47 protein-coding genes and 1 pseudogene (1 of these 48 running past the window's edge) are annotated in these 57,671 nt (G+C 74.7%); 17 read left to right on the top strand and 31 right to left on the bottom strand.

Going from position 1 to position 57,671, the window contains the following annotated elements:
* On the top strand, positions 1–698 hold the 3' portion of the coding sequence (locus tag IPL61_16140; GenBank protein ID MBK9032773.1) for a pyruvate dehydrogenase complex dihydrolipoamide acetyltransferase. Its footprint begins 655 nt before the window's first position; 698 of the gene's 1,353 nt are visible here — the last part of the coding sequence; its start codon lies off the left edge, out of view; the stop codon is at positions 696–698.
* The gene (gene lpdA / locus IPL61_16135) at positions 695–2,134 is read left to right on the top strand and encodes a dihydrolipoyl dehydrogenase (GenBank protein ID MBK9032772.1); all 1,440 of its coding nucleotides are present in this window, start codon (positions 695–697) and stop codon (positions 2,132–2,134) included. The genes IPL61_16140 and lpdA overlap by 4 nt, the downstream gene beginning before the upstream one ends.
* Before the next feature lie 105 nt (positions 2,135–2,239).
* Here lpdA and IPL61_16130 read toward each other — a convergent pair whose 3' ends face one another.
* The 8 genes from IPL61_16130 to IPL61_16095 all read right to left on the bottom strand — a co-directional run bounded on the left by IPL61_16130 (position 2,240) and on the right by IPL61_16095 (position 11,134).
* Positions 2,240–3,133, bottom strand: coding sequence for a hypothetical protein (locus tag IPL61_16130; protein MBK9032771.1), 894 nt, complete (start codon positions 3,131–3,133; stop codon positions 2,240–2,242).
* A 155-nt stretch (positions 3,134–3,288) separates the two neighbouring features.
* The gene (locus tag IPL61_16125; protein MBK9032770.1) at positions 3,289–3,909 is read right to left on the bottom strand and encodes a YkgJ family cysteine cluster protein; all 621 of its coding nucleotides are present in this window, start codon (positions 3,907–3,909) and stop codon (positions 3,289–3,291) included.
* A 108-nt stretch (positions 3,910–4,017) separates the two neighbouring features.
* Positions 4,018–4,218: a hypothetical protein gene (locus tag IPL61_16120; protein MBK9032769.1), complete on the bottom strand. Its 201-nt coding sequence runs from the start codon at positions 4,216–4,218 to the stop codon at positions 4,018–4,020.
* A 214-nt stretch (positions 4,219–4,432) separates the two neighbouring features.
* Positions 4,433–5,248 (bottom strand): alpha/beta fold hydrolase, encoded by an 816-nt coding sequence (locus tag IPL61_16115; GenBank protein ID MBK9032768.1) that lies wholly within the window; start codon positions 5,246–5,248, stop codon positions 4,433–4,435.
* Positions 5,249–5,373: 125 nt separating this feature from the next.
* Positions 5,374–7,275, bottom strand: a complete 1,902-nt coding sequence (locus IPL61_16110; GenBank protein ID MBK9032767.1) for a serine/threonine protein kinase — start codon at positions 7,273–7,275, stop codon at positions 5,374–5,376.
* A 44-nt stretch (positions 7,276–7,319) separates the two neighbouring features.
* A complete protein-coding gene (locus IPL61_16105) occupies positions 7,320–9,218 on the bottom strand; it encodes a hypothetical protein (protein MBK9032766.1) in 1,899 nt (632 codons plus the stop codon).
* Positions 9,215–9,664 carry a hypothetical protein gene (locus tag IPL61_16100; GenBank protein MBK9032765.1) on the bottom strand — a complete coding sequence of 150 codons (450 nt, stop codon included), beginning with the start codon at positions 9,662–9,664 and terminating at the stop codon, positions 9,215–9,217. The genes IPL61_16105 and IPL61_16100 overlap by 4 nt, the downstream gene beginning before the upstream one ends.
* A 573-nt stretch (positions 9,665–10,237) precedes the next feature.
* The gene (locus IPL61_16095) at positions 10,238–11,134 is read right to left on the bottom strand and encodes a tetratricopeptide repeat protein (GenBank protein MBK9032764.1); all 897 of its coding nucleotides are present in this window, start codon (positions 11,132–11,134) and stop codon (positions 10,238–10,240) included.
* Between the two features lie 125 nt (positions 11,135–11,259).
* Here IPL61_16095 and IPL61_16090 point away from each other — a divergent pair, with 125 nt between their 5' ends.
* Complete coding sequence (locus IPL61_16090; GenBank protein ID MBK9032763.1) at positions 11,260–12,834, top strand: acyl--CoA ligase; 1,575 nt, start codon at positions 11,260–11,262, stop codon at positions 12,832–12,834.
* A gap of 575 nt (positions 12,835–13,409) precedes the next feature.
* Here the strand turns inward: IPL61_16090 and IPL61_16085 are convergent.
* The 9 genes from IPL61_16085 to guaB all read right to left on the bottom strand — a co-directional run bounded on the left by IPL61_16085 (position 13,410) and on the right by guaB (position 21,359).
* Positions 13,410–13,757 carry a hypothetical protein gene (locus IPL61_16085; GenBank protein MBK9032762.1) on the bottom strand — a complete coding sequence of 116 codons (348 nt, stop codon included), beginning with the start codon at positions 13,755–13,757 and terminating at the stop codon, positions 13,410–13,412.
* Positions 13,758–13,954: 197 nt separating this feature from the next.
* Complete coding sequence (locus tag IPL61_16080; protein MBK9032761.1) at positions 13,955–14,254, bottom strand: hypothetical protein; 300 nt, start codon at positions 14,252–14,254, stop codon at positions 13,955–13,957.
* A 168-nt stretch (positions 14,255–14,422) separates the two neighbouring features.
* Complete coding sequence (locus IPL61_16075) at positions 14,423–14,803, bottom strand: hypothetical protein (protein MBK9032760.1); 381 nt, start codon at positions 14,801–14,803, stop codon at positions 14,423–14,425.
* Between the two features lie 112 nt (positions 14,804–14,915).
* Complete coding sequence (locus tag IPL61_16070; GenBank protein ID MBK9032759.1) at positions 14,916–16,121, bottom strand: AI-2E family transporter; 1,206 nt, start codon at positions 16,119–16,121, stop codon at positions 14,916–14,918.
* Positions 16,122–16,187: 66 nt separating this feature from the next.
* A complete protein-coding gene (locus tag IPL61_16065; protein ID MBK9032758.1) occupies positions 16,188–16,496 on the bottom strand; it encodes a hypothetical protein in 309 nt (102 codons plus the stop codon).
* Positions 16,493–17,680, bottom strand: coding sequence for a hypothetical protein (locus IPL61_16060; protein MBK9032757.1), 1,188 nt, complete (start codon positions 17,678–17,680; stop codon positions 16,493–16,495). The genes IPL61_16065 and IPL61_16060 overlap by 4 nt, the downstream gene beginning before the upstream one ends.
* Entirely contained in the window at positions 17,677–18,327 is a 651-nt protein-coding gene (locus IPL61_16055; GenBank protein ID MBK9032756.1) for a hypothetical protein, read from the bottom strand. The genes IPL61_16060 and IPL61_16055 overlap by 4 nt, the downstream gene beginning before the upstream one ends.
* Positions 18,324–19,880, bottom strand: coding sequence for a glutamine-hydrolyzing GMP synthase (gene guaA, locus IPL61_16050; protein ID MBK9032755.1), 1,557 nt, complete (start codon positions 19,878–19,880; stop codon positions 18,324–18,326). Before guaA ends, IPL61_16055 begins: the two co-directional genes overlap by 4 nt.
* 3 nt (positions 19,881–19,883) lie before the next feature.
* Positions 19,884–21,359 (bottom strand): IMP dehydrogenase, encoded by a 1,476-nt coding sequence (gene guaB, locus IPL61_16045; GenBank protein ID MBK9032754.1) that lies wholly within the window; start codon positions 21,357–21,359, stop codon positions 19,884–19,886.
* Between the two features lie 185 nt (positions 21,360–21,544).
* Between guaB and IPL61_16040 the strand changes: the two genes are divergently transcribed.
* Positions 21,545–22,657: a hypothetical protein gene (locus IPL61_16040; protein ID MBK9032753.1), complete on the top strand. Its 1,113-nt coding sequence runs from the start codon at positions 21,545–21,547 to the stop codon at positions 22,655–22,657.
* 329 nt (positions 22,658–22,986) lie between these two features.
* On the opposite strand, the gene IPL61_16035 is transcribed toward IPL61_16040, so the two are convergent.
* The gene (locus IPL61_16035) at positions 22,987–23,316 is read right to left on the bottom strand and encodes a four helix bundle protein (GenBank protein ID MBK9032752.1); all 330 of its coding nucleotides are present in this window, start codon (positions 23,314–23,316) and stop codon (positions 22,987–22,989) included.
* A gap of 524 nt (positions 23,317–23,840) precedes the next feature.
* On the opposite strand from IPL61_16035, the gene IPL61_16030 reads away from it, so the two are divergent.
* Positions 23,841–24,161, top strand: coding sequence for a four helix bundle protein (locus tag IPL61_16030; GenBank protein MBK9032751.1), 321 nt, complete (start codon positions 23,841–23,843; stop codon positions 24,159–24,161).
* A gap of 324 nt (positions 24,162–24,485) precedes the next feature.
* Here IPL61_16030 and IPL61_16025 read toward each other — a convergent pair whose 3' ends face one another.
* Positions 24,486–25,643: a hypothetical protein gene (locus IPL61_16025; GenBank protein ID MBK9032750.1), complete on the bottom strand. Its 1,158-nt coding sequence runs from the start codon at positions 25,641–25,643 to the stop codon at positions 24,486–24,488.
* Complete coding sequence (locus IPL61_16020; GenBank protein MBK9032749.1) at positions 25,643–27,292, bottom strand: hypothetical protein; 1,650 nt, start codon at positions 27,290–27,292, stop codon at positions 25,643–25,645. Before IPL61_16020 ends, IPL61_16025 begins: the two co-directional genes overlap by 1 nt.
* A 1,854-nt stretch (positions 27,293–29,146) precedes the next feature.
* On the opposite strand from IPL61_16020, the pseudogene IPL61_16015 reads away from it, so the two are divergent.
* Positions 29,147–29,974 (top strand): annotated as a pseudogene (locus IPL61_16015) (serine/threonine protein kinase).
* Between the two features lie 395 nt (positions 29,975–30,369).
* A complete protein-coding gene (locus tag IPL61_16010) occupies positions 30,370–30,849 on the top strand; it encodes a PEGA domain-containing protein (protein MBK9032748.1) in 480 nt (159 codons plus the stop codon).
* Here the strand turns inward: IPL61_16010 and IPL61_16005 are convergent.
* On the bottom strand, positions 30,836–32,068 hold the full coding sequence (locus IPL61_16005; GenBank protein ID MBK9032747.1) for a PEGA domain-containing protein: 1,233 nt from the start codon (positions 32,066–32,068) through the stop codon (positions 30,836–30,838). The genes IPL61_16010 and IPL61_16005 overlap by 14 nt on opposite strands.
* Positions 32,069–32,136: 68 nt before the next feature.
* Between IPL61_16005 and IPL61_16000 the strand changes: the two genes are divergently transcribed.
* The 3 genes from IPL61_16000 to IPL61_15990 are packed head-to-tail and all read left to right on the top strand — an operon-like array spanning position 32,137 to position 34,582.
* Entirely contained in the window at positions 32,137–32,412 is a 276-nt protein-coding gene (locus tag IPL61_16000) for a hypothetical protein (GenBank protein ID MBK9032746.1), read from the top strand.
* A 32-nt stretch (positions 32,413–32,444) separates the two neighbouring features.
* On the top strand, positions 32,445–33,614 hold the full coding sequence (locus IPL61_15995; protein MBK9032745.1) for a serine/threonine protein kinase: 1,170 nt from the start codon (positions 32,445–32,447) through the stop codon (positions 33,612–33,614).
* Positions 33,611–34,582 carry a hypothetical protein gene (locus IPL61_15990; protein MBK9032744.1) on the top strand — a complete coding sequence of 324 codons (972 nt, stop codon included), beginning with the start codon at positions 33,611–33,613 and terminating at the stop codon, positions 34,580–34,582. The genes IPL61_15995 and IPL61_15990 overlap by 4 nt, the downstream gene beginning before the upstream one ends.
* Here the strand turns inward: IPL61_15990 and IPL61_15985 are convergent.
* Complete coding sequence (locus IPL61_15985) at positions 34,552–36,258, bottom strand: transglutaminase domain-containing protein (protein MBK9032743.1); 1,707 nt, start codon at positions 36,256–36,258, stop codon at positions 34,552–34,554. The two genes, IPL61_15990 and IPL61_15985, sit on opposite strands and share 31 nt — an antisense overlap.
* Before the next feature lie 71 nt (positions 36,259–36,329).
* Here IPL61_15985 and IPL61_15980 point away from each other — a divergent pair, with 71 nt between their 5' ends.
* Both IPL61_15980 and IPL61_15975 read left to right on the top strand, forming a co-directional pair.
* Positions 36,330–38,483: a hypothetical protein gene (locus IPL61_15980; protein MBK9032742.1), complete on the top strand. Its 2,154-nt coding sequence runs from the start codon at positions 36,330–36,332 to the stop codon at positions 38,481–38,483.
* Between the two features lie 11 nt (positions 38,484–38,494).
* Positions 38,495–39,442 (top strand): hypothetical protein, encoded by a 948-nt coding sequence (locus IPL61_15975; GenBank protein MBK9032741.1) that lies wholly within the window; start codon positions 38,495–38,497, stop codon positions 39,440–39,442.
* A 224-nt stretch (positions 39,443–39,666) separates the two neighbouring features.
* Here the strand turns inward: IPL61_15975 and IPL61_15970 are convergent, their stop codons facing one another.
* Both IPL61_15970 and IPL61_15965 read right to left on the bottom strand, forming a co-directional pair.
* Positions 39,667–41,589: a PEP/pyruvate-binding domain-containing protein gene (locus tag IPL61_15970; GenBank protein MBK9032740.1), complete on the bottom strand. Its 1,923-nt coding sequence runs from the start codon at positions 41,587–41,589 to the stop codon at positions 39,667–39,669.
* Between the two features lie 45 nt (positions 41,590–41,634).
* Entirely contained in the window at positions 41,635–42,591 is a 957-nt protein-coding gene (locus tag IPL61_15965) for an NAD-dependent epimerase/dehydratase family protein (GenBank protein MBK9032739.1), read from the bottom strand.
* A 63-nt stretch (positions 42,592–42,654) separates the two neighbouring features.
* Between IPL61_15965 and IPL61_15960 the strand changes: the two genes are divergently transcribed.
* Positions 42,655–43,302 carry a class I SAM-dependent methyltransferase gene (locus IPL61_15960; GenBank protein MBK9032738.1) on the top strand — a complete coding sequence of 216 codons (648 nt, stop codon included), beginning with the start codon at positions 42,655–42,657 and terminating at the stop codon, positions 43,300–43,302.
* Positions 43,299–44,201, top strand: a complete 903-nt coding sequence (locus tag IPL61_15955; protein MBK9032737.1) for a hypothetical protein — start codon at positions 43,299–43,301, stop codon at positions 44,199–44,201. The genes IPL61_15960 and IPL61_15955 overlap by 4 nt, the downstream gene beginning before the upstream one ends.
* A gap of 42 nt (positions 44,202–44,243) precedes the next feature.
* Here the strand turns inward: IPL61_15955 and udk are convergent, their stop codons facing one another.
* Positions 44,244–44,870, bottom strand: a complete 627-nt coding sequence (gene udk / locus IPL61_15950; protein ID MBK9032736.1) for a uridine kinase — start codon at positions 44,868–44,870, stop codon at positions 44,244–44,246.
* 41 nt (positions 44,871–44,911) lie between these two features.
* Positions 44,912–46,996: a serine/threonine protein kinase gene (locus IPL61_15945; protein ID MBK9032735.1), complete on the bottom strand. Its 2,085-nt coding sequence runs from the start codon at positions 46,994–46,996 to the stop codon at positions 44,912–44,914.
* Positions 46,997–47,154: 158 nt separating this feature from the next.
* Between IPL61_15945 and IPL61_15940 the strand changes: the two genes are divergently transcribed.
* Positions 47,155–47,766, top strand: a complete 612-nt coding sequence (locus tag IPL61_15940; GenBank protein MBK9032734.1) for a response regulator transcription factor — start codon at positions 47,155–47,157, stop codon at positions 47,764–47,766.
* 13 nt (positions 47,767–47,779) lie between these two features.
* Here IPL61_15940 and IPL61_15935 read toward each other — a convergent pair whose 3' ends face one another.
* Together IPL61_15935 and IPL61_15930 are read right to left on the bottom strand one after the other, a co-directional pair.
* Positions 47,780–51,127 (bottom strand): CehA/McbA family metallohydrolase, encoded by a 3,348-nt coding sequence (locus IPL61_15935; protein MBK9032733.1) that lies wholly within the window; start codon positions 51,125–51,127, stop codon positions 47,780–47,782.
* Position 51,128: 1 nt separating this feature from the next.
* Entirely contained in the window at positions 51,129–54,029 is a 2,901-nt protein-coding gene (locus IPL61_15930; GenBank protein ID MBK9032732.1) for a helix-hairpin-helix domain-containing protein, read from the bottom strand.
* Positions 54,030–54,214: 185 nt separating this feature from the next.
* Here IPL61_15930 and IPL61_15925 point away from each other — a divergent pair, with 185 nt between their 5' ends.
* On the top strand, positions 54,215–54,904 hold the full coding sequence (locus IPL61_15925) for a dienelactone hydrolase family protein (GenBank protein MBK9032731.1): 690 nt from the start codon (positions 54,215–54,217) through the stop codon (positions 54,902–54,904).
* Here the strand turns inward: IPL61_15925 and IPL61_15920 are convergent, their stop codons facing one another.
* The 3 genes from IPL61_15920 to IPL61_15910 all read right to left on the bottom strand — a co-directional run bounded on the left by IPL61_15920 (position 54,905) and on the right by IPL61_15910 (position 56,631).
* Positions 54,905–55,315, bottom strand: coding sequence for a hypothetical protein (locus IPL61_15920; protein MBK9032730.1), 411 nt, complete (start codon positions 55,313–55,315; stop codon positions 54,905–54,907).
* Positions 55,316–55,432: 117 nt separating this feature from the next.
* Complete coding sequence (locus IPL61_15915; protein MBK9032729.1) at positions 55,433–56,152, bottom strand: hypothetical protein; 720 nt, start codon at positions 56,150–56,152, stop codon at positions 55,433–55,435.
* On the bottom strand, positions 56,083–56,631 hold the full coding sequence (locus tag IPL61_15910) for a hypothetical protein (protein MBK9032728.1): 549 nt from the start codon (positions 56,629–56,631) through the stop codon (positions 56,083–56,085). The genes IPL61_15915 and IPL61_15910 overlap by 70 nt, the downstream gene beginning before the upstream one ends.
* 186 nt (positions 56,632–56,817) lie before the next feature.
* On the opposite strand from IPL61_15910, the gene IPL61_15905 reads away from it, so the two are divergent.
* The coding region (locus IPL61_15905; protein ID MBK9032727.1) for an adenosine deaminase at positions 56,818–57,671 on the top strand (854 nt) is incomplete at its 3' end.

Below are 57,671 nucleotides of genomic sequence, written 5' to 3'. Positions count from 1 at the left end.
GCGAGCAGGCCGGCGACTGGATCGACGTGCCGGCCTCCAACATGCGCAAGCGCATCGCGGCGCGCCTCACCGAGGCCAAGCGCGACGTGCCGCACTTCTACCTGATGCGCCGGTTCGATCCGGCGCCACTGCTGGCGTTCCGCACCCGCCTCAACGCGCTGCTCGGCGACCGCGGCAAGGTCTCGGTCAACGATCTGATCGTCAAGAGCGCGGCCCTGGCGCTGCGCCGGGTGCCCGCGTGCAACGCCGCGTGGGTCGGCGACGCGATCCGCCGCTACCAGCGCGTCCACGTCGGCATCGCCGTGGCCATCGAGGACGGCCTGGTCACGCCGGTGGTGCGCGACGCCGACCTCAAGGGCCTGGGCGTGGTCGCCGCCGAGGTCGCCGACCTGGCCAAGCGCGCCCGCGAGCGCGCGCTCAAGGGCCACGAGATCACCGGCTCGACGTTCACGGTCTCGAACCTGGGCATGTTCAACATCGAGCGCTTCACCGCGATCATCAACCCGCCCGAGGCCGCGATCCTCGCGGTCGGCGGCATCAGCGACGAGCCGGTCGTCAAGGACGGCGCGGTCGTGCCGGGCAAGCGCATGACGCTGACGCTCAGCTGCGACCACCGGGTCATCGACGGCGCGCTCGGCGCCAAGCTGCTGGCGGTGATCGTCGAGCAACTCGAGGCGCCGGAGGCGCTGGCGCTATGACCGCCGCGGCTCCCGATCCCAGCGCCCCGCTCGACGTGGTCGTCATCGGCTCTGGCCCCGGCGGCTACGTCGCCGCGATCCGCGCCGCCCAGCTCGGGCTCAAGGTCGCCTGCGTCGAGAAGGCCGAGCTCGGCGGCATCTGCCTCAACTGGGGCTGCATCCCGACCAAGGCCCTGCTCCGCACCGCCGAGGTGCTCGAGCTGCTCCACCGCGCCGGCGAGTTCGGCCTCAAGGCCGGCCCGGTCGAGGTCGACTTCCCGGCGGTGATCAAGCGCAGCCGCGACGTCGCCGCGAAGATCTCCAAGGGCGTCGCGTTCCTGCTCAAGAAGAACAACATCGAGCACGTCGCCGGCACCGCGACCCTGGCGCCGCGGCCCGGCGCCTGGCGCCCGCACCAGGTCGAGGTGGCGCTGGCCGCTGGCGGCACGCGCGTGCTCGAGGCGCGCCACGTCATCATCGCCACCGGCGCCCGGGCCAAGCCCCTGCCCGGCATCGTCTTCGACGGCGAGCGCATCGTCGAGTACCGCAAGGCCATGACCCTGCCGGCCCAGCCGCGGTCGCTGATCGTCATCGGCGCCGGCGCGATCGGCGTCGAGTTCGCGAGCTTCTACCGCGCGCTCGGCACCGAGGTCACGATCATCGAGTACCTGCCGCGGCTAGTGCCCAACGAGGACGCCGAGGTCTCGGCCGAGCTCAGCAAGGCCTTCGCCAAGCGCGGCATGAAGCTCCTGCTCGGCCACAAGATCACGCGCGCCGCCAGCGCCGGCGACCACGCGGTGGTCACGGTCGAGCCGGTCGACCCCGCGCAGGGTGGGCCGACCGAGCTGACGGCCGAGATCGTCCTGTGCGCCGCCGGCATCGCGCCCAACACCGAGGGCATCGGTCTCGAGCACCACGCGATCAAGCTCAACCGCGGCTTCATCGAGGTCGACGACCACCTGCGCTGCGGCGACGGCCTGTGGGCCATCGGCGACGTGATCGGCCGCGGCCTGGCCCACACCGCCTCGGCCGAGGGCGTCTGGGTCGCCGAGCAGATCGCCGGCGCGCCGACGGTCGCGGTCGACTACACGACGATCCCGGCGTGCACCTACTGCCACCCCGAGATCGCATCCGTGGGCCTGACCGAGGCCAAGGCCGCCGAGCGCGGCGTGCCGGTAAAGGTCGGCAAGTTCCCGTGGCGGCCGCTGGGCAAGGCGGTCGCCGCCGGCGAGTCCACCGGGTTCGTCAAGGTGCTGTGGCACGCCGAGACCGGCGCGCTGGTCGGCGCCCACATGATCGGCCCCGCGGTCACCGATCTGATCGCCGAGCTGACCCTGGCCAAGGCCACCGAGGTCAACGCCGAGAGCCTCGTCTACACGATCCACGCCCACCCGACCTTCGCCGAGGCGATCAAGGAAGCGACCGAGGCCGCGCTCGGCCACGCGATCCACCTGTGACCCGGCGGCCGCGGGCGGCGCCGCTCATGGCGACGGTCGTGGGCCCCGAAAATGCCACGGGCACCGCGCGCCGCGGTGCCCGTCAGGCTCGACCAGCGCGGTCGACTACAGCGCGTAGGCGGCGCGGATGCCGAGCACGCGGGCGTCGGCGGTGTTGCCCTTCCCGGCCAGGTTCGGGAAGTGGAAGTCGGCACCGACCGTCAGCTTCTCGTTGATGCCGTAGTTGGCGCCGACGCCGACCGGGATCCGGAAGGCGTCGCCGAAGCCGTCGAGCGGGCCCCCGATGCCGGTGTGCACGTACGCACCGATCTTGTCGTTGACCATGAACCACGCCCACACCGGCACGTCGAGGGACTCCTTGTTGCCAGCGTCGCGCTCGGTCAGGCCGATGCCGACGGACGGGTCGAACACGATCGCCAGCTTGTCCGACGCCATGTAGCGGCCGAGGGCGCCGACGCGGACGCGCGTGATGAACGGGTCGAACGACCCCACGTCGAAGCCGCCGTGGGCGGCCAGGCTGAACTTGTCGGCCATGATGCTGTAGAGCACGTCGAGGCCGACGTTGTCGTAGACCTTGGCGCAGCCGTTGTCGGTGCCCGCGAGGCAGATGCCGAGGCCCGGGGTCGGACGCGGGGTCGCCATTGTGGTGCCGAAGTCGTGGGTCAGGCCGACGGTCAGCTTGTCGTTGACGCCGTACGACACCGACGGTGCCAGGGAGAACGGCTTGCCGACCGCGTCGGCCGACATGTTGAGGTTGAACGTCGATCCGTGGATCAGGATCTTGCCCGCGCCGAGGGTCAGGCCGGGCGTCGCGGTGGCGCCTGCGCCGTCGTCGGTCGACATCGGCGCGGGCGCGGCCTCGGCCTCCCCGGTCTCGCCGGCCTCGCCGGTCTCGCCGCTCTCGTCGGAGCCCTCGTCGTCGCCCTGGGCGAACGCGGTGCTGATCGGCGCCGCGACGAGCGCGGCCGCAATAAACAGGGTCTTGGACAGTTGCTTCATCTCAGGTCTCCTCGATGCACGAACCTGGAGTGTGAGCCACGGACGGCCGCCAGTTCGGCGGCCCGAGCCTCCCACACGATCTTGCCCTCCGCAAATTTCCCAGCCGCCGACGGTGGGCTCTGCGTCGAGTTGTCACACGGGCTGGAGATCTCTCGTCAAGCTGGCTTGCGACGCTTGATCGTGATCTCGATCGGCTTCGACTCGACCCGCGCCAGCGGCGCCGGCACCTTGTTGTCCCAGTCGAGCCACACCCGCGGGTCGCGGCGACAGTCGTAGCTCCGGCAGGTCGCGGGCCGGTGCTGGTAGACGCCGCAGCCGTGGGTCGCGGGATCGTTGTGGGCGCAGTAGCCGTCGGCGCGCTGGCGGATCACGTACGGCTGATCGTAGCGCCAGCGCACGACGCCCTCGTCGAGATCCTGCGCCGACAGCGGGAAGCTCATCTTGCAGCACCGGCCGTGGCACAGGGGCATGAGCGCGTCGCAGTCGATGCCCGGGTCGGGGATGCCGTACTTGTCGATCGGATCGTGGAGCTGGACGTCGAGGTGCTCGCGGACCCGGCTGCGCGCGACGCGGGTCGCGTGCGCGAGCTGATCGTCGATCGCCTCGTCGGTGATCGCCCCGGCCTCGATCAGCGCCGCCATCAGCGCCTCGATCGTCGCCTCGAGGCGGACGAAGTCGGCCCGCTGCCGGGTCGCGAGGGTGTAGGCCGAGCGCAGCCCGGCGTCGAGGTCGGCCCGCGCCGCGGGCGGATCCGAGCGTCCGTCGTCATCGGCCATCCCCGATCGATATCACGGCGGCCGCGTCGCGACGGCGGCCGCGTCGAGTCGGCCGGTCAGCGGCCGAGCCGCGGCCGCGCCGCGGCCGGTCCGTCGCCCGTCGCCCGGTCAGTGGTGGCCGGGGCCGTGGGGATGGCTGTGGCACACCTGCTTGTGGTGCTTGCCGCCGCGATCGTGGCAGTGCTCGTGGCGGTGGCTGGCGGGGTGGCCCTGGGCGTGGGCGGGGTGCGTCCGGGTCCGGACGAGGCAGCCGGCCGAGGTGGACAGGGCGATGCCTGCGACGGCCAGGATGAGAGCGAAGCGGCGCATACCTGGTTGGTCGTGCAGACCAGGCCGAAGGTCGCAGCCGATCGGCGCACCTGGGCCCGGCGCTCGGCCGCGGGCATGTGTGCGCGGGCGCGGCCCAGGCGTCGTCGACGGATGCCCGTGGCCACCACCGTCGCGCGCCCGGACGACGACCGCGTCGCGCCCCCCGCGGGCGAGCTGGCGCCGGGCTCGTCGTCCGCTCACGCGCGCGTGAGCGTCAGGCCCGCGCGGCGTTGGCGGCGATCGCGCCGACCAGCTCGTCCCACACGCCCGGCGGCATGTGGTGGCCCATGCCCTCGACGACGTGCAGGCGCGCGCCAGGGATGGCCCGGGCCGTGGCCTTGCCGCCGGCCACGACCAGCAGCGGATCCGCGGCGCCGTGGAAGACCAGCGTCGGCGTGCGGATCGTCTGGAGCCGCGCGGTCCGATCGCCGGACGCCGCGACCGCGGCCATGTGCCGACAGAAGCCGCGCGGCGACGGCTTGCGCTCGAACGCCTGCCGGCCGAGCCGGCGCAGCGCCTCGTCGTCGGGCTCGAACCGCGGCCCGCCGATCGTGCGGAAGAGCCGCACCGTGTACTCGGCCGACTCCTCGGCGGTGCGCGGCGGCTTGCCGAGCAGCGCGCCCAGCGCCCGCGGCCGCGCCCGCACGCCGTAGCGCCGGGCCCCGGTGGTCGACATGATCGACACCAGCGACGCCAGGCGATCGCCGTGCTCGAACCCGAGGTGCTGCGCGATCATGCCGCCCATCGACGCGCCGACCACGTGCACGCGGTCCCAGCCGAGGTGATCGACCAGCCCGACGACGTCGTCGGCCATCGCCGACAGCGTGTACGGCGCGTCGACCCGCAGCCCCAGGAGCCCGCGCGCGATCGAGCGGCCCGGGCGCGGCACCGGCAGGTGATCGAGCCGGGTCGACTCGCCGATGTCGCGGTGATCGAACCGCACCACCGCGAACCCGCGATCGGCCAGGCGCCCGCACAGGCGATCGTCCCAGAAGATCCGCTGGGCGCCGATGCCCATGATCAGCACCATGCGCCGCGGGCCGCCGTCGAAGACGTCGAACGCCAGCTCGACGTCGCCGACCCGGGCCCGACCGGTGCGGTTGGGGGTGATCGCCGCGTGCGCCGGCGCGGGCGGCGCGGACACCTCGGTGTCGGTCACGGCCCGCCCGCGCCGCCGACCGGCTTGAGCGGGATCAGATCGGGATCGTCGTCGGGCGGCTTGACGACCGGCCCATCGGAGCCGCCGCCGGCCGGCGTGGCCGAGCCGCTGCCCGCGGTGGTGTTGCTGCCGCGCCCAGCCGAGCCCGAGCCCCGGTGCTTGCCGGTGCCCGCGCTCGGCGTCGTGACCGGCCCATCCGGCGTGACCGGCGGGGTCACGCTGCCGGCCACGGCCGAGCCCGAGCCGTGGCCCGCCGGCTTCTTGCCGCCGCGCGGCACCACCTCGACCGCGGGCTCCGGCGCCGCGGCGCCGTCGAGCGGCTTGAGCTCGACGGTGTAGACCACGTCCTCGTTCGGCACCAGCTCGATCATCTTGCCGCCGAAGCCGTCCTTGCGCAGCGTGAACCGCCGCGGCGCGCGCGCGCCCGGCAGCTCGAAGTCGAACGGCGTCAGGCCGACGACCTCCTTGGTGGTCATGTCGTAGATCTCGGCGCCGGCCGGGTTGCTCGCGAGCGAGATCGTCACCCGCGCTGGCAGCGCCGCCTCGACCACCGCGGCCGCGGTGCCGGGCCCGGTCGGCGGGGTCACGGCGGTGCCGGTCGCGGTGCCGGCGGCCGGCGGCGCGGCCGACGCGCCGTTGCCCTTGCCGAGCACCAGCACGGCGCCGACCGCGAGCGCCGCGACCACCGCGACGCCGCCGAGCAGCAGCGGCACCTTCGACGGCGGCGGCCGCGGCAGCGGCTCGTCGTCGGTCGGCACCGCCACCTGCCCCTTCCACTCGGTGCGGACCGGCGGGGCGCTGCGCGGCGCCTGCGACTGCACGCGCGGCACCGTCGGCTCGTTGACCGGCTGCGCGTCCTCGCCGTGCAGCGCACGGATCGCGTTGGCCATCTCGTCGATGGTCTCCCAGCGCTCGGCCCGGCTCTTCGCCAGCGCCTTGGTGACGATCGCCGCGATCTCCTGGGGCGCCCCGATCTCGGCCAGCACCGCCGGATCGATCGTCGGCGGCGGCTCGGTCAGGTGCAGGCTCAGGATGCCCATGAAGTTCTCGGCTTCGAACGGGACCTTGCCGGTGACGAGCTGGTGGAGGATGCAACCCATCGCGTAGATGTCGACGCGGTGGTCGACGTTCTCGCCGCGGGCCTGCTCGGGCGACATGTACTCGGGCGTCCCGAACAGCATGCCGGTGCGGGTCAGCTTGCGATCGCCCTCGCCGACCTCGGTCAGCTTGGCGATGCCGAAGTCGAGCAGCTTGACGAAGTCCTTGTGACCGAGCCACTCGACCAGGTAGATGTTCTCGGGCTTGAGGTCGCGGTGGATGATGCCGTGCCCGTGGGCCGCCGACAGCGCCGCGCAGATCTGCAGGAAGATCTTGCGGCTCCGCTCCCAGGGCAGCCGGGTCTTGGCCAGGCGCGCGCGCGCGATCTCCTCGTGGAGATCGTGCCCCTGCAGCAGCTCCATCGCGAAGAACACCATGCCGTCGGGCGTCGACCCGAAGTCGGAGATGTCGATCACGTTCTCGTGGCGGATGCGCGAGGCCGCGCGCGCCTCCTGCATGAACCGCTCGACCAGGTCGGGCTTGCGCGCGAACTCGCCGTGCAGGACCTTGAGCGCGACCGCCTTCTCGAGCACGGTGTGCTGCGCCAGGTAGACCGCGCCCATGCCGCCCTCGCCCAGCTTCTTCTGGATCAAGTAGCGGCCGCCGAGCGCCTGCCCGATCAGCGGATCCGCCGGGGCGACGTACACCGGCGCGGCGCTCTGGGTCAGCGGCTTGACGTCGCCGGCCTGCGTCGACTCGCCCCAGCTCGGCGCGGGCGTCGGGTTCGGCACGGCCACGCTGTTGCCGGATCCCGCCGGCGCCGGGGTCCCCATCCGGGTCTTCTTGTCGGGATCGCTCACCGTGGCCGATCGTACCACGCCGCTCGCACCGTCAGCGGGTGATCTCAGGGCCGGGCGCCGGCCTCCTCGGCCAGCTCGGCGCCGCGGATCATCGCCGAGCACACGTGCTGGACGTAGTCGATCCGGACCGTCCGATCGACCGGGTTGGTCGAGATGCCGCCGAACCCGCGCGCGGCCGGGATGACCGGGTAGTCGTTGTGCGGGCCGAGCTGCTGCGCCAGCAGGTAGCCGAGGGTCTCGAGGATGTCGTGGCGCAAGGCCGCGCTCGGGTGGCCGGCCGCCTTGCCCAGCAGGTAGGTCGAGATGCGCGCCTCGGTGTGCGAGCCGGCCGGCGTGTTCTGCGGCATCACGAACGGCGTGAGGTTGTGCGAGCCGACGAGGTCGGGCTGGTCGGGGTAGTCGCCGGGCCGGGCCTGGCTCTGGCCCCAGAACCGCGCCAGGCCGTTGCAGAAGTCGCGGTACCGGGCCTTCTGCTTGTACGGGATCAGGGCCTCGGACGCGATGCAGGTCCAGTGCTCCTCGCCGTAGAGGAACCCGCCGACGAAGAAGTCGTACCAGGCCACGAGCCAGTCGAGCGCGCGCTCGGACGCCTGGGCGTAGCGCTCGTCGCCGGTGATCGCGTACATGCGCGCCAGCGCCAGCGCGGCCTCGCCCGAGAAGTACAGGAGCATGGTCTTGTCGTCGGCGACGCCCGACTTGACGTCGTAGAGGTGGCGGAACGACCCGTCGGACCGCTGCATCCACAGGATCCACTCGGCCAGCGTGGTCGCCAGCGGCAGGAACCGCCGGTCGTCAGTGGCGCGCTGGTACTCGGCCAGCGCCACGACGCCCAGCGCCGTCGAGCCGAGGTTGCCGGTGCGCTCGCCGCGATCGATCACGCAGGCGATCGCGCGGCCGTCGGGCAGCGTGCGCTTGCAGCCGCCGTCCTCGACCAGCCTGCCGAGGAGGCCGGCCGCGCGCTCGACCGGCTCGAGCAGCCACGGCGCCTTGGTGTGACGGTAGACCTCGGCCAGGAAGTAGGTGGTGCCGGCGTGGCGCGGCAGGCTGTAGCCAGGGCTGGCGCGGCCGTTGGTCAGGTTCTGCTCGTAGATGTAGCGACCGTCGCTGCCGAGGTGGTTGACCAGGTAGCGCGCGCCGGCCAGCGCCGCGGCGCGCAAGGTCGCGGGGTTGACCGGCGGGCCAGGCGGCAGGCCGCGGTACAGCGCCAGCGGCGGCGTGACGCCGTCCGGCGCCTCGAGGAACGCGTCGGTCCGGAACCGAAAGTAGCGGCGGCGCTGCTGGCTCCACTGCGCCATCGGCACCTGGGCCCGGGCCGCGAACAAGGTCTCGGCCCGCTTGAAGTCGACGCCCATGCCGACCTCGGGCACGAGGTTGGTGAGCGGCTTCTTGGCCAGCAGGCCCTCGAGGAACATCTCGTCGGGCAGGAGCAGGTAGGTCGGATCGTCGCCGGGCTGCGCCACCGCGACGCCGAGGCCGTCGACGCCGGGGTGGAGCGCGACGAGCTGGATGATCGAGTGATCGCGCTCGACCGGCCCGCGGCCCACCACCACGTCGACCTTCCAGCGGGCCCGGGCGCGGGCGGCGGCGCCGACCTGCTCGATCAACGGGTGCTGGCTCGCGAGCGCGGCGGCGGCCTGGACGCCCTCGGCGATCGTGCCGCCGTAGCCCTCGACCCGGCCGACGACGTTGCCGTCGAGCCACAGGGTCGCGACCACCGGGCCGCCGTCAGGCAAGCGCCGGCGCAGCTCGGGGTGATCGGGCGCCAGCGCACGATCATCGAGCGCCGCGCGCAGGGTCGCCACGACCGCGGCCCGCGCCTCGGGCGACAGCCGCGGCGGCACGTCGATCCGCCAGTGCCGGTAGACCACCGCGACCCAGCCCAGCAGGATCGCCGACGGCAGGATCCACACCGCCGCCAGCGCCAGCGCCCGTCGGCGGGTCACGCCCGCGCCTTCACCGGCAGCCCGTAGGCGCGCCGGCCGGCCCGGGTCAGCGCCCACTTCAGCTGCAGCGTCGGCAAGAACGCGACCGCCTCGATCACCAGGAACACCGCCAGCAGCGCGCCCGACGCCGCGGCCTTGCCGAACGCGCCGTAGACGCCCGACAGGTACGACGCGGTGGTGAGCAGCACGATCACCAGGCCGACCGTCCACACCAGCAGGGTCGCGCCGCCGGCGATCGTCAGCCACCAGCCCCAGGCGCGGCCGAACGCGGTGCCGACCGCCATCATCGTCGTCGCCATCGGCAGGATGTAGAGCACCAGGCGCGCGCTGGCGTGGCGGTTGTGGAGCGTGTCCGCCAGCAGGACCAGGTAGAGGATCGTCAACGCCACGTCGATGCCGACGTAGATGAAGCGGCGCGGGTCGCGGCGCGCGGGTGCGACGGGCATGGGGGGAGGACTCTACCCTCAGTGCCTCCAGGTTTTCCCCGTGGAGCGCCGAATCCACGCGCCGAGCGCCTCGCGCCGCAGCGGCGTCCCCGACGCCCGTCACCGAACCGGAACCGATCCCGATCCCGATCCCGATCCCGATGCCCGACCCCGATCCCGATGCCCGATCCCGATCCCGATCCCGATCCCGATCCCCGATCCCGATCCGATCCGATCCCCGATCCCGACCCCGATCCGCCCCGACCCCCACCCCGATCCCGACCCCCGATCCCGATGCCCGACCCCGATCCCGATCCCGACCCCGATCCCGATCCCGACCTCGACCCCGACCCCGACCCCGATCCCGATCCCGATCCCGATGCCCGATCCCGACCCCGATCCCGATCCCTCAGGCAGGCTGACCACAGCTTGCCCGAGCCACCGTCGTGGTCCGGGGCGCGACCGCGTGACCGCGGACCTCCGCGTTCCAGGCCTCCCTCGCAGCGCACGGCTCGCCGTGCGGATCCCGAAGGGCACCGCATCGCGGGGCGAGATCGACGCCCCCAACCGCGCCGCGACCGCGCGGCCACCGCGTCAGTTGGTCGGCTTGCCCGCCCGCGCCAGCGCCATGGCCTTGCGGCGGGCCGCGACCGCCAGCGGGTGCTGGGCCGCCGCGCTGGCGAACTTGTCGTACTCCTTGCGGGCCGCCTCGAGATCGCCCGCGGCCTCGAGCGCCGACGCCAGGTAGTAGCGGGCGTCGGTCGCGCCGGCCTGCTCGACCCGGCCGGCCAGCGCCAGCTCGAGCTCGTGCCGGGCCTCCTTGGCGGCGCCGGTCTTGACCAGCGCGACGCCCAGGAAGTAGCGCATCTGCGCGGCGCGCGGGCCCTCGTCCTCGTAGGCCAGCGCCCGGCGCAGCTCGGAGATCGCCTTGGCGTGATCACCGGCGCGGGCGGCGTCGAGGCCGGTCAGGTAGCCGGCGTCGATGATCTCCTCGCGCGCCTGCTTGTGGGCCTGCTCGAAGACCGCGCGCTCGGTCGCGGTGAGCAGCGCCTGGTCGAGCTCGCCGTAGCGGGCCACCGCCTCGGTGCGCTTGCCCGCGGTCACGAGCTGGTAGTACTCGAAGGCGTGGTCGGCGCCGGTGGTCCGGGCCACGAGCTGATCGTCGAGGGTCTTGGCCCGGGCCCGGGCCAGATCGCGCTCGGCGACGGCGCTGTCGCGGGCCCGCACCAGCTCGCCGGCCCGGGACCGGTACAGCACCAGCATGGCGCCGCCGAGGATCGCCGTGAACAGCAGGTAGGCCACGAACGAGTTGACGCTCACCCAGCGGTCCCGCCCGCGCTGGAGCGTGACGACCCGCGCCACCGACTCGGCCAGCTCCGCCAGCCCCTGCTGGCTCTTGCGCAGCACGGTGCCGTGATCGTCGAGGCGACGCCGCAGCCCGTCGAGGTCGGCGCGCAGGTCGGTGCCGGGATCGTCGTCGGTCGGCTCCATGGGGCGCCGAGTATGGCCAACCCACGTCCGGGATCAAGGCCGTCCAGCTTTCGTCGAATCGCGCCTTGAGGGTCCGGACGGACGCTGCTACAGTGCCGCGCGGCGCGCTCTGTGCGCCCGCCACCATGCCCCTCCTCTACGACTGGCTCAGCAAGGCCGCCAAAGCGCAAGGGAGCCAGAAGAAGGCTCTGGTCTACCGCGACAACTATCTGTCGTGGCGAGGGCTGCTCGAACGCGTCGATCGCCGAGCGCAAGAGTTCAAGGCGATGGGCATCAAGGACGGCGCGTGGGTCGGGCTGATGCTCGGCAACGTGCCCGACTTCGTCGTCCTGGCGCTGGCGCTGTCCAAGCTGGGCGCGGCGATCGTCCCGATCGATCCCACCACCGGCGCCCGCGAGCTCGAGCTGATGTTGACCGCAGCGCCCCTGCGCGCGCTGGTGACCCGGCCGCGCGGCTCCGAGGGCGCGATCAGCGCCAGCGGGCAGACCACGCCGCCGCCGCCCACGCAGCCCGCGGCGTCGTCACCCCGGCCCCGGAGCGCGCGCACGACCGTGCCGCCGGCGCCGGGCGGTGGTGCGATCGGCGCCGCCAGCGCCGCCGGCGGCGTGTCGGCCAACCCCGAGGCCGGCGCCGAGGTCCGCCGCCGCCTCCAGGGCACGCTGCTCACCTGCAGCGTCTACAAGCACAACCAGCTCGACCTCAGCGTCGAGCCGCTGGCGATCCTGTTCACCTCCGACTCGCTGGGTGACCCCAAGGCGGTGCTGCGCACCGAGAAGAACACCCAGGCCTCGGTCGACCAGGCGATCGCCGCGCTGTCGCTCGACACCGACAGCCGCATGCTGGTCGCGGTGCCGCTGTTCCACGCGTACGGGTGGGACCTGGGCCTCTTGCCGACGCTGCGGCTGGGCGCGACGATGTACCTTGAGGAGGAGCTGTCGGCGCGCCGCATCGGCAAGCTCATCCGCGAGCACAAGATCGACGTGCTCCCCGGCACCCCGCAGATCTACGCCGACCTGTGCCGGCAACCGACCGCCAAGAAGCTCGAGGTCGACAACCCGCGCTTCCTCGCGGCCGGCTCCCGCCTCGATCCGCTCGTCGCCGAGGACTTCGCCGCCAAGTACGGCATCAAGCTCCTGTCCTGCTACCACTCGACCGAGGCCTCGACCATCGCCCTCGACGCCACCGGCAAGACGCCGGCGTCGGTCGGCAAGACCCTGACCGGGGTCGACGTGCGGATCAGCGGCACCGACGGCAAGCCGGTCGTCGGCAAGGAGGGCCTGGTCTGGGTCCGGTCCAAGGCGCTGTCGCCGCACGCGCTGGGCCCCTACGACCACGAGGTCGGCAAGACGCCGAGCCGGCCCGGCATCGGCGCCATCGACAAGCAGGGCTGGTTCCGCTCGGGCGATCGCGGCAAGCTCGACAAGACCGGCCGCCTGTTCTTGACCGGGCGCGAGGACGACGTCGTCAAGGTCGAGGGCAAGCGCGTCGCGCTCGGCGAGGTCGAGGGCTGCCTCGAGTCGTTCCCCAAGGTCAAGCAGGCTCAGGCGCTGGTGATCGACGACCCGCTGGTCGGCGCCATGGTCATCGCGCGCGTCGTGTCCAAGTCGCGCTGCCTGCCCGAAGAGATCATCGACCACTGCGCGCGCAACCTCGCCCCCTACAAGGTCCCGCGCCGCATCGAGTTCTGCGACGTGATTTGATAGGAGGGCTTTCTCGTAATTTTCAGAGGGGCTTTCGCAAAGCCCCTCCCCCGGCATTCGCCGGGGCCCCCACCCGAAACGGCCCGGAGCGTGGCCCCGGACGGTGATCGTGCGAGCGGGATTTGGCGGCCGATCCAGATCCCGTACTCCGATTCAGACTCCGATTCAGACTCCGATCCCGACTCCGATCCCGGATCCCGATCCCGGATCCCGGATCCCGACTCCGATCCCGGATCCCGACTCCGATCCCGGATCCCGATCCCGGATCCTGACTCCGATCCCGGATCCCGATCCCGACTCCGATCCGATCCGATCCCGATCCCTGGATCCTGATCCCGATCCTGACCGATCCGGATCCGATCCCGATCCTGGATCCGATCCTGACCCGATCCGGATCCGATCCCGATCCCGATCCGGATCCCGATCCCGATCCGGATCCCGACTCCGATCCGGATCCGGATCCCGACTCCGATCCGACTCCCGATCCCGGATCCCGCCCCCGATCGCGATCGCGATCCCGACGCCGATCCGGATCCCGATCCCGCAGGCCGATCCCGATCCCCTACGCCCCGTTCTCAGGGCTGGCCGGTGGGATGGAGGATCTTCTGCACGCACGTCTCCATGGCGGCCATGGTCTTGTCGGCGGCGGCCTGCTGGGCGGGCGTGGAGGGCGTCAGGCTCAGCGCGGGCCCCTCGCGCAGGAGCCAGTTGCGCATCTCGCGCTCGACGCCCTGGACGCAGGCCGGCTCGACGCAGGCGCACGCGGTGTCGCGGTAGCTCTCGAGCTTGGCGAGGATCACGGCGGGACCGCCGACGCCGGCGTCGAGCGGGCCAGTGCCGGCGCCGGGCGCGGGCGCGGGCGACGACGACTTCTGGCACGCGACCGCGGTGAACACGAGCGACAACAGTAGAGCGACGCGCATCGGCGGCACTATACCGGCCCGCCGACGCGGCGGGAGGTGCGTCGCCGGTCCAGCGACGCGGTCCGATGCGCGTTGCCGGCCCGACGCGGCGGGTGGCGCCCTCGCCTGCTTCGGGCGGCGGCGCCGAAAACGCGTGCGGGGAGCCGGTCAGGCTCCCCGCGGCGGTCACGCTCGCGCGTGACGAGATGCCGTGACGATCAGCCGCCGGCCGGAGCCGCAGCGCCGCCCGCGGCGGCCTTCTGCGCGCACTCGGTGATCTCGCCCATGATCTTCATGGCCTCCTTCACCTGGGACTCGGTCGCCTTGGTGTTGGCGTGCTTCTTGGTCATGGACTCCATGTCCTTGCTGACCTTGGCGACGCACTCGGCGTCCTTGCACGCGCACATCGCGGTCTTGACCTTCTTCATCTCACCGATCGCCTCGCCGGCCTTGCCGCCGCAGCCAGACAGACCGAGGACCATCGCCAGGACAGCGCCACTACGCAGGATGTTCTTCATGGACATTCACTCCTTCGAGATACGTTGCGCAGCGACGCCACTCCGACGGCGCTGGAGCTGTCATCCAGCTCGTACCGGCGCACGGTACATGAGCCGCCAGTGGCGATGCACGACCTTGCGCCGTGTTCCAATCTAACGGACGGACGAACGCAAAACCGGATCTGACGATCAGTTGCCGGCGGGCGCGGGGGCGGCGGGGTCGGCGGGCGCGGGGTCAGCCGGCGCGGGGTCGGCGGGCGCGGGATCGGCGGGCGGCGGGTCGGCCGGCTTGTCGAACTTCTCGGCGCACTTGTCCATCTCGTCGTCGAGCTTGTCCGCCTTCTCGTCCTGCGCCTTGGTCGGCTTGACGTTCTTGAACTTGTCGGCGTTCTTCATCATCCAACCCATCATCTCTTCCTTGACCTTGTCCACGCACGCCTTGTCCTTGCAGGCGCAGGTCTTGTTCTTCGCCTCCTCCATCTTCTTGAGCAACTCAGCGGCACCGCCGCCGCCGCCGCAAGCGGCGGCCATCGGCACGAGGAGGGCGAACACGAGAGCGAGCTTCTTCATCGGAGATCCTTGTGGTTTGAAAGTCGTGGCCGACCGCTGACGCGGTGTCCTGGAGAGGAGCCTAGAGCCAATCGCCCCGGTCGTGGGGCCGCCCGCGCAAGATCTCGCGGGATCAGGTTTCGGCCGAGTCGGCCGGGTCGGCCGGGTCGGCCGGGTCGGCGGCGGCGCCCGCGGCCGACGCCCCCATCATCACGACCTGCATCGCCGGGGTCACCGGCACCTCCGCGTCGGCCTCGTCACCGAAGAACTCGGACTTCTCGTAGTAGCGCACCGCGTGGCGCAAGAGCACCGCGACGGTCGCGGCCAGCGGCACCGCCAGCAGGATGCCGACGAAGCCGAGCAGCTTGCCGCCGGCCACGACCGCGAACAGCGCGGCCGACTCCGACAGCCCGACCTTGTGACCGACGATCTTGGGCGTCAGCACGGCGGCCTCGAGCAGGTGGAGCACGAGGAACGTGCCGCCGACCGCGCCGAGCATGCCCCCGCCCTGCCAGTCGAGCAGCAGCACCAGCGCGGTGATGCCGGCGCCGACGAACGTACCGACGAACGGGATGATCGTCAGCGCGCCGACGAGGAGGCCGATCGGGATCGCCAGCGGCACGCCGATGATCCAGAACGTCAGCGCGTAGAGGATCGCCAGGATCGAGGTGACGATGGCCTGGCCCCGGACCCAGCCCGACACGACGCCGTCGATCTCGCCGAGGATGTCCCGGACCCGGCTCCGGCGCCGCGGCGGCACGATCTTGATGACCCGCTCGGCGATGTGCGGCCAGTCGAGCAGGAAGTAGTAGGCGAACACCGGCACGAGCAGGAACTCGGCCAGCACCGCCAGGACCGCGAACGCGCCGCCGAGCGCGACCTCGGCGATGTGCTCGAGCGGGCCGGCCGCGTCGCTGAGCATGGCCTGCAGCTCCTCGGCGTTGAGGTGCGACTGGAGATCGAAGTCGAAGCGCGCCTTCACCCAGGCGCTGACATTGGACACCATGCCCGGCAGGTCGGCGGCGAACACGCGGACCTGCTCGACCGCCTGTGGGATCAGCAGCGTCAGCATCCCGACGACCGTGCCCAGGAACGCCACCAGGATCAGCGTCGCCGCCATCGCCCGAGACATGCCGCGCGCGACCAGCTTCTCGACGACGGGATCGAGCAGGTAGGCGATGCCGAGCGCGGCCAGGATCGGGGCCAGGATCGCCGCGAGCTCCGAGACGACCCACCAGCCGATCACGACGAACACCACGATCAGCAGCCACCGCACCAGGCTGAGCACCAGCGGATCGTTGTTGACGGTGCGGTTCGGCGGGCTGGGCGGCGGGGTCACGCCGGCGAGGATACCTGCAACCGCGCGGCCCGGGTCAGCCGATGGCCGCGCGCGGCGCGATCGCGATCAAGGCAGGACCGGCGCCAGCTCGATCGGCAAGCGCAGGCGCTGGGCCGGCGTGAGCGCCAGCTCCTGGTAGTGGCTCCAGTAGCCGTCGTGGTGCAGCTCGAGGCGATGCGGGCCCGGCTCGAGCGCGATGCCGCGCGCGACGTCGGCGACCGCGCCGACGTAGATGCCGTCGACCCACAGCGCCGCGTCGACGACCGCGTCGACGTAGACGATCGCGTCGTCGCCATCGACCCGCCCGGGGTGCGCGACCGGGCCGCGCCCGCACCCGCCGACCGCGATCACCAGGGCCAGCGCCGCGACCCTCACGGCGTCGCCAGCGCCTTGATCTGCACGACGACCGCGCCGCCGTCGACGCGGGTCCGGGCCGAGAAGCCCGGGGTGGCGCGCGCGATGCTCGCGGCCTTGTCGACGCCGATGCCGGCGACGGCCAGCGCCACGGTGTCGCCGGCGACGCCGGCGACGTTGGTGGCGGTCACGCCCGGCGCGGCCGCGAGGTCGGCCCGGATCAGCGCGGCGGCCTGCCAGGCGCCGGCGCCGACGACGCGCACCGTGACCCCGGCGGTCGCGACCAGCGGCGGCCCGGCCTCGATCGAGGTCGGGCGCGGCGTCGCGGCGCCGAAGCCGCGCACCGCGAGCTGCCCGACCGCCTGGGTCACCGCGCGCTCGGTCAGGTCGGCGCGATCGCCCCCGGCCGCGGGCCTCCAGACCGCGGTCGCGGTCGCCGCCTCGAGGGTCACGCGGCCGGTGCCGGCCTCGATCAGCCGCAGCCACGCGCGCGCCGGCGCGGCCTCGAGCGGCGTCCCGCGGATCGCGCCCGGCGCGCCGACCGCGACGCCGACCACCAGCGCGACGTCGGCGTGGACGTCGACCGCCAGCGCGCGCGCGCTCTGATCGTCGACCGGCAGCTTGCCGCCGTCGTCGGGCGGCGGGCCCGCGGCCGAGGCCGGCACCGCGCGGTAGCCGGCCCGCGCCAGCGCCGCCTCGAGCGCCGCGGCGCCCGGCAGATCGCTGCGGGCCGCCGCGCCGAAGCTGGCCGCCACCTCGCCGGCGCCGACCACGCGGTACAGGACCGTGGCCGGCCGGGTCAGGATCGCGGGCGTCGACGGCTCGGGCGGCGGCGCGCCGCGCAGCTCGACCCCGAGCTCGAGCAGGCGGGTCCGCACCTTGTCGTGATCGATCCGGACGTCGACGTCGATCTCGAGCCGATCCGCGCGGGTGCGCTCGTCGGTGACCGCGAACGAGGCCACGAACCGACGCGCGCGCTTGACGATCTCGCGATCGACCGCGGCGGCCTGGGCCCGGGCGGCCTTGCCGGCGAGGTCGGCGACCGCCTCGGTCACCGCGGTCGCGAACGCGGCGTCGAGCGCCCGGGTGCGCGCGTCAGCCTCGCCGGCCGCGGCGCTGCCGTGGCTCTGGTAGGTGACCGGCTGGGCGCGCGCGGGCACCGCCAGGGCAGCGAGCGCAGCGAGCGCGGCGGCGACGAGCCTCACGGGTCTGGTCGTACCACCACGACGACCGCGGCGCCAGCGGCGGGCAGCGGTGCAGCCACCGTGACCGCGTCGGCGCTGACGGCGGTCGCCGCGAGCGCGGTCGCGCCGTCGGGCACCGCCGCCGTGTAGCGCACGGGCCCGCGCCACCGGGCCCGGTCCGCCGCCACCGCCAGCCCGACCGTCGGGCGCAGGTCGAACCCGCGCGCGTCGATCACCACCGTGGCCGCGGCGCCGTCGTCCCCGTCGACCGGGCGCGGCCCGGCGCCGGCCTGGCGCAGCGCCTCGACGCCGATCACCACGGTCACCCGAGCCGAGCCGTCAGTGCCGCGGACGATCGTCAGCACCGGCGCCGCCGCGAGCGCGCGCGCCAGCGCCGGCGCGCGCGGATCGAGCCGCCCGCCGACCGCCGGCACCGCCGCGATCGCCGCGGTCAGGCGCGCCCGGGCCGCGCGCTCGGCCGCGCGCGCGGCGCCGACCCGCGCCACCGTCGGCGACGGCGCGTTGCGATCGGCCGGGCCGACCCCGGTGGCGATCACCGCGCCGCGCTGCCAGTCGAGCGTGACGCCGGGCGCCAGTGCGACGGTCAGCGGCGCGGCCGCGGCCGGCGCCGCCGCGAGCGCCAGCCCCAGCGCCGCGCGCCCGATCACTCCCACTCGATCGTCCCCGGCGGCTTCGACGTGATGTCGTAGACCACGCGGTTGACGCCGCGGACCTCGTTGATGATCCGGGTCGACATGCGCGCGAGCAGATCGTGCGGCAGCGGCACCCAGTCGGCGGTCATGCCGTCGAGCGACGTCACCGCGCGGATCGCGATGGCCTCGTCGTAGGTGCGATCGTCGCCCATCACGCCGACCGAGCGCACCGGCAGGAGCACCGCGAACGCCTGCCAGATCGCCTCGTAGAGCCCGGCGGCGCGGATCTCCTCCTCGACGATCGCGTCGGCGGCGCGGAGCGTGTCGAGGCGCGGGCGCAGGAGCTCGCCGAGGCAGCGCACCGCCAGGCCCGGGCCCGGGAACGGCTGCCGGGTGATCATCGTGCGCGGCAGCCCCAGCTCGGCGCCGAGCAGCCGGACCTCGTCCTTGAACAGCTCGCGCAGCGGCTCGACCAGCGCCAGGTCCATGTGCTCGGGCAGGCCGCCGACGTTGTGGTGGCTCTTGATCACCGCGGCCGGGCCCCGGACCGACACGCTCTCGATCACGTCGGGGTAGAGCGTGCCCTGGGCCAGGAACCGGGCGTCGCCGACGGTCTTGGCCTCCTCGTCGAACACCGCGATGAACTCGTGGCCGATGATCTTGCGCTTGCGCTCGGGGTCGGTGACCCCGGCCAGCGCGTCGAGGAACCGCTCGACCGCGTCGACGACCCGGAGGTCGACGTGGAAGTGATCGCGGAAGATCGCCGCGACCTGGGCCCGCTCGCCCCGGCGCAAGAGGCCGTTGTCGACGAAGATGCAGGTCAGGCGATCGCCGATCGCCTTGTGGATCAGCGCGGCCGCGACCGAGGAGTCGACCCCGCCCGACAGCCCGCAGATGACCCGGCCCTCGGGCCCGACCTGGGCCCGGATCCGGGCGATGGCCTCGTCGGCGAAGGTCGCCATCGACCAGTCGCCGCGCAGGCCGGCGACGCCGAACAGGAACCCGGCCAGGATCTCGGCGCCGCGCGGCGTGTGGACCACCTCGGGGTGGAACTGCACGCAGTGGATGCGGCGGATCGGATCGGCGAACGCCGCCATCGCGCAGTTGGCGCTCTCGGCCAGGTGCGCGAACCCGGGCGGGATGGCCTCGACGTGGTCGCCGTGGGACATCCAGACCGCCAGGTCGTCGCCGGTGGCGATGCTGCGGAACATGCCGTCGCCGCCCGCGGTCACGCGCACGCTGGCGCGCCCGTACTCGCGCTTGTCGGACGGGCGCACGTCGCCGCCGAGCAGGCGCGCGGTCAGCTGGGCGCCGTAGCAGATGCCGAGGATCGGCACGCCCAGCGCGTAGATCCCGGCGTCGACCATGGGCGCGTCGGGCGCGTAGCACGACGACGGCCCGCCCGAGAGCACGATCGCCGCGGGCGCGAGCTCGACGATCTTGGCCAGCGCCAGGTGGTGCGGGTGGACCTCGCAGTAGACCGCGTGCTCGCGGATGCGGCGCGCGATGAGCTGCGTGTACTGCGAGCCGAAATCGAGGATGAGGACGAGCTGGTGGGCCACGGGAATCCTTTAGCTGCTCGACCCGTAGTTGGGCGCTTCCTTGGTGATGATCACGTCGTGGACGTGCGACTCGCGCAGCCCCTGCGAGGTGATCCGCACGAACTCGGCCTTGGTGCGCATCTCGTCGATCGACGCGCAGCCGACGTAGCCCATCGACGAGCGCAGGCCGCCGACCAGCTGGTAGATCGACTCGCGCAGCGCGCCCTTGTACGGCACCCGGCCCTCGATGCCCTCGGGCACGAGCTTCTGCGGCGCCGACGCCTCGACGTCGTCCTGGAAGTAGCGATCCTTCGAGCCCTCGCGCATCGCGCCGATCGAGCCCATGCCGCGGTACGACTTGTAGCTGCGGCCCTGGTACAGGATGACCTCGCCGGGCGCCTCGTCGGTGCCGGCGAACAGGCTGCCGATCATGACGGTCGAGGCGCCGGCGGCGATCGCCTTGGCGACGTCGCCCGAGTACTTGATGCCGCCGTCGGCGATGATCGGCACGCCGCCGGCCGCGGTCGCGGCCGCGACCGCGTCGCTGATCGCGGTCAGCTGCGGCACGCCGACCCCGGCGACGATGCGGGTCGTGCAGATCGAGCCGGGCCCGACGCCGACCTTGACCGCGTCGACGCCGGCGTCGATCAACGCCAGGGTCGCGGCGCCGGTCGCGACGTTGCCGGCCACGAGCTGCAGCTTCGGGAAGTTGCGACGGGTGATCTTGACCGCCTCGAGCACGCCGGCCGAGTGGCCGTGGGCGGTGTCGACGCAGATGACGTCGCAGCCGGCCGCGATCAGCGCGTCGATCCGCGCCTCGCGATCGCCGCCGACGCCGACCGCGGCGCCGACCCGCAGCCGGCCGAGCTCGTCCTTGGCCGCGAACGGGTGGGCCTCGGCCTGCTCGATGTCCTTGATCGTGATCAGGCCCTTGAGCCGGCCGGTCTCGTCGACGACCAGGAGCTTCTCGATGCGGTTTCTGTGGAGCAGCTCCTTGGCGCCCTCGAGCCCGACGTTATCGCCCACGGTGATCAGCTTGCGCGTCATCACGTCGGCGACCTGCTGGGTCAGGTTGCGCTCGAACCGCACGTCGCGGTTGGTCAGGATGCCGACCGGGCGCCGATCGCCGTCGACGACCGGCAGGCCGCTGATCCGGTGCTGGCGCATCATCGCGAGGGCGTCCTCGAGCAGGCGGTGCGGGCCGACCGTGACCGGATCGACGACGATGCCGCTCTCGGCCTTCTTCACGCGCGTGACCTCGCGCGCCTGGTGCTCGATCGACAGGTTCTTGTGGAGGAAGCCGATGCCGCCCTCGCGCGCCATGCGGATCGCGGTGGCGGCCTCGGTGACGGTGTCCATCGCCGAGCTCACCAGCGGCATGCGCAGCGCGATCTTCGCGGTCAGGCGCGTCGACACGTCCACGTCACGGGGCAGCACCTCGCTATAGGCCGGAGCCAGGAGGACGTCATCGAAGGTCAGGGCCTCGCGCAAGGTCTCAGGGAGCATCGCGATCTCCTTGCCGGACCCGGGGGGGCCGGATGGGCGCGGACCATACGGCCCACCTCTGATCGAGACAAGCGCTGGAGCCCCTGCCCTCGGTCGGTGGGTGTAGGCGCCCCAGGCCTGTGAACCACGGTCGACATCATTCCGGGCACGTGGTGCTGGCACGGGGCTTGATATAGGAGCCCAACATGCCTCGCCTCGCTCACAACGTGCCCTGGTTCCTCGCGATCGCCGCCGCCGCCGCCTGCGCGGGCGATCCCCCGCCGTTCCAGGTCGATGGGGGCGGCGGCCCCGATGGGACCGCCGGCATCGACGCGGCCCCGTCGCCGACCTACCGGGTCAGCGGCAAGGCCAAGGACTACTTCACCGACGCGGTCCTGGCCACGGTCGGGATCGAGAGCGACGGCATGGAGCCGCAGCTCAACGCCACCTCCGACGCCGCCGGCGACTTCGCGTTCGACACGGTGCCGCCGGGCAGCGTGTTCTTCCTCACCGCCAGCCGCGCGGTGTACCGGCCGACCCGCGGCGTGCCGGTGCGGGTCGAGGCGATGCCGGTGACCGCCGACCAGTGGCTGGTGTCGGTCAACGACGCGCGCCGCCAGTACACGTCGCTCGGCCTGCCGGTCGTCACCGGCAAGGCGGTCGTGTTCGCCGAGCTGTTCCGGCGCAACGGCACGCCGCTGGCCGACGTGCCGGTCGCCGACATCACGCTGCTCGACGCGCTCGCCGCGCCGGTCGGATCCGGGCCGTACGTGTTCGGCCCCAACGGCGACCTGGTGACGAACCTGACCCTGGCCGTGACGACGGTCGTCAACGGCCGCTCGCGGATCGGGTTCCTCGACGTGCCGCCGGGATCGTACACGCTCTCGGTCACGTACACCGCCGGCGCCGGCCAGCCGACCACCGACACCGTCCGCGTCGACACCTTCGCCGACGGCGCCAGCCTGACGCGCACCGGCGAGGGCGGCGGCATGGGCCCGGGCATGGGCGCGCGGACGTTCACCGCTGACGTCTACCCACGGCTGCAGACCGCCGCCAACGGCGGGCTCGGCTGCGCCAACTGCCACACCACCGGCGGCATCGCCGCGATCCTGCCGTTCGACCTGTCGGTGCAGCTGACGCTCGACGGGATCAACGCGCGCCCCGGCGTGCTCAACCTGCTCGCGCCCGCGGAGTCGATGCTGCTGACCAAGCCGATGTACGAGGATCCGCCCAACCACCCGAACGCGACGTTCCTCGACGCGACCGATCCGGACTACCTGGTGATCCTGCAGTGGATCGAGCAGGGCGCGACGCTGTAGCGCGGAGCGCGGGTTGCGGGGGGGCGGGATTGGGATTGGGGCGGGATCGGAATCGGGATCGGAATCGGAGCCGGGATCCGGATCCGGATCCGGATCGGGCCCCGGATCGGAGTCGGGATCCGGATCCGGAATCGGGATCAGGTCGGGATCAGGGATCGGAGTCAGGATCCGGATCGGAGTCGGGATCGGGATCGGGATCGGGAGTCGGGATCGGGATCGGGATCGGAGTCGGGATCCGGATCGGGATCCGGATCGGAGTCGGGATCCGGATCCGGATCCGGATCGGGATCCGGCCGCCGGGGCGCGCGGGCCCCGGCGGCGCGAGGTGGCTAGGGGCGCGGATGGCGGAGGCGGTACAGGAGGGCGGCGAGGCGATCGGCGAGCGCGAGGGCGGGTGCGGCGGCGGCGCCATCCACGTAGGCCCAGGCGACCGCGATGCGCACGGCGCACGCGGCCTCGTCGCACTCGGCGGCGGCGATGCGGAACCGCGCGTGGCGATCGCGGCCCTCGCGGCGGTTGCCCTCGGCGGTGTTGAGCGCGGCGCTGGTGGCGGCGCGGCGCAGCTGGCTGGCGAGGTCGCGGTCGCGCAGCACGATGCGCTCGACGAGGGGACGGAGGTGGGTGACGAACGACTCGGCGACGGTCTGGGCATCGAACATGACGGGCTCCTTGGTTGGTGGCTCTCGCCCGGACGCGGCCCGACGCGCACGGCCCATGCCCCAGCCGAAATGCTCGCGTGCAGCTCGACGCGGCGCCGCTAGGGCGCAGGGCATGAGCCGTGCGCGGGGGCCGCGCGGGCGAGCCACCACCAAGGAGCCGCGCAGGTCGAGCCCGACCTCGCCGCGTCGGCGCTCCTCCTCCGGCGCTTCGTCGTCGCGGCGCCGCTGCCGCGCGCCAGCGGCGAGGCGAGCGCGGCGCGGCCGCCGTCTGCGGCCGCTCGGCACCGGCGGGCGACGCGATGGCCACGGTTCGGCGCGCGGCCGCGCGCGCGGGGAGGCGAGGAACGCGCGCTGAGCAGCACGCATGGGCCTCCGTGGTTGGGGTGCCCCCGCGGCCCCCGCGCACGGCTCATGCCCTGCGCCCTGGACCGCGTGGCGTCGGGCGCGACGCGTGGCCCTGGGCTGGGGCATGGGCCGTGCGCGTCGGGCCGCGTCGGGGCGAACCCCAACCACGGAGACCCATCATGCTCGATGCTCAGCTGCTCGTTCTCGAACTCATCCGCGCGCTGCGTCCGCTCGTCGACGACCTGGCCACCCGCGCGCCCGACCTCGCCGACCAGGTGCGCCGCGCGGCGACCAGCGCGGCGCTCAACCTGGCCGAGGGCGTGCGCCGCAGCGGCCGCGACAAGAAGCGCGCGTATCGGATCGCCGCCGCCGAGGCCCACGAGGTGCGAGCCGCGCTCGACGTGGCGGTCGCCTGGGGCTTCCTCGGGGCGGCTGACCTCGCCGCGGCGCAGGCCCTCGCCGACCGCGTCGGCCGCGTGACCTACGCGCTGGCGCGGTAGCCCCGCACCCCGACCTCGGGGCTTCGGCCCCGAGGTCGGATCGGGGCCGAGGCCCCGATTTCGGATCGGGATCGGGATCCGGATCGGATCGGGATCCGGATCGGAACCCTCGGATCAGGATCCGGATCGGGATCAGGATCAGGATCGGGATCGGGATCGGGATCGGATCAGGATCAGGAGTCGGGATCAGGATCGGATCGGATCGGGATCAGGATCGGGATCAGGAGTCGGGATCAGGATCGGATCGGAGTCGGATCGGAGTGGGATCGGAGTCGGGATCGGATCAGGATCGGGATCGGAGTCGGAATCCGGATCCGACTCCGATCACTCGCAGCCGACGGGCGTCAGCGAGATGTGGCAGCGGAGGCACATGCGGCCGTTGCGGGCGGCGAGCGCGCGACAGCGGGCGCTGCCGCGCCAGGCGGGGCCGTGGGGCGAGATGCGGGGGCTGGCGGCCTCGGCCGAGTGGCAGCGGAGGCAGGTGTCCTCGCGGTGGCACGAGGTGCACTCGGCGAGCGCGGCGCGGGCGGGGCCGGCGTGGCGGTTGGGGCCGGCGCGATCGATCGAGGCCCAGCCGTCGGGGTGGAACCGGCGATCGGCGACGCCGGAGGCGAAGTCGGTCTCGCCGCGGATCGCGACGCCGGCGCGCTCGTGGCACGCGACGCAGAAGCTCTGGGTCTTGTGGCAGGTGCCGCAGTCGCTGCCGCGGCGCACGTCGACGGCGTGGAGCGCGAGGTAGCCGCTGGGGTGGAAGTCCATCGCGCGGATCGCGCCCTGGTGACAGTCGGTGCAATCGCGCTCCTGGTGGCAGGTCGCGCAGGCCTGCGGCGCGCTGCGCGCGATCGCGGCGTGGTCGCGCGCGAAGTCGCCGCCGTGATCGGGGCCGGTCGCGCCGCCGCGCGGGGTCAGCGCGCCGTCGGGCAGCTCGGTGCGCACCCGGCCGCCGGCGCTGGCGAGGTGGCAGGTCGTGCAGGCGCGCGCGGCCGCGGCGGCGGCGTGGCAGCCGAGGCAGCTGTCCATCGTCGGCAGCGCGGTGACCGTGGCGAGGGCGGCGGTGGCGGCCTGGGGGTGACAGGTCAGGCACGTCGTCGCGGCGTGGGCGACGTGGCTGAACTTGAGGCTCGGGGGCGGGATCCACACCCGCGCGACCGCCACGCCGGGGGTCCAGCCCGGGTGGCACGCGCCGCACGCGCCGGTCGCGGTCGCCGTGGCCGCCGGCGCGCCCCCGCGAACGATCGCGTGACAGCGCCGGCACGGCGCCTCGCTCGGGGTCAGCAGATCGACCGACGAGCGCGACGTCGTCGCCAGCGCGTGACAGTCGACGCACGCGATCGCCAGCGGCCCGACGTGCTGCGCGTGCGAGAACACCAGCGGCAGGCGCTGGCTGCCGAACACCACCGGCGACGGGCCGCGATCGCCGCCGGCCAGCGCCAGGGTCGGCACCAGCGCCACGAGCGCGAGGAACAGGAGCGCGCGCCGCATCAGAGGTCCGGCTCGAACGCGAGGTCCAGCACCGCGAGCGTGCGCACCGCCAGCGCCGCGCGCGGGCTCGACGACACGTCGGCGGTCGCGAACACCGCGATGCCGTCGTCGAGGTGCCAGGCCGCGGCGCCCAGCGCCGACAGCGTCGTGCCGTCGGCGCGGGCGCTGGCGTCGGCGACGTCGACCAGCGCCAGCGTGCTGGTGAGCGTGACGCGGCGGCCGACCGGCCAGCGCGCGGTGGCGGTGCCGCCGAGCCGGCGGCCGCCGTAGCCGTCGTCGGCGAACAGCTCGGCCGCGACCCGGGCCCAGGGCAGCGCGGTCTCGCCGGCGACCGCGCCGCCCGCGACGACGCCGGCGCCGTCGACGTCGTCGGGATCGTAGCGGCGCACCCAGGCGCGGGCGCGGGCGCGCAGGTCGCGGCCGCGCGGGCGGTACTCGTAGCCGAGCCGGGCGTCGACCGCCGCGGTGATCGCGAACACGCTCCAGATCGAGTCGCCGTCGAAGCTCGGCACCGTGCGCGCGACCTCGGGCTCGAGCGCGTGGGCGCCGCGCGCCAGCCGGACGCCGGCCCCGGCCCGCTCGAGGCCAGCGTGCAAGAGCGAGTAGCGGGCGTAGCCCCACGGCTCGACCGCGAGCGCGCGCGGGCGCAGGCGCGCGCGGACGTTGGCGGTCACGTGCTCGGCGTCGACGCCCCACGCCGGCGCCTGGCCGGCCTCGTCGGGGTAGAGCCCGGTGTCCGGGTGGTCGAGGCGATCGACCGCGCCGATCACGCCGACGGTCGGCGACTGGGTCCGGCGGTAGGCCAGGCGCGCGTCGAGCCAGGCGACGCGATCGGCGGCGACCGCGACCTCGACGGTCGGCTGCCACGCCTCGCGCTGGGGGCAGAAGCCGCGATCGCTGCCGAGCCGGGTGTCGCGCGGGGCCCGGCTGCGATCGATCACCTGCCAGCTGCCCTGCCCCGGCGCCGCCGCCTCGACGTACTCGCGGCAGTCGGCGCCGGCGGTGCCGTCGAGATCGCTGCCGAGCACGGCCAGGGGTGAGCGATCGCGGACCCGCAGCCCGACCTCGGCCTCGAGCGCGATCGCGGCGCCGGTGTGGACCCGCGCCGACACGCCGTCGAGGCCGGCGCCGCCGAACTCGTCGAACCGCACCTGGCGCCCGAGCCGCAGATCGACCCGCCCGCCCAGATCGTCGACGGCGACGTAGGCGTAGGGGATCGCCAGGCCGACCGCGTCGCCGGCCAGCTCGGGGATCGCGTCGATCGCGTCGACCGGATCGCCGCCGAGGTCGACCTGGCCCATGGTCCACGCGCCGAAGTCGTGATCGAGCTGGAGATCGCCGGTGATCCACACCACCGGCCCGGTCCGCGGCAGCCCGGGGTGACGGCGCGCGCGCGCGCGGGCGAGGTCGCCCAGATCCCACAGCGTCACCGACAGGTCCTGGCGGAAGCGGCGGCGCGACAGCGTCAGGTCGCTGCCGACCAGGCGCAGGGCCGGCAGCTCGTAGAGGCCGGGCGATCGTCCGCGCCGACAGCTCGAGCCGGTAGGCCAGCGCCGGCCGCGCGGGCGCGGCGGCGACCAGCGCGGCGACGGTGACGGCGGCGGCGCGGCGCACGCGGCGACGGTAGCAGGTCCCCGCGGCGTGAGCACGACGCTGGGCGGTCAGCGCGAGACCGCGATCGAGCCGACCGCCACCGGCGCGCCCCGGCTGCCCACGCCCATCGCGCCGCGCGGTCGCGCCTCGACGCCGCACGACAGCACCACCGCGCCCGCGACCGCCGCGCGCACGCTCGTGCGCGCCAGCTCGACGGTGATCGCGACGGTCCCGGCCGCCGGCACCGTCGCGCCGCGACACAGGGTCGTGCGGGCGCCGCCGCTGACCCGCTCGAGCGCCGCCGCTTGCCCCGGCACCAGCACCAGCGCGTCGTGGTCGGCGGGCCCGACGAAGCTGGCGAGCACGTCGACCCCGGCGGTCGGCACCGTGAGGCTGAGGTCGAGCCGGGCGGCGCCGGCGGTGGGCCCGCCGACGATCGCCCACGACGGCGCCGGGCCGTCCAGGATCCAGCCGCCGGCGCGCTCGACCGCGCCCGGATCGAGCGGCGTCAGCGGCGGATCCGAGCTGCCGTCGCCCGGCACCACCGTGATCGCGCCTGACAGCGGTCCGAGCAAGCGCGGCCGGAACCGCCAGATCGCCGCGGTGACCGCGCCGCCGGCGTCGCGGCCGCCGAAGACCAGCACGGTGCCGTCGTCCCAGCGCACCGCCGCCGGCGCGCCGGCGATCGTGACGCCGAGATCGGGGAGCGGCTGCCAGTCGTGCTGGCTGGGTCGGTACCGCAGCGGCGCGCCGCCGCCGAGCGCGACGACCTCGCCGTCGTCCTGGGTGACCAGCGCCGGCGACGTCCGCGCCGGCACCGCCGCGGTCGCGCGCGGGCTCGCGCCGTCGGGGACCACGACCGCCGCCGCCGCGGTCGGCGCCGCGCCCGCGGTCGCGAACGCGGTCAGGGTCGCGCCGCTGTCGAGCCGCGCCAGCGCGGCGCCCGCGCCGGGCAAGAGGGTCGGGGCGGCCCCGTCGATCGCCACGCGCTCGCCGGTGGTCACCGGATCGCCCTGCTCGTCGGTGCCGCCGGCGAGGACCACGAACCGCCGCCCCCCCGCATCGACCTCGAGCAGGCCGACGCCGTCGCGGCGCGCGATCGTCAGCGGCGGCCCCGCGACCACGTCGCCGGTGGCGAGGTCGACGACGCGGCTGTCGCGGCGGACGTTGGCGCCCTCACACGCGCCGGCGTCGTCGACGACGCCGCACCCGGCCGCGATCAGCACCCGGTGGTCGTCGAGCGCGATCGTCACGTGGTGGGCGCGGGTCTCGGCCAGGAGCGTGGCCGCGCCGAAGCCCGCGCCCGGCGTGTAGATCGTGAACCCCGGCCGAACGCCGCCGATCACGACCGCGCGGCCGTCGGGCAAGGCCGCGACCCCGGCGCCGGCCACGCCCGAGGGTCCGGCGAACGCCGCCGGCAGCGCCAGCGCGGTCGTGGTCTCGCGATCGGGATCGTAGAGGTCGGCGCTCGCGGTGGCCGCGCCGCCGACCACGAGCACGCCGTCGCCGACCCGGACCGCGGCGGCCCGATCGCGCGGCGCGGCCAGGGTCCCGGCCGGGCACACGCCGTCGGGCGGCGCCATCGCGATCGCGATCGTGTCGCCGTCGGCGAGGTCGTCGAGCACCAGCGGCCGGGTGCGGCCGATCGCCAGCTCGCCGCCGGTGGCGTCGAGGACCTCGACCGCGAGGCCGCGGGTGTCGGCTGGCAAGGTCGGCAGCGTCGTGACCGCGTCGAGCGGGATCGCGATGCGGTCGCCGACGAAGTCGCCCAGCGGCGTCACCAGCAGCGTGCGCGCGCCGGCGGGCCGCCCGCACGGCCCGGGGTTGACCGGCGCGAGGCGCAGCTGTGGCCCGTCGTCACCGCAGGCGACGAGCGCGAGGCAGCCGAGCGCCAGGGCGCGCACCCGCGCATGATACACTCGCGGCGCATGCTCGAGCTGCCGACGACGTTCGGCAAGTACTTCTTGACCGAGCGCCTCGCCGTCGGCGGCATGGCCGAGATCTTTCTCGCCAAGCTGATCGGCCCGGGCGGGTTCGAGAAGCAGCTGGTCATCAAGCAGATCCACCCGGCGCTGTCGTCCCAGCGCGCGTTCGTCGACCTGTTCGTGGCCGAGGCCAAGACCCTCGTCAGCCTGTCGCACGGCAACATCGTCCCGGTCTATGAGCTGGGCGTCGTCGACGACACCTACTTCATCGCGATGGAGTTCATCGACGGCCCGACCCTGTGGCAGCTCACCGAGGCGGTGTTCGCGGCCGACGCCCCGCTGGCGCCGCCGATCGCGGCCCACGTCGCGGCCGAGATCGCCAAGGGCCTCGACTACGCCCACCGCAAGGGCGCCGGGGTCATCCACCGCGATCTGTCGCCGCGCAACGTGATGATCACCCGCGACGGCGAGGTCAAGCTGGTCGACTTCGGCATCGCGGTGGCGCTCGGCAGCGGGCCCGATCCCGCCGACGGCGGCCTCCCGACCGGCTCGTTCCCGTACATGTCGCCCGAGCAGGCCCGCGGCGACAGCCTGTCCGCGCAGACCGATCTGTTCTCGCTCGGCGTGCTCTTGTGGGAGATGTTGACCGGGCGGCGCCTGTTCGTGCGCGCCGACCCCGAGGCGACGCTGGCCGCGGTCCAGACCGCCGACATCCCACGGGCGTCGAGCGTTCGGCCCGACGTGCCCGAGCGGCTCGACGCGGTGGTCGCGCAGGCGCTGGCCCGGGATCCCGCGGCGCGGTTCGACTCGGCCGGCGCGCTGGCGGCCGAGCTCCAGCGCTACCTCGCCGACGCCACCGCGCTGCAGGGGCCGCGGGAGCTGGCCGACGTGGTCGCGCGCGCGGTGCCGCCGACGGCGCCGGCGCCCAGCGACGGCGGGCCATCGACGCACCTCGACCCCGCGCCGGACGATCCGCACGGGCCGTCGACCCAGGTCGTGCCGCGGTCGCAGGCGCGCGGCAAGCGGCGCCCGACGGTGCGCGAGGCGACCTTCGCGACCCACGTCGAGATCGAGCGGGCGCTGGCGCCGAGCACGACGCCGGTGGCGCCGGTCAGCGGCGCGCGCGCGGTGCCGACGCCGAGCGCGGCGCCGGATCCGACGCCGGAACCGACGTCGGCGCCGATCGCCCCGCCCCGCGCCGCGGGCCGGTGGCGCTCTTGGCCGCGCTCGCGGTCACCGCGACCGTCGGCGCGGGCTGGCTGGCGATCGATCGCGCGCGCGGCCGCGGTCCCGCGGTGGCCCCGCCGATCGACGCCGCGCCGATCGCGATCGACGCGCGCGCGATCGACGCGGCCGGGCCGGTCGACGCCGCGCCGGTCGACGCCGCGCCGATCGCGATCGACGCGCGCGCGGCCAGCGCGCCCCCGCCCGACGTCCGGGCCGCGCCGCCCGATGCGCGCCCGCCGGCGGCCAAGGGCCAGCTCCGCGTCGGCGCCGATCCGTGGGGCGAGGTGTTCCTCGACGGCAGGCGCCTGGGCCGCGCGCCCAACCAGTGGGACGTGCCGGCCGGGGCCCACGTCGTCGAGGTGGTGTTCCCGGGCGAGGCCGGCGAGGTGCGGCGCCGGTTCGAGATCGACGTCCCGGCCGGCGAGCGCGCGTCGGTGTTCGCCGACTTCAAGGCGCCGTGAAGTCGCCGGGGTCGATCGTCAGCGACGGCGCGCCGTCGCCCGAGGTCGCCAGGATCGTCAGCGCCACCGCCGCGGCCGCCACCGCGACGCCGCCGCCGATCCAGTACCAGCGCCGACGACAGCGCGCGCAGCCGCCGCCGATCCGCACCGGCGCCCGGGTCACCCGCGGATCGTCGACGAGGATCACGCCGTAGCGGGGCTCGGCCCGGGCCAGGCGCGCCCGGAGCTGCCCGAGCGCCGCCGGCAACCCGGCCGGCTCGAGGTAGCCGACCTCGACCACCGCGGTGCAGGCGCGGCCGCCGACGCAGCGCTGCCCCAGCACCGCCGGCGCGCCCGCGCGCACGATCGACGCGACCACGAGCACCTCGTCGAGCTCGGCGTAGGTCAGCGTCACGTCGATGGCCCGGGCGGCGTCGACGTCGCCGAGCCCGGCCAGGCCCACCGCCGCCGCGCCCGCGACCGCGAGCGTGTCGCGATCCGGCTCGAGCTCGAGCGCCACCAGCGGGGTGGCCGCGGTCACCTCGATCGCGACCGCGCGCGGCCGGTAGCGCGGGTGGCGCACGACCACGACGTGGGCGCCGGCGGTCACCGCGGTCGCGATCGGCGCCGGCCCGACCTCGACGCCGTCGATCGCGACCGCCGCGCCGGTGAGCGCGTCGATGCGCACGTCGAGCTGCGGGCCGGCGCTGGCGTGCGCGCGCTCGTACGCGTCGACGGCGTCGGGCGTGAAGTCGGCGGTGGTCACCGGCCGCGCGGGATCGAGCGCGTGGGCCAGGCGCAGCGCGTCGCTCGCGGCCTCGGTCCGGCCCAGGTGCAGGAGCGCGACGCCGAGGCGCAGCGACGCGTCGGCGTAGACCTCGAGCCCGCCGTCGAGCGTGAGCAGGTCCTCGGCGGCGGTCCGGGCCGCCGCCAGCCGCGCCGCCGCGAACTCGGGATCGGCGGCGACGTAGGCGCGCCAGCCCTCGGCGACGACCGCCGCCACCTTCGCGAACTGCGCCACGCGCGCGCGCGGCTCGGCGCCGGCCCGGCGCGCCGCCAGCGCCACGTCCAGCGCGTCGGGCGCGTCGACGCCGACGCCGGCCAGCGCCGCCGCCAGCGCGACCGGATCGATCGCGGGCTCGGCCGCGGGCACCACGACCGCGCCGGCCCGCTGGGCGCGGGCCACGCCGCTCGCCCCCAGCGCGATCAGCAGGCCGATCGCGATGCGCAAGAGGGCCACCACGAGACGCTACTCCCGTCGGCCGCGTCAGCCAAGCCGCGGCCGACCACCGCTGGTATAGTGGACGCGTGAGCTTCCCCTGGTTGCCCCCGCCCTCGCCTGGCGCGCCCGCTGGCGCCGCTCGTCGTCTCGCGGTCGCCCAGGCCGAGCTGCGCGATCGCGCCGCCCGGCTTGCTCGACTCGGCTACACCTCCGCCGCGACCACGGCGCGGCTCGCGGCCGCGACGGCGTGGGACTACGATCCGCCGTCGCGCGCCGGGGGCCCCCACCAGCGGCCCGCCGACCTGGCCGACGCCGCCATCGCGGCGCTGGTCGAGGACGTCTACCGCCGCCACCGCGCCTGACGCGCGCGGCGGCGACCTGCACCGCCCAGCTCATGTACGACCTCGAAGCCCTCCCGCGCGATCTCGACCGCTTCCGCCTCCTCGAGCGGATCGCCACCGGAGGCATGGCCGAGATCTACCTGGGCATCGAGCGCACGCCGCTCGGCGGCGATCGCTGGGTCGCGGTCAAGCGCGTGCGCGCCGACCTGTTCGATCAGCCCGAGTTCATCGAGTACTTCGTCACCGAGGGACGGATCTCGCTGCACTGCCACCACCCCAACCTGCCCCAGGCCTACCACCTGGGCACCGCCGGCGGCCGACCGTACCTCGCGCTCGAGTACATCCCGGGCGCGTCGCTGCTGAGCCTGTTCCGCGCGGCCGTGCGCCACCGCCGCCCGATCGCCATCCCGGCCGCGATCGAGATCGGCCTGGGCGTCGCGCGCGCGCTCGATCACCTGCACGGCCTGACCGACGTCGACGGTCGCTCGCTCGACGTGATCCACCGCGACGTCACGCCGCAGAACGTGCTGATCACGCCCGATGGACGCATCAAGCTGATCGACTTCGGCGTGGCCCGGGCCGCGCTGCAGACCCACCGCACCCAGGCCGGCGTGGTCAAGGGCAAGTACGCCTACGTCGCGCCCGAGCAGCTCGAGCGCGGCGCCAAGGTCGATCAGCGGGTCGACCTGTTCTCGTGGGGCGTGCTGATGCATGAGCTGGTGGTCGGCGAGCCGCTGTTCCACGGCTCGAGCGACCTCGACACCTGCGCCCGGGTCCAGCGCCAGCCGATTCCGGATCCGGCGCTGCGTCGTCCCGGCGTGCCCCCGACCTTGGCCGACGTGATCATGACCGCGCTCGCCCGGGATCCCGACCAGCGCTGGGCGTCCGGCGCGGAGCTGGCGGCGGCGCTCGAGCAGGTGGCCCTGGCCGCCGGCCTGTGGCCGAGCGCGTCGGTGGTGGCGCGCGAGACCCACGCGCTGGTCGGCGCGCTGCGCTGCCCGGTCCTGGTGGGCGACACCGTCACCTGGCAGGACCACCCCGGCGCGCGCGACCTCGGCCAGGACGACAGCGAGGTCACGCCGATCATCGAGGCGCGCGGCGAGCACGGCGCCTGGAACCGGGTCGATCACACCGCCGATCCGCAGCTCGGCTACTTCCTCGCCGCCGGCGCGGTGGTCGAGGCGTGGCAGGGCGGCGACTCGACCGACGTCGGCGCGCCGTGACCGCGCGCGCCGCGGCGCTGGCGCTCGCGCTGACCGCGTGCGCGGCGCCGGCGGCCGATCCGCCGCGGATCACGATCGACGACGCGATCGCGACCCGGTCCCTGGCCGGGACCTGGACCTGGGCCCTGACCACGACCGCCGACGGGACCACCCGCACCGAGCGCGAGCGCTGGGACCTCGCGATCACCGGCGACTGGCTGCGCCTGGCCGGACGCTACCAGCGCACGGTCGACGTGCGCGCCGTCGACGGCGTGCCGTTCACGTGCGTGCAGGCGCCGAGCTACCGGCTGGCGTCGACGGTCGACGTGACCGTGGCCGCGGCGCCGGGCGGCGCGGTGATCGAGGAGGTGGGCTACCAGGTCGAGCCGTCGCCGTGCGATCGCGGCCTGCGCCGGCTCGCGCGCTACCAGGCGCGGCTGCTCGACGACGACACCCTCGAGCTGCGCTGGGCCGACGGCGTCGCCCACCTCCAGCGCGCGACGCCGCCGACGCCACCGCCCCGGCTCGCGGTGGCCGCCGCGCCGGCCGGCCCGTGGCGCTGGACCGCGACGTCGTGGACGGCGGGCGGCCTGGTCCAGCGCGAGGACGAGCGCTGGGAGCTGGCGCTGGGTGACGACGGCGCGCTCGCGGGCTGGTACGTGCGCACCGTCGAGGTCCGCGATCCCGGCGGCGCGATCGTGCCGTGCGCCGGCGCCCCCGGCTATCGCTTCGTCGATCGCTACCTGGTGCGCGGCCACCGCCGGCCGGCGGCGCCCGACGACGACGACGCGGGCGACGGCTGGCGCTTCGACGAGGTCGCGGTGGTCGCGGGCGCGCACCCGTGCCTGGCCGCCAGCCCGACCCGGGCCAAGGACGGCGCCGAGCTGGTCGTGATCGGCGACGTGGTCGTGCTCACCTGGCGCGGCGCCCGCCGCCAGGTGCTGCGGCGCCCGGCCGCCTACTCGCCGTCCGAGTACGCCGGGTTGTAGCGCGCGTCGCCGCGGGTCGACACGAACAGCTCGTAGGTGTCGAGGTCGAGGTCGGTCGGGACCAGCGCGTCGATCGCGAAGGTGCCGTCGGCGTTCGAGACCGAGCGCCCGATCGGCGTGCCGTTGAGCCCGCCCGAGCCGACCGGCGCCAGGAACAGATCGATCCGCAGCCCGCCGACGCCGCGCCCGCCCGGGCCGTCGACCCGCCCCTCGATCGCCAGGACCTCGCCGCGGTAGCCGACCGGATCGGCCAGCGTCACGGTCAGGACCGGCGTCGGCTTGGCGTTGTCGATCGGCATGCCCTGGGCGTCGGCGCCGGGGCCGAACACCGGATCGTCGCCGAGCGCGTTGTCGCCGCCGGGGCCCGCGCCGGGCCCGTCGCTGTCGAAGGCGCCGCTGGGCGGCGCGTCGGTCAAGGGCGCGTGGGCCTCGTCGAGCTGCGCGTCGGTCAGGCCGGAGATGTCGCCGGTGAGCTGGGCGTAGTTCTGGGTGTACTCGGGCGGCTTGGCGAACGGATCGGGCGCCCGCGGCCGGTGGACGGTCTTGTTCTCGGCGTTCGAGACGTCGAGGCGCGACGCCGCGCCGCCGAGATCGATCCGCTGCCAGCCGCGCTCGGGGAACCACACCTCGACGAACGCGTGGGCCTCGTTGAAGACGTAGCGGGTCGGGATGCCGAGCGCGTTGGCGGTGACCGTGAACGTCGACGACCGGTGCCGGCACACGCCGGCCTGGTTCTTGAACAGATCCCAGTAGACGTCGCCGGTCGCGGCCGGGATGGGCTTGGCCTCGAAGGCGCGGAAGTAGAAGACCAGCTTGTTGAACGCCGCGCCGAGCTCGTCGTCCTCGTCGAGCCCGAGGTCGGCGAGCGCCTGGTCCGCGACCTGACGGACCTGGGGCGTCAGCGTCGGCACCAGGCCCTCGTGCTGCGCCAGCTCGCGCACCCGCCGCACGCTGTAGGGCCGGGTCGGCAGCTGCGGCGCGAAGTAGCCGGCGTCGGCGTCGGCCAGGAACACCAGCCGGAACTGGCCGTGCGCGGCGCGGTCGTCGGCGCGCACGTAGAAGTTGTCGGCCGAGTCCTTGCTGAACGTGACGCGGATCGCCGGCTGGGTCTCGTACGACAGGATGCGCATGTCGGGGGCGACCGACGGGATCGCGATCGGCGCGCCCGGCGTCAGCTCGACCATCAACGACGCCCAGAACCGATCGCGCGCGCGATCGGTGACGCCGCCGACCGACAGATCGCGCAGGGTCGGGTCGCGGATCACGTTGACGTACCCGGCGTCGATGCCGTCGAGCGAGCTCATGCGCTTGAACGGCATCACGTCCGGGTTGAACACCGCGGTGTAGTGGAGCGTGCCGTCGGCGCCGGTCTGGTAGTCGGGGCGCTCCTCGGTCTGGCGGTCGGTGACCGAGCCCTCGCGCCCGAACACCGGCTCGCCCGGGTCCTTCGGCGCCAGCTGGGGCTCGGGCAGGACCTTGTCGCCCGAGGCGAACGCGTCGGGGTTCTGGCCCGCGGCCGGGTCGCTGCCGATCAGCGGCGAGTCCGAGCCGGTCGGGCTGGGCAGGTCCTCGTGCAGCACCCGCGGCGGCGCCGGCGTGCCCTGGGCCCAGGTGACGGCGACCGCGCCCACCATGCCGGTCAGGCCGACGATCGCCAGCGCCAGTCCATGTCGCATCCCCATGAGCTTACGCGGTAGACACCACCGCGCCAGGTCCGGTTCCCGCCTCGGATCGAATACTATGCGGCGTGGTCAGCGTCCCGTCGGGCCGAGCCGCGCGGGTCGCGGCGGCCATCCTCGCGTGCGCGGGAGCCGCGGGCCACCTGGCCGGCGCCGCCGCCGACGCCTGGTTCCTGGAGGCGATCGGGCCCGGCAACCTCGGGCCCGCGGTGGCGGTGTCGAGCGTGCTGGTCGCGATCGTCGTGGCTGCGGTCGGCGCGCTGGCGGATCGGCGCGATCGCCAGCGCACGCTGGTGGCGCTGGCCGCCGGCGGTGCGGTGCTGCTGGCGGCGGTCAGCCTGGCCCACGCCCACGCGCCGCGCGCGGCGGCGGTGATCGCGTTCATCGCGGTCAAGCAGCTGTCGGCCGCGGTCGAGCTGGCGTTCTGGGTGGCGGTCAGCGAGTGGTTCGACGCCCGCACGCTGCGCCGCATGGTGCCGCGGCTCGCCGCCGCCGGCGGGGTCGGCGGGGTGATCGGCGCCGGGCTGGTCGCGCCGATCGCCCACGCCGCCGGGGCCGGGGTGCTGCTCCTGTGCGGCGCCGGGGTGTTCGCGGCCGCGGGCCTGTGCGCCGGGCTGGCGCCGCCGGCGCGCCGGGTCGGCGCCAGCCTGAAGGCCCGCACCGCCGGCGGGTGGTTCGACGGCGTCGGCGCGCTGCGCCGCCAGCCGCTGGCCCGCGGGCTGGCGGGGCTGGTGGCGATCGCCGGCGTCTGCGCGTCGCTGACCTACGTCGCGCTCGGGGCCGCGGCCGCCGCCCACGACGCCGACAGCGCGGCGCTGGCCGGGTTCCTCGGCTCGGTGCGCATGATCGGCCAGCTCGCGATGATCGGCGCGCAGCTGGTGCTGGCGCCGCGCCTGCTCGGCCGCCTCGGCGTCGGCGGCGCGCTGATCGTGGCGCCGGCGGCGGCGTGCCTCGCGGCGCTGGGGGTGATCGGCACCGGCGCGCTGGCGGCGGTGGCGCTGCTGCAGATCCAGGCCCGGGTCACCGACGGCGCGATCGAAGGCCCGGCCGAGAAGCTGGCGCAGAACCTGTTGCCGCCGGAGCTGCGCGGTCGCCTGAGCGGCTGGCTCGAGGGCCCGGCCAAGCGCACCGGCGCGGTCGTCGGCGGCGTCGCCGCCGGGGTCGTCCGCCCCGACCTGGTGCCGTACGTGATCGTCGTCGCGGCGGCGGTGTGGCTGGTGCTCGCGCTGCGCGTGCGCGCCCACCTGCCGCAGTGGGCGCTCGGCGCCCTCGCCCACCCCTCGGCCCGGACCGACGACGACGAGGTCGCGCTCGGCGAGCGCGCCACCCGGGCGCTGGTGCTGTCGGTGGCCGCGACCGACCCGGCGCGCGCGGCCGAGGTCGCGGCCCGCCTGCACCACCCGCCCGGCTTCGACGCGCGCCCGCTGCTGGTGGGCCTGTACCGCGACGCCGCGTCGGCGCGCGCGGCCATCGGCGCCGCGCTGGCGCGCACGATCGGACCGGGGCAGCGCGATCATGCCACCGCCGCGGCGCTCGCGGCGCTGGCGGCCGGCGCCGACGACGCCCACCGGTGGTCGCTGGTCGGGCGGCTCGGGCGCGGCGCCGGCCCGGGCCTGGCCGTGCTGATCCCCGACGACCAGGCCGGCGGCGCGATCGCCCGGGCCCGCGCGCTCGGCGACCCCGCGGCGATCGCTCTGGCGATCGGCGACGCGACCGCGAGCGACGACGACGCGACCGCGGCCCTGGGCGCCGACGAGCTCGCGGCCGAGGTCGCCGACCGCGCCGCCGCCGGCGATCCCGAGGCGTGCGCGCTCGGGCGCCAGCTGCTGCGGATCGTGCGCCGGCGCGAGGCGCTGGCGCCGACGACGATCGCCGACGCGCTGGCGGCGCTGACCGCGCTGGCGGCGCTGCCGGGCGACGACGCCGAGCGCCGGTGGCTGCGCGCCGACACGATCGAGCTGGTGCGCTCGCTGGCGGCGCCGGCCGCGGCCGCGCCGCCGATCGTCGCCGCCGCCGCGGTGACCGCGCTCGCGCTGCGGCCGGGCGATCCCGCGCCCGAGGACCTCGCCGCGATCGCCGAGGCGCTCGGCGATCGCGAGGATCTGGTCCGCGCCGCCGCCGAGACCGCGCTGCGCGGCCTGGGCTCGGTCGCGGTGCTCGCGCTGGTCCGCACCGCGGGCTCGGCCGGCGCGGCGCCCGCGATCGCGCGGTCGCGCTCCTGAGCGAGCTGGCGGTGAGCGCCCGGGCGCTCGACGCGGTGGTCGAGGCCGAGCTCGACGCGCTCGACCAGCTCGCGGTCCACGCCGGCGCCCTGACCGCGCTGGGCGACCACGCCCTCGACCGACGGCTCGACGAGCGCCTGGCCGAGGTCGGCCACACCGCGCTGCTGCTGGTCGCCGCCCAGGCCCGGGCCCGCTCGATCGCGCGCGCGGCCCGGGCGCTGCGGGCGGCCGCCACCGTCGGCGAGCGCGCCCGCGCGGTCGAGATCCTCGACGCCACGCTGCCGCGCGCGATCGCCGCGCGGATCGTGCCGGTGGTCGACCCCGGCGCGCTGGCCGCCCGGGTCCACGGCGCCCGGGCCCGGCTCGGCCCGATCGCGCTCGACGACGCCATCACCGCCGAGCTCACCGGCCCCGACGCGCTGACCCGCGATCTGCTGGTCCGCGCGCTGCCGCGCGAACGCCGCGGCGCGTTCCGCGCCGCCCTGACCACCGCGGCCCGCGCCGCCGCCGACGCGATCGCGCCGCTCGATCTCTTGCGCCGGGTCACCGCCGGCGCCGACGATGACGACGTGCCCCCCGCCGTCGACGTGCTCCTGGTCCTGGCCGAGGTCCCGGCGCTGGCCGGCCTGACCACGCCGCAGCTCGCCGCCCTGGCCGATCGCGGTGAGGTGGTCGCGCTGGCCGCGGGCGCGCTGATCGTCAGCGACGGCGAGCGCCTCGACGCGCTGCTGGTGGTGATCGACGGCGCGGTCGAGGTCGGCGAGCGCCGCCTCGGCCGCGGCCGCGCGGTCGACGAGCTGGCCGCGATCGCCCCGCGCCCGAGCCCGCGCGTCGCCGCCGTCGAGCCGACGCGCCTGTTCCGCCTCCGGCGCCTCGATCTCGACGAGCTGATCGACGACGAGCCCGGCCTCGGCAGCGCGCTGGTCCGGTACCTGGGCGAGGCCCTGCGCGGACGCTAGCGGCCAGAGCCGGATCCAGGAGCCGGAACCGGAACCGGTCAATCACGTCGGCGCCGATGCCGTCGGCGTACGCGCGGGAACCGGCCCCGGAGCCGGAGCCAGAACCGGAGCCGGAGCCGGAACCGGAACCGGAGCCGGAGGCGGAACCGGTCATCCCCTCGGCGCCGATGCCGTCGGCGTACGCGCGGGAACCGGAGCCGGAGCCGGAACCAGAGCCCCCGGGCCTACTGCCCGACGAACGGCCGCGCCTGCACGATCCAGATCGTCTCGCCCTCGAGCACCCACTCGACGTCGAGCGGCACGCCCGGCGCGAACAGCGGGATGAACTGCTGCACGGCGGTCACGAGCCGCTTGGCCCGCTCCTCGGTCAAGATCACGTCGGTGCCAGCGACCGGCACCTCGCGGATGCCGCCGCCGGGATCGAACACGAGCATCGTCGGATCGTCCTGGCGCGAGATGATCTTGGTGCCGTCGTTGGTGGCGTCGAAGATGATCTGCTCGGGCACCTTCTGGCCCTCGACCACCTTCATGCCCAGGCCCCACTTGGCGTTGATCGTGAAGCCGTCGTCGTCGCGCGGGTCGTAGAGGTTGGTCGAGACCAGCACGCCGGCGGCGGTGGCCGCGACGCCGACCTGCACCATCACCGCCGCGAACACCTGCCGGTGGTCGATGCCGAACGCCGAGCGCTCCTCGACCGCGCGCAGGTTCCACAGCGACGCCCACACGGTCTTGAGCGCCTCGCCCAGCGCCGCCTTGCCGCGCACGTTGGGCACGGTGTCGTAGAGGCCGGCGCCGTTGAAGCCGGGCAGGTCCTCGGCGTTGGTCGAGCTGCGCACGAACACGCCCTTGCCGCCGAGCTTGAGCCGCACCCGCCGGTAGATGACGTCGAGCACGTCGGGATCGATCGGCGCGGCGAGGATCGCGGCGCGCAGCTCCTCGAGCGTGGCGCGGCGCCAGGCCGCGTCGTCGGCGAACCGCGGATCGGCCAGCATCGCCTCGACCTTGACGTCGAGCCCGTTGGCCTTCATGTGCCGCACGTAATAGAAGAACGGCACGCCGAAGCCGTCGGGCACGTTGACGTTGGGCAAGTTGGCGGTGCGGATCTCGCCCAGGTTCGCCGTCTTGGTGCCGTACCTGACCACGTCCTTGGCGCGGATGCGGGTCAGCATCGCCAGGCGCGGATCGGTGACGTCGGCCGCGGGCAGCGCGACGTGGCGGGCCTGGGCCTTGCGCGCCTCCCAGTCGGCGATCTCGGCGGCGCTGGCCTCGCGCACGACCGCGCGGTTGTCGTCGACGTTGTAGTAGACGACCTTGCCGTCGAGCTTGCCGAACGACGCGCGGGCCTGCTTGTCGCCGGCGTTGGGGATGCCCCAGGCGCCGGCGCGCAGGTTCACGTGCGACAGCGGGGTCGAGAACGTCGTCGACAGGATGCCGGCCACCGGCGTGATGTCCGGGTAGCTCTCCTGCAAGAGCACGATGTCGTGGCGATCGAACGTGAGCTGGTCGTAGGGCGTGCCGATCGGCACGACCTTGAGGCGGCCGATGGCCATGCCCTTGTTGAACGCCTGGAACGAGGCGGCCTTGTAGAACTCGTCGTTGGTCACGACCGTGAAGCCCTTGGCCGCGACCTGCCGCGCCATCTTCACCTGGGCCGGCGAGTCGGGCCGGAACGCCAGGTCCTTGCGCCAGAACGACGTCGCCAGGCGATCGCGGACCCGGAGCACGGTCGCGGCGTCGATCTTGTCGCCCTCCCAGAACGACAGCGCCCAGCGGTCGACCTTGTTGTGGTGGGTCAGGTAGCCGAGGATGAACTTCGGCTTCACCTGCTCGTAGTTCTTGTTGTAGGCGATGATGTTGTCGCGCGTCCACGGCTGCTTGAGCAGCACGCCCAGGACGAAGTCGGCGTGGAGCTCGAACAGGTTGACGTCGAAGAAGTAGATCGCGTTGGTCTTGACGTCGATGACGAACTTGCCGAACTGATCGCCGGCGAGGGTCCGCGAGTACTTGGCCCAGGTCGCCTCGTCGGGGATGTTCTTGATCCACGCGCGCTGGACGTCGGCCGCGGCCGGGCGGACCCGGGCGCCGAGGGCGGCCAGCACGACGACCACGACCACGAACACGGACACGGACACGGCGCGACGACGCATGGGCACGAGCCTACAACGTCCGAGCCGCGTCCGCGGCCTAGGTGGCTAGCCCAGGCTCGCGAGCGTCGCCGCCAGCCCGTCGCGCAGCGTCACCTCGGCCGTCACCCCGAGCGCGGCGGTGGCGCGCGTGACCTGGGCGAGCGACCGCACGATCTCGCCGGCGCGGGCCGGCGCGTGCGTGATCGTCACGCCGGTGCCGGCCAGGCCCACGACCGTCTCGGCCAGCTCGCGCACCGTGGTCTCGCGCCCGGTGCCGACGTTCATCGCGCTGCCGTCGCCGCCGTCGGTCATGGCCGCGGTGACGATCGCGCGCGCGACGTCACCGACGTAGACGAAGTCGCGGGTCTGGGCGCCGTCGCCGAAGATCGTGATCGGCCGGCCGGCCCGGGCCCGGTCGGCGAAGATCGAGATCACGCCCGAGTACGGGCTCGACGGATCCTGGCGCGGGCCGTAGACGTTGAAGAACCGGAGCGGCGTCGACGCCAGGCCGTGGGTCGAGGCGTACGCGCGCATCATCAGCTCGCTCGCGAGCTTGTCGACGCCGTACGGCGACAGCGGTCGGCACGGCGCGTCCTCGGGCACCGGCACCAGCGCGGTGTCGCCGTAGACCGCGGCCGACGACGCGAACACGACCTTGCCGACGCCGGTCGCGCGCGCGTACTCGAGCACCTGGACGGTGCCGACGTAGTTGACCGCGACGTCGACCAGCGGGTTGGCCAGCGAGTGGACGACCGAGACCTGCGCGGCCAGGTGGATGATCCGGGCGATCGGCCCGTGCGCGGCGGTGATCGCCGCGAGGGGCGCGAACAGCCCGTGGCTCACGTCGGCCACGACCAGCTCGACCGGCGCGCCGCTGGCGAAGGTGAGCGCGCCGTGGTGGGCCAGGTTGGCCCGCTTGCCGGTGCGGAGATCGTCGAGGACGACGACCCGGTGGCCACCGCCGACGAGGCGATCGACCGTGTGCGAGCCGATGAAGCCGGCGCCGCCGGTGACCAGGACCAGGGACGATGCGGAAGTCACGGCCCGGTGCTACCACGCGCGGGCCGGCCAGTGCACGATGCGGTCATGGCCGACTCCGACTCCCGCGCCGGGGACCGCTACGCCACGCGGCCGATCCTCGACTGGTGCGTCGAGGTCCACGCCGCCCACGACGACGCGCTCGCCCGCGCGTTCGCGACCCCGGCCGGCGTGCCGGCGATCATGGTCGGCCCGTCCGAGGGCCAGCTCGTCGCGCTCCTGTGCCGGCTCGCGGGCGTGCGTCGCGCGGTCGAGGTCGGCACGCTGGTCGGCTACTCGGCCCTGCACCTCGCGCGGGCCCTGCCGCCCGACGGCCACCTGTGGACGATCGAGTTCGAGCGCGCCCACGCCGAGCTGGCCCGGGCCAACCTGGCCGCGGCCGGCGTCGCGGCCAAGGTCACGGTCTGCGACGGCGCCGGCACCGCGGTGCTGCCGACGCTCGAGGATCACGGCCCGTTCGACGCCGTGTTCATCGACGCCGACAAGGTCAACTACCACCACTACGGCCGCTGGGCGGTGGCCAACCTGCGCCCGGGCGGCATCCTCCTGGGCGACAACGCCTACCTCTTCGGCGAGCTGCTCGACGACAGCGACCGCGGCCGCGCGATGCGCGAGTTCCACCAGATCGTCGCCGCGAGCTGTGACTCGGTGTGCATCCCGACCCCGGACGGGCTGGTGCTGGGGATCAAGCGTTGAGCGACCCGCATCGGGCACCAGGGTCGGCCAGCGCGCCGGCCATCCTGCCGGCCGGACGCCGGGCCCACGGACCGCGCCCGCCGGGGCGGCGCTGGCTGCGGCGGCTGGTCACGTTCGTGACCGCCGGCCTGGTCGCGGTGGCCGTCGGCGTGCTCGCGGCGGTGCTCGTCGTCAAGCGCATGCGCACCGGCACCTGGCAGCCGCCCACCGTCGACGACCTCGCCGACGTCAAGCGGGCGGTCGTCCAGCGGATCGATCCGCCGCCGCCGCCGCCGGTGCCCCGGGTGATCTTCCTCGACCGGAGCCCGCGCACGATCAGCCCGGGCGTCGACGACGCCGCCGTCGGCGTCTCGAGCGTGATCGCGCACCAGGGCGACCTGCCGCGATCGGTGCCGGGCTGGAAGGGCACGGCCAAGGGCTGGAAGGATCTGGTCGCGTGCGTCCAGAAGATGTTCGCGCCGTTCGACGTGGTCGTGACCGATCAGCCGCCGACCACGCCCGAGCACATCCTGGTCGCGGTCGGCGGGCGCCCCAAGGACATCGGCGTCAAGGACGCGCAGGTCGCGGGGCTGGCGCCGTTCTCGGGCGAGGTCATCCCGCGCGCGGTGGTGTTCGCGTTCGCCGCGACCCAGAGCCACCAGGCCCAGGGCGTGTGCGAGACCCTGGCGATGGAGGTCGCCCACGCGTACGGCCTCGACCACGAGTACCTGTGCAGCGACGTGATGAGCTACCTGCGCCCGTGCGGCAAGCGCAAGTTCGTCGACAAGGACGCGCGCTGCGGCGAGAAGAAGGCCCGGGACTGCGCCGGCGGCGCCCCGACCCAGAACTCGCACCGACGCCTGCTGAGCGTGCTCGGTCCGCCCGCGCCCGCCACGCCGCCGACGCCCGGCAAGCGGTGACCGCGCCCGCCACGCCGTGACCGCGGCGCGGCGGGCCCGCGGTCAGACGCCGTAGGCGACCCGGCCGAGCGCGCCGAGCAGCACGTCGAGCGCGACCCGGTTGTCGCCGCCCTCCGGCACGATCAGATCGGCCCAGCGCTTCGACGGCTCGACGTACTCGATGTGCATCGGCCGCACCGTCGCGTAGTACTGGTCGCGCACCGACTGGAAGCTGCGGCCGCGCTGCTCGAGATCGCGGCGGATGCGGCGCATCAGCCGGATGTCGGCGTCGGTGTCGACGAAGATCTTGATGTCGAGCTGGTCGCGCAGGCACGCCTCGACGAACACCAGGATGCCCTCGACGACGATCAGCGGCGCCGGCTCGACCCGGCGGGTCTCGGCGCGCCGGGTGTGGGTCCGGAAGTCGTAGAGCGGCACGTCGACCGCGCGGCCGGCCTTGAGCTCGGCCAGGTGCTCGGCCAGGAGCGTGCTCTCGAGCGACGACGGGTGGTCGTAGTTGATCTCGGCCCGGGCCGTGGCCGACAGGTGCGCCTGGTCGCGGTAGTAGGCGTCGTGGTCGAGGACCGCGCACCGCCCGGGCGGCGTGGCCGCGGCGATCTTGGCCGCCACGGTCGACTTGCCAGAGCCGGTGCCGCCGGCGATGCCGATCGTGAGAGGGCTTGAGGTCACCGGCGCGGATATCGCACGATCGACCTCCGCCCGACAACCCGTCAGGGCAGCGCGGCGGCGAGCTCGAGGCCGAGCTTCTCGAGGAGCCCGACCGGCAGGCGCCCGCGCATGCGCACGGTGGCGCCGTCGCGCTCGATCGCCAGCTCGGGGATCGCCAGGCGCAAGAGCGCATCCTCCTTGAACTTGCCGAGCAGCTCCTCGGCCGCAGCCTGGGTCTTGTCGGCGCGCTTGCGGTCGGTCTGGTACAGCGCCACCGCCGCGGCGAGGCCGTCGTCGCCCAGCTCGAGGCGCGCGCTGAAGTCGGCGGCCAGATCGGCCGTGTCGATGTTCTTGGCGACCGCGGCCTTGGTGCCGAGCAGCCAGGCCGAGGCCTGGCGGTCGATCCGCGAGCCGATCTCGTCGATGGCGCTGGGCGCGGTGGTGCGCGGGCGCAGCCGCGGCGCCAGCGCGGCGGCGTCGACCTCCCGGGTCGTGGCGATGAACGTGTGATCGTCGAGCCAGCCCACCAGCTGGGGCGCGGCGTCGGTCGGGATCGCGGTGATCGGCTGACCGTCGAGGCCGGGCGCGGCCATGCGCGCGATCGTGCCGGGGCGGCCCTTGCCCAGGCACGGCTCGAGCTCGGCCCGGGTCCAGCTGCCGCGGACGATCAGCTCCCACTCGTTGAGCAGCGCGCCCGGCCGCTCGATCAGCGCCAGCGACAGCCAGTCGCCGCGCGCCGACAGATCGAGCTCGCACGTGCCGACGAACAGCATGCGCATCTGGGTCAGCGCCGCCGACTCGCCGGCCCGGGCCAGCACCGGCGCCAGCTCGGCGCTGGCGCGCACCTCGGCGATCATGACGCCGACCACCGCCGACGCCTCGGGGCTGTGGTGGCTCAGCGCGGCGCCCAGCTCGGCCCGCAGCTCGGCCCGCCGCGCCGGCGTGAGCTCGAGCCGCGCCACCAGCGGGGGCGCTTGCCCCGGCGGATCGGGCTCGATCGAGCCCGCCGAGGTCGAGGCGCCGAGCGCCCAGGGATCGGCGGCCGCGCGGGTCCCGGTGACCTGGGGCGACCGCGCCGCCACGAACCCGATCGTCCCGGCGACGCCTGCGACCGCGAGGCCCGCGACCAGCCAGGGCCAGCGGCGCCGGCGCGCGCGCGTCGGCGGCGTCAGTTCGACCCGCTCACCCGATGATGCCGAGCCGGTGGTCGCGGCGCCGCCGAGCTGCCGCCACGGCTGGCCCGGGGTCGAGACCGCCGCCGCGGTCACCGTCGCCGCCAGCGGCAGCTCGACCGGCGCGGTCACCCGCCCGGCCGGCGCGCCGCCCAGCCCCGCGGCCCGGCGGACGCGCTCGCGCAAGGCCAGCACGTCGGGCGGTCGATTGGCGGCCCGGGTCGACAGCGCGCGGGCGACCTCCTCGTCGAGGGCCGCCGGCACCTCGGCCAGGTCGCCGAGCCGCGCCGGGTTGAGCCGCACGTCGGGATCGGCGGTGTCGTCCCACGGCAGCCGCCCGGCCACCATCGCGAACAGGGTGACCGCCAGCTCGTAGATGTCGGTCGCCACCGACGCCGGCGAGCCGAAGAACCGCTCGGGCGCCATGTACGCCGGGGTGCCGCGGACCTGGCCGGTCTCGGTCAGCGTGACGACGCCGTCGACCATGGCCTTGGCGATGCCGAAATCCAGGAGCACGGCGTGCAGGGTGCCGGCGCTGTCGACCAGCATGACGTTCTCGGGCTTGAGATCGCGGTGGAGGAGCCCGGCGGCGTGCATCGCGGCGACCGCCTCGCACACCTGCTCGAACAGCGCGACCGCTTGCCGCAGGGGCACCGGCCCCTGGCCCAGGCGCTCGCCCAGGGTCGTGCCCGGCAGCTTCTCCATCGCCAGGTAGGCGCGGCCGTCGGGCAAGGTCCCGGCCGCCAGCACCTTCACCACGCCCGGGTGGGCCATCTCCATGAGCAGGCGGGCTTCGTCGACGAACCGCTGGCGCTCGGCCGTCGCCAGGTCGGTGCGGATCACCTTGAGCGCGACGGTGCGATGGCCCCAGCGGGCGTCGTAGACGGTGGCGCTGCCGCCCTCGCCGAGCACGCCGAGGAGTGTGAACTCACCGAGTTGGACCGGGACCGCGGGATCGGGGGGAGGACTGGACACGCCGGCTCGGCGGCAGTGTAGCGATCTGCTCGCGGGGATCAACGGCCGCGATCGGTCCCCGGGAGCCCACCGCTAACCGTCCAGGGGTCGTGTGTCCCTGGCGACGTGGTAGGTTGTCCTTGGTCGAGCTTGCCGTCGAGGAATCTATGATCCGTGTCGTGATCGCCGAAGACCACACCCTGATTCGCGAAGCGCTAGCCAAGATGCTGGTCGCCAGCGGACAGATCGAGGTCGTCGGCCTGGCCTCGACCGGCACCGAGGCGGTGGCGATGGTCGGGCGCGCCACGCCCGACGTGCTGCTGATGGACGTCACGATGCCGGAGAAGGACGGCATCGCCGCGCTCGCCGATCTGGCCGTGCTCGGGACCACGACCCGCACCATCATCTTGACGATGCACGAGGACGAGGCCCACGGCGTGCGCGCGATCCGCGCCGGCGCCGCGGGCTACGTCAAGAAGTCGGCCAACCTCGACGAGCTGCTCGACGCGATCGACCGCGTCCACCGCGGCGAGCGCGTCATGCCCGCCGACGTCGAGGTCGCGCTGACCAAGAAGCGCAGCGATCACCCGGCGCAGATCCTGTCGTCGCGCGAGTTCCAGGTGATGGAGTACCTGGCGGCCGGCAAGACCAACCGCGAGATCGCCGAGATGCTGTCGATCAGCGTCAAGACCGTCGACACCCACCGCGGCCACGTGCTCAAGAAGCTGCGCCTGCGCAACAACTCCGACATCACCCGGTTCGCGATCCAGCACGGCCTGATGCCGGTGTGATCGCGGCCCGCGGTCACCGACGCGCGGGCTGGACCCAGGCGCGGGCGCCGTCGGCGCGCGTGACCACGGCCCGCACGTAGCTGGGCGCCGGCGGGATCGGGTAGTGGGCGGTCGCGTCGCGCGCGGTCGCGACGACGCGTCCGTCGACGATGAACTGGATCGTGTGGCCGGCGGCGTCCCCGTCGATCGCGACCTCGAGCTGGTCGCCGACGACGCCGGCCCGGGCCAGCGTGACGCCGGTCGACGCGTAGAACCGCCCGGCCGCCAGCGCGGCGACGATGGCCTGGGGATCGCGGGCGGCGTCGACGACGACCCAGGCGCCGCCGGCCGGGTAGCGCCCGACGCCGTCGTAGGCGTGGGCGTCGTCCGAGGCCACGCCCCAGATCCGCGCGCCGGCGCCCAGCGCGCCGTCCCAGATCGCCTCCATCGACGGGTGGTCGCCGTCGCCCGCGTTCCACGCGCCGAACTGGACGTTGGCGATCTCGACCAGCGCGAAGCCGTCGCCGGCCAGGTCGGCCAGCAGCGCCGCGGTCATGCCCCAGTGCCACTGCGGGTGGTTGAGCTGCGGCAGCCCGTCGAGGCGCGCGGCCTCGGTCAGCGCGGCGCGGTACATGGCGCGGCGATCGCGGGCGGCGCGATCGGCCCACTCGAGCTTGCCCTCGGGGCGGGCGGTCACGCCGAGCACGTTGACGTGGATGCGGCACTTGCCGCCCGGCGGGGGCTCGGGCTCACTGCACGCGCCCGGGTTGTAGGTGAGCTCGGTGCCGGCGATGACCAGGAGCCCGTCGTCGGCGGCGCCGCGCCCGCCCGGATCGACGCCGGGGATCGTGACGCGGTTGTGATCGGTGAGGACGATGAAGTCGTAGCCGTGGCGCCGGTACCAGGCCATCACCGCGGCCGGATCGGTCGACGAGTCACCCGACGGGGCGGCGTGGACGTGGGTCGAGCCGCGCAGCCAGTGCGGCGGCGGCGGCGCGTCGATCGGCGGCGCCTCGACCCCGGCGTCGACCGCGACCGGCGGCCGCGACCGGCGCGGATCCCGGGCCGGGCCGGCGCACGCGACCAGCGCCAGCGCGAGCAGCGCGGGCCTCACGGCGCCTGCTCGAGCAGCGCGGCGGCGCCCGGCGCCAGGTTCGTGACCACGCCCATCGAGCGCTTGTGCCAGTGCGTGCGGGTCGCCAGGAACAGGCCGAGCGCGTCGGTCAAGAGCCGCCGCACCGCCGGCCGGGTCGTCGACTGGTCGATGCGCTCGTCGGGATCGCCGACGACGTCGAGGGTGGTCGGCACGCCGCGCTTGCCGACCTTGAGCTTCCAGCGCCCGATCCGCATCGTGTGGGCGTACTCGAACTGCGACGCGTACGACGGCCGCGGCCACCCGCGCCCGACCCCGGCCGCCAGCGGCGCCAGCGACTGGCCCTGCAGCGCCGGCGGCACGTCGGCGCCGATCGCGTCGAGGATCGTCGGCAGCACGTCGACCTGCTCGACGCCCTCGTCGACCACGCCCGGCGCGATCCGCGGCGGGTAGTGGATCAACAGCGGCACCCGCACCAGCGTCTCGCGCAGCGAGCCGCCGTGGCCGCAGCGCCCGTCCTCGAACAGCTCCTCGCCGTGATCGGCGGTGACGATGATCATCGTCTGCTCGTAGATGCCCATGCGCCTGCAGCGCCGCGACCAGGTCGCCGAGCCGCGCGTCGTGGTAGCTGATCGCCGAGTCGTAGATCGCGCGCAGGCGCTCGACGTCGGCCGGCGGCGGCACGATCGTGCAGCCCATCTGCCCGGGGACGATGCCGAGCGCGGCCGCGGTGCCGCCGACCACGAACGGGCCGCGGTACGACGGATCGGAGTAGCGATCGATCCACGGGCGCCGCGCGACCCACGGGCCGTGGGTGTCGACGGTGCCCAGGAACAGCAGCGTCGGCTCGGCCTTGTGGGCCTCGAGCCGCGCCAGCGCCGCGTTGACCACGAGGCGCCCGGGCAGGTACCCGTTGATGACGCCCTTCTCCCGCATCATGTTGCGGAACTCGACGAAGCCGCGGCCGTAGCCGCCGCTGTCGGTCACGAAGCCGTTGCCGGTGACCGCGATCGGCTGCAGGCCCGCGGCCGCGACCAGCTCGCCCAGCACCGCCAGCCGGCGCGGGATCCGCCAGCTGCCGCCGACGCCGGCCTGGCGGACGTTGTGGATCGCCGGATAGGTGCCGGTCCACAGGCTGGCGTGGGAGGTCTGCGACTCGTTGCCGTGGACGTAGTACTGCCGGAACACCGCGCCGGTCTGGGCGAGGGTGTCGAAGTTCGGCACCTCGGCGCGGGCGCCGGGCGTGAACGTCCGGACGCGATCGGCGCGGAGCGCGTCCATGATCCACAGGACGACGTAGCGGGCCGGCGGCCCTGGGGTCGGCACCGTCGCGGGCGCACCCGGCACCGTGATCACCGGATCCGCCAGCGCGGCGCGCGGGCAGTCGAGGGCGGTGAGCGCCAGCCGCACCGGGCGATCGCCGACGCCCGACAGCTCGACCCGATCGGCGCCGCCGCCGAGCAGCCCGGCGACCCGGGTGCCGTCGTCGGTGCGGGCCTCGACCTCGACCCGGCACGGCGCCGGCACGGTCGCGACCAGGTGGGCGTCGGCCGGCAGGTGCACGTACCAGGCGACGCCGGCGCCGCGGTCGAGCGCCAGCGTGCGGGTGGGCACGTCCCAGCCGACGTGGGCCAGCGGATCGTCGTCGGCGGCCGCCCGGGCCGCGTCGGCGGTGATCCGGACGGTCGCGACCGCGACGGCGCCGTCGAAGACGATCGGGTTCTCGCCGTCGCGCCAGGTCCCGGCCGGGGTCGGCAGCGCGTACCAGGCGTCGCCGACCGCGACGTCGAGGCGGCCGAGCGTGCGCAGGCCGGCGCGCACGGTGACCTTGTGGGCGCGATCGGCCACCAGGCGCACCGCCAGGCCGGTCGCGGCCTCGGCCTGGACCGCCGACAGCGGCACCTCGATCGAGCCGCCGCGGGTCGCGACCGCGACCCGCTGGCCGAGCACGACCTGGCGCAGGCGCCAGCGCGCCGACGGCAGATCGAAGCGCGTGTAGCGCGCGAAGCCGATCGACCCGGCGTCGATCACGAGGTCGCCGTCGACGATGCGGTGGCTGGTGAGCAGGTTGTCGCCGAGCGCGAACCCGGCGTGCTCGGGCCGGACCGCGACCGGCGCGGCCGCGGCGTCGAGTCCGACCGCGGGGCCGCCGTCGGCGACCTCGGCGACCGCGACCGCCGCGTCGTCCACCGACGGCCGGGCCTTGCCGCGATCGCGACACCCGATGGTCCCGATCGTCACCAGCAGCGCGACCGACGCCACGCGCGCCGGGCCGCGCCCGCGGGTCACCTCAGCGCTGTTTCTTGATCTCGGCAAGCTTCGCGAACGGGTTGTTGACGAAGCCCGATACTCCCATGCCGTCGTCGGGCCGACGATCGTCGCGCCGATCGGGGCGATCCCCGCCGCGATCGGGCCGCGGGCCGCGATCGCCGTCGGGCCGCGGGCCGCGGTTGTCGGGGCGTGGGCCGCGGTTGTCAGGCCGCGGGCCGCGATCACCCTCGGGGCGCGGGCCACGGACGTCGGCGCGCGGACCACGGAAGTCGGGGCGTGGGCCGCGATCACCCTCGGGGCGCGGGCCGTCGGCGCGCGGGCCGCGAACACCCTCGGGGCGCGGGCCGTCGGCGCGCGGTCCCCGGTTGTCGGGCCGGGGACCATCCGGCCGCGGGCCCCGGTTGTCGGGCCCCGGGCCCTGGTTGTCGGGCCGCGGGCCACGATTGTCCGGCCGCGGGCCACGATTGTCCGGGCGCGGGCCACGGTTGTCCGGCCGCGGGCCGCGGTTGTCCGGGCGCGGGCCGCGCGGCGGCCGTGGGCCGCGCTGATCCGGCCGCGGGCCACCATCGACACGAGCGCCGTCGGGCGCGGGCGCACCGTCGGGCGCGGGCCCACCGTCGGGCGCGGGCGCGCCGTCGGCGCGGACCTCGGGGCGCGGGCCGCCACCGTCGGGGCGCGGGCCGCGGGGACCGCGCGGCGGCCGGGGACCGCGATCGGGCCGGGGGCCGCGATCGGGTCGGGGGCCGCGCCCGCCGCCGTCGGCGCGCGGTCGGTTGATCGCCAGCGCGATCCGGCGGCGCTGCAGATCGACGCCCAGCACCCGCACCGACACCTTGTCGCCGACCTTGACCACCTCGGACGCGTCCTTGACGAAGCGATCGGCCAGGCGCGACACGTGGATCAGGCCGTCCTGGTGCACGCCGACGTCGACGAACGCGCCGAACGCCGCGACGTTGGTGACCAGGCCCTCGAGGACCATGCCCTCCTTGACGTCCTCGAGCGTCATCACGTCGTCGCGGAACCGTGGCGGCTCGAACAGCGCGCGCGGATCGCGGCCCGGCCGCACCAGCTCGGCGCAGATGTCGCGCACGGTCGCGTCGCCGGCGTCGTCGTCGACGTAGCGGCCGCGCTCGATCGTGTCGACCAGCGCGGCGTTGCCGAACAGGCTGACCACGTCGACGCCGAGGTCGGCGGCCATGCGCTCGACCAGCGCGTAGCGCTCGGGGTGGACCGCCGAACCGTCGAGCGGCTGGGCGGCGCTGCGGACGCGCAGGAAGCCGGCGCACTGCTCGAAGGTCTTGGGCCCCAGGCCCGGCACCTCGCGGAGCTGCGCGCGCGACGTGATCCCGCCGTGCTCGTGGCGGTAGCCGACGATCTTCTTGGCCAGGGCCGGGCCGATGCCGGCGACGTAGCCGAGCAGGCTCGGGCTGGCAGTGTTGACGTCGACGCCGACGAAGTTGACGCAGCTCTCGACCACGTCGCCGAGCTTCTTGGTCAGCAGCGGCGCGTGGACATCGTGCTGGTACTGGCCGACGCCGATGGCCTTGGGCTCGACCTTCACCAGCTCGGCCAGCGGGTCCTGCAGCCGCCGCGCGATCGAGATCGCGCCGCGGATCGTGAGATCGAGCTCGGGGAACTCCTCGCGGGCCAGATCCGAGGCGCTGTAGACGCTGGCGCCGGCCTCGTTGACCGCGACGACCACGCGATCGCCCAGGTTGGCCGAGGCCACGAGCCGCCGCGCGAACACCTCGGCCTCGCGACCGCCGGTGCCGTTGCCGACCGCGATCGCCACCGGGTCGTGCTTGGTCACGAACTCGGCGAAGTCGGCCTTGGCGCGCTCGAGCGCGGCCTCGCCCTGGGTCAGGAAGATCGTGACCGAGCCGAGGTAGCGCCCGGTCGCATCGACCGCGGCGCACTTGCAGCCGGTGCGCAGGCCCGGATCGACGCCGATCACGGTCTTGGCCCCCAGCGGCGCGCCCAGCAGCAGCGCCCGCAGGTTGCCGGCGAACACGCCCGCGGCCTCGAGATCGCTGGCGGTCTTGAGATCGGCGCGCACGTCGTTCTCGATGGCCGGGGCCAGCAAGCGGCGGTAGCCCTCGCCGACCGCGCGCGCCAGGAGCTCGGCCCACGGCGACGCCGGCGCGTGGCCGGCCAGGCGCAGGACGCCGGCGATGACCTCGTCGGCGCCGCCCGCGGGCTCGATCGCCGCGCGCAGCACGCCCTCGGCCTCGCCGCGGCGGATCGCCAGGAACCGGTGCGACGGGACCGTCGCGACCGCCTCGCGGAACGCGTAGTACGCCTCGTACTTGGTCGGCTCGGCGATCTTGTCGGCGACGCCGGTCGCGACCAGCGCGCCGGCCCTGAACGCGGCCCGGGCCAGCGCGCGCGCGTCGGCGCGATCGCACACGACCTCGGCCACGATGTCGCGGGCGCCGGCGAGGGCGTCGTCGGCCGTGGCGACCTCGGCGGTCACGAACCCGGCGGCGGCCGCGGCCGGATCACCGTCGGCGCCCTGCCCCAGGATCAGCTCGGCCAGGGGCGCCAGGCCCTTGTCGCGCGCGGCGCTGGCGCGGGTCTTCCGGCGCGGGCGGTAGGGGGCGTACAGATCCTCGAGCTCGGCCTTGGTGGTCGCGGCCGCGAGCGCCGCGGCCAGCGCCTCGGTCAAGACGCCGGCCGCCTCGAGCTCGCCCCGGATCGCCGCGCGCCGGGCCTCGCGCTCGGTCAGGTAGGCGTGGCGCTCCTCGATCGCGCGCAGCTGGACCTCGTCGAGGCCGCCGGTCTTCTCCTTGCGGTAGCGAGCGATGAACGGCACGGTCGCGCCGTCCGCGAACAAGGCGATCGCGGCCGCCACGGCGGCGGGTGCGAGGGCGAGCTCGGTGGCGAGATCGGGGACAGGATCGTAGGCGGGCGGTGCGGTCATGGCCAGAAGGGGGCCGAAGCTAGCCGCGGGGCCCCCGGGGCGCAACCTGCAAACCGGCCGCACGGTCGATCGTGGTAGAGCCGGGCGTGGCCATCGACCTGCCTGGGCTCACCCGCCGTCACCTCACCTTCGACGGCGTCGGCCGCGACGTCTACGTCGCCGGCGCCGGCCCGGCCATCGTCGTGATGCACGAGGTGCCGGGCCTGCACCCGGGCGTGCTGGCGTTCGCCGCGCGCCTGCGCGCCGCCGGCTTCACGACCTACCTGCCGTCGCTGCTGGGCACGCCCGGCAAGCCGATGACCGCCGGCTATATGCTGGGCTCGATGGCCAGGGCGTGCGTGGCGCGCGAGTTCGCGACCTGGGCCAGCGGCGCCGGCAGCCCGATCGTCGGGTGGCTGCGCCAGCTCGCGGCGCTGGCCCACGCCGAGGCCGGCGGCCGCGGGGTCGGCGCGATCGGCATGTGCCTGACCGGCGGGTTCGCCCTCGGCATGATGGTCGACGAGCGCGTGATCGCCCCGGTGCTGTCGCAGCCGTCGCTGCCGTTCGCCGTCACTGGCCGCCACCGCCGCGCGATCGGCGTCGACGCGGACACCTGCGCCGCGATCGCGGCCCGGGCCGACGTGCCGGTGCTGGGCCTGCGCTTCACCGGCGACCGGTTGGTGCCGCCGGAGCGGTTCGCGACCTTGCGCGAGCTGCTCGGCGATCGGTTCATCGCCGTCGAGATCGACTCGAGCCGCGGCAACCCGCACGGCCTCAAGCGCACCGCGCACTCGGTCCTCACCCACGACTTCGTCGACGCGCCCGGCCACCCGACCCGGGCCGCGCTCGATCGCGTGATGGCGTTCTTCGCCGAGCGCCTGGCGCCGGCGGCGTGATCACGGCGTCGGCGGGTGCGGCGCGCCCAGCCGGCGGGTCAGCCGGCGCTCGAGCGCGGGCGTCGCGGCCTGGGTGCCGTCGCACTGCCGCACGGTCAGGCGATCGCCGTCGCGCCGCGCCATGATCACCAGGGTCGTGCCCGCGGCCAGGCCGCGCCGGCACGAGGTCGGCGAGTCGTGGATCTGCACGGTCTCGGCGACGGCGCCCTTCCAGACCGCGCGCACGGTCACGGTCGCGATCGCGTGATCGGTGATCTCGACCTCGGTCAGCGTGCCGACCAGGATCACGTCGGCGGCGCGGGTGGTCCGGGCCAGGCTCGGGGTCAGGCACCGGCACGCGTCGGCGGGCCCGGCGGTGGCGAGCGACGAGCTCACGGCGACGACGACGGCGAGCGCGCGGACGGGGTCCATGCCCGATCGTGTCAGCGACGCCGGCCGAGGTGTCGCGGGCCGTCGCGCTCGCCCCTTCGATGAGCGCGACGCGCGCGGTCAGCGCGCCACCCCCGCGGTCGTGCGCTCGTGGGCCGCTCAGCCGTCGCAGACCATGGTCGCCGCGAACATGCGCCACGACTCCTCGAACCACGACGTGTACAGGACGAGGAAGCCGCGGCCGGTCCAGCGCACGAACGCGGCCGGCTCGGCGCCGGCGTGCGCGACCACGGTGTCGACGTAGGTCGAGCGCTCGAACGAGCGATACGGGTGCCGCATGCGCATGACGTGCAGCTCGCGATCAGACGTGAACGACGGCTCGCCCCACATCCGATCGAGCGGCGGCCCGTCGTCGGGGCCAGCCACCGGCTGGCCGTCGAGCTGGTAGCGGGCGACGAGCGGCCCCGCGCCCGTGGTGGCGACGCCGATGACGCCGTCGGCCAGCTCGACCAGCGCGCCCTGGGTCACCTTCGCGGCGGGGACCCCGAGGTCGACCGTGACGCCGCTCGAGCTCACCAGCTCGCCGCGACCGCCGTGGCCGCGGACGATGGCCCAGGCGTCGCCGTCGGCGGCGACCGCGGCGATCTCGCTCGGCTCAGACGACGCGCCGGCGGTGACCTGAGGGAAGCGCTCGGCGCGCACCTCGCCGGTCGACGCCACGGTGATGCGCTGGAACACGGGCGCGGCGCCGGCGTGCTCGCCGTAGAGGTAGATGCCGGTCGCGTCGTCGGCCGCCGTCGCCCACGAGGTCAGCGGGCCGGGCAAGGCCAGGTGCGCGCCCGAGCCCAGCAGGTTGGCCTCGGCGTCCAGCACCACCACGTGCAGGCACGGGTCCTGCCGCAGCGCCCGTCGAACAGGATCAGGGTCAGATCACCCACCGCCTCGGCCGCGAGCATGCGGTCGGCCCCCTCGGACGTGGCGGTCCGCAGCTCACCCGGCACCTGACCGGTCGGCGCGGCACGATAGGCCAGGAGCGCGCCCGGGCCATCGTCGACCGCGACCACCAGGTGCCGCTCGTCGCCGACGGCGGCGAGCCAGCGCGGCGCGTGCCCGAACTTGAGCGGCCGATAGCGGCTCGTGATCGCGCACTCCTCGGCGTCGAGCACCGCGCGCGTCGGGACCCGGGTCACGTCGGCAGCGGGTCGAGCCAGCGCCGGCGCGGCGTCGACGGCCGGCGCGGGGGCGACGGCCGCCGCGGCGTCGACGACACGCGTGCCCGTGACCTCGTGCCGGGTCTCCGACTTGCGGCAGGCCGCCACCGAGACCAGTCCGACGACCAAGAGGGCCACCCGCGCCATCGGCGTCGAGCATATCGAACGCGGCCCGGTCGCGCCACGTCGAGGCGAGGCCCGCGCGCCGCTGCGGGCCTCGCTCCGGCGCAGGGGCGCGGCGGCCGCTGACGTCGAGACAGCGACGCCGAGGGCGGCGCATCGATCCGGTCGTCAGCGCCGGCCGAGGCGGCGCGGGCCGTGGTACCCGATCGCATGTCCGCGCCCGCCCTGCCCGCCGCGCTCGAGCGCCTGATCGCCGCCCTGCCCAAGGTCGAGCTGCACCTGCACATCGAGGGCACCCTCGAGCCCGAGATGGTGATGGCCAAGGCCGCCCGCCACGGCATCGACCTGCCCTACGCCTCGGTCGAGGCGGTGCGCGCCGCGTACCAGTTCACCGACCTGCAGTCGTTCCTCGACATCTACTACGCCGGCTGCGACGTGCTGCGCGACGAGGACGACTTCTACGACCTGGCGATCGCGTACTTCGCGCGCGCGCACGCCGATCGCGTGGTCCACGCCGAGCTGTTCTTCGATCCGCAGACCCACACCGCCCGCGGCGTCGCGATGGGCACGGTGATCGACGGGCTGGCCCGGGCCCAGCGCGACGCCCTCGCCCGCTGGGGCCTGACCTCGAAGCTGATCCTGTGCTTCCTGCGGCACCTGCCGGAGGCCGACGCGCTCGCGACGCTCGACGCCGCGCGGCCGTACCTGCGGCACATCGCCGGGGTCGGCCTCGACTCGGGCGAGCGCGGCAACCCACCGAGCAAGTTCGCGCGGGTGTTCACCGCGGCCCGCGCGATGGGCCTGGTGCCGGTGGCCCACGCCGGCGAGGAGGGCCCGGCCGCGTACATCCGCGAGGCCCTCGACCTGCTCGAGGTCGTGCGGATCGATCACGGCGTGCGCTGCGACGAGGATCCGGCGCTGGTCGCCGAGCTGGCGGCGCGGCGCGTGCCGCTGACCGTGTGCCCGCTGTCGAACCTGAAGCTGTGCGTGGTGCAGGATCTGGCCGACCACAACCTCGGCCGGCTGCTGGCCGCGGGCGTGTGCGTGACGATCAACTCCGACGA

This window comes from Myxococcales bacterium, from assembly GCA_016717005.1.
Taxonomy (GTDB): Bacteria; Myxococcota_A; Polyangia; order Haliangiales; family Haliangiaceae; genus UBA2376.
This window is presented reverse-complemented; position numbering and strand designations above follow the sequence as displayed.

Bases quoted from the DNA above. Each gene is read 5' to 3' on its own strand.
- IPL61_16125 (MBK9032770.1), bottom strand. From the start codon at position 3,909: ATGGCCGATGACGACGGACGCTCGGATCCGCCCGCGGCGCGGGCCGAC.
- IPL61_15925 (MBK9032731.1), top strand. From the start codon at position 54,215: ATGCACGAGGTGCCGGGCCTGCACCCGGGCGTGCTGGCGTTCGCCGCG.
- IPL61_16100 (MBK9032765.1), bottom strand. From the start codon at position 9,664: ATGCCCGTCGCACCCGCGCGCCGCGACCCGCGCCGCTTCATCTACGTC.
- IPL61_16085 (MBK9032762.1), bottom strand. From the start codon at position 13,757: ATGCGCGTCGCTCTACTGTTGTCGCTCGTGTTCACCGCGGTCGCGTGC.
- IPL61_15920 (MBK9032730.1), bottom strand. From the start codon at position 55,315: ATGGACCCCGTCCGCGCGCTCGCCGTCGTCGTCGCCGTGAGCTCGTCG.
- IPL61_16115 (MBK9032768.1), bottom strand. From the start codon at position 5,248: ATGGTGCTGATCATGGGCATCGGCGCCCAGCGGATCTTCTGGGACGAT.
- IPL61_16120 (MBK9032769.1), bottom strand. From the start codon at position 4,218: ATGCGCCGCTTCGCTCTCATCCTGGCCGTCGCAGGCATCGCCCTGTCC.
- IPL61_15930 (MBK9032732.1), bottom strand. From the start codon at position 54,029: ATGACCGCACCGCCCGCCTACGATCCTGTCCCCGATCTCGCCACCGAG.
- IPL61_15985 (MBK9032743.1), bottom strand. From the start codon at position 36,258: ATGCGACATGGACTGGCGCTGGCGATCGTCGGCCTGACCGGCATGGTG.
- IPL61_16095 (MBK9032764.1), bottom strand. From the start codon at position 11,134: ATGGAGCCGACCGACGACGATCCCGGCACCGACCTGCGCGCCGACCTC.
- IPL61_15995 (MBK9032745.1), top strand. From the start codon at position 32,445: ATGTACGACCTCGAAGCCCTCCCGCGCGATCTCGACCGCTTCCGCCTC.
- IPL61_15960 (MBK9032738.1), top strand. From the start codon at position 42,655: ATGGCCGACTCCGACTCCCGCGCCGGGGACCGCTACGCCACGCGGCCG.
- lpdA (MBK9032772.1), top strand. From the start codon at position 695: ATGACCGCCGCGGCTCCCGATCCCAGCGCCCCGCTCGACGTGGTCGTC.
- IPL61_16080 (MBK9032761.1), bottom strand. From the start codon at position 14,254: ATGAAGAACATCCTGCGTAGTGGCGCTGTCCTGGCGATGGTCCTCGGT.
- IPL61_16030 (MBK9032751.1), top strand. From the start codon at position 23,841: ATGCTCGATGCTCAGCTGCTCGTTCTCGAACTCATCCGCGCGCTGCGT.
- IPL61_16025 (MBK9032750.1), bottom strand. From the start codon at position 25,643: ATGCGGCGCGCGCTCCTGTTCCTCGCGCTCGTGGCGCTGGTGCCGACC.
- IPL61_16090 (MBK9032763.1), top strand. From the start codon at position 11,260: ATGCCCCTCCTCTACGACTGGCTCAGCAAGGCCGCCAAAGCGCAAGGG.
- IPL61_16035 (MBK9032752.1), bottom strand. From the start codon at position 23,316: ATGTTCGATGCCCAGACCGTCGCCGAGTCGTTCGTCACCCACCTCCGT.
- IPL61_15970 (MBK9032740.1), bottom strand. From the start codon at position 41,589: ATGCGTCGTCGCGCCGTGTCCGTGTCCGTGTTCGTGGTCGTGGTCGTC.
- guaB (MBK9032754.1), bottom strand. From the start codon at position 21,359: ATGCTCCCTGAGACCTTGCGCGAGGCCCTGACCTTCGATGACGTCCTC.
- IPL61_16040 (MBK9032753.1), top strand. From the start codon at position 21,545: ATGCCTCGCCTCGCTCACAACGTGCCCTGGTTCCTCGCGATCGCCGCC.
- IPL61_15910 (MBK9032728.1), bottom strand. From the start codon at position 56,631: ATGGCGCGGGTGGCCCTCTTGGTCGTCGGACTGGTCTCGGTGGCGGCC.
- IPL61_16130 (MBK9032771.1), bottom strand. From the start codon at position 3,133: ATGAAGCAACTGTCCAAGACCCTGTTTATTGCGGCCGCGCTCGTCGCG.
- IPL61_16075 (MBK9032760.1), bottom strand. From the start codon at position 14,803: ATGAAGAAGCTCGCTCTCGTGTTCGCCCTCCTCGTGCCGATGGCCGCC.